The sequence below is a fragment of the Acinetobacter sp. 778_lipA genome, from assembly GCF_058242985.1.
On the sequence record NZ_JBZAYT010000001.1, the window covers coordinates 461200 to 518870 of the forward strand.

Here is a 57671-nt window from a genome sequence, read left to right on the forward strand (position 1 = left end):
CTGTTAATGATGGTCAAAATAATACTACCTCTGCAAATGCTACCAATAATGAAAAAATAGAAGAAAAAATTGTTGATCTTGAAAATGTCAAAATTGATTATGAAATTATTTCTGATGATAAAAAGAGAGATATTGTTCGTAACGTTAGTGTGGAGTTACCAGAGCGTATCTCTGAGCAACAGCTGAGACAAATTTCGAATGAAATAAAAAATGGTGATAGCAATAGCTATGAGCGCACTTTTATTATGTACCGAATAAAAGGAGAGCAAAGTGTTGCAGCATGGGCAACAGCTCATTTTGATCCAAGCTTAGAAGTTAAATTTATTGGGTTAAGTTCTGATAATTTCAAAAAACTATTAAATGTAAAACATGATGTAGATGGTGAAGTGATTGGCCAATGGATTTCACCAAATGGGTTCACTGATCATATCGTTGTTCTTTATAAGAAAGATAAGAAATATTTTAAACAAGATTTTTATATTGATGCGACTTTAAAGCCTTATGAATTGCTTAAAGATGTGGCAACTTATCGTTATAAAGATCCTGATGAAACTCAATACTTCATAATTGATTCAAGCGGAGATTTAGAGTACCACGGTGAAAGTAGAAATATTTATATTGCTAACAAGATTGAAAAATAATAGATATCTATTTAAAGAAAATGCCCCAAATTTGGGGCATTTTTAATGCTAGGGTTTTAAGAATCTAATTAATTTATCTAATTTATTATTAATATGATTAATGCAAATATTTGCAAGTGGACTATCATCTTGTTTCAGTTGTAATTCTTTAAGGTGTTTTTCTAAGACATCCATATAAACTTTTGTTGTGCCTAATTCATTCATTTTAAAGCCTTATTTACGCGTTTCGATAAATATATTTTCGCTCTCCTTGCGAGAGATAGTAAGCAAATAATAAGACAAATATGTCGTATTTATTTCTTGATTATAGGACAAATATGTCGTATTATTGCTTTATCGTTTTGAAGGAGATGTGCTATGAAGTACAGTGAATTCGAGCGATGGTTGAAACAACAAGGTGTCGAAGTGTTACGAAGTGGAAAAGGTTCTCACCGAATAGTTAGCTACAAGGGAAAACAAACTACATTACCGTTTCATAAAGGCAAGGAAATTGGAGAAGGCCTTCGCAAGGAAATTCTGAAACAACTAGGGCTTTAAGCCCTAGTTGTTGAACTTTAAAGTACATCTTTATATGGAATGCAATACTTAGAGGAAATATCTATTGCATTGTTTGCATCAAAGATTTTGATTTAAATTCTTTGATTTTTTTGTCTAAAAAACATTCTACTTAAATCGCACTAAGTAGAGTTAAGTAGAACATTTGATGAGGTGTTTAGTATGTTATATCCAGTGTTTATAACACGCGATACGGATAAATCTTACTTGGTACGTAGTCGTGATATACCTGAAGCTTTCGCTGTCGGTTACTCAGAAGAGGAAGCTTTAACTGAAGCATTAAATGGTTTAGAAACAGCTTTTATTATTTATATGAATGAGCGAAGAGCTATACCATTACCTAGTAAAAAATTAAAAGGAGAAGTTCTCGTTAAGTTACCTTTTCGAGTAAGTTTAAAAATTTTTTTATACAATGCAATGATTGAACGAGGTCTAAAAAAAGCTGATCTTGCACGTGAGTTACATTGGGATCAGAAACAAGTTGATCGATTATTGTCATTAAATCATTCAACTAAATTAGAAGCGATTGAAGAAGCTTTTAATGTGATTAATAAAGATGTCGATTTAATAATTGCATAATTACTAAGTCGAAAAAAAGCCCTCATTATTTGAGGGCTTTTTTTATATTTATTTTCTTCTTGTTTTTAACTCTTTGAAGTAATCTTCTAGTTCTCTTAAATCACTTTCTAACTCATCAATATCTGGAAAAACACCAGACATCGCTTCAGCCATATCATGCCCATTCATATAGGTACTACACTTACCCATAGCAGCATAAATTTTTTGGACATCTTGTTCAGTGATATCTGTTAAATATCTTGTATTTTGAGTTTTAATTTCACGGCTAAAGCGTTCAACAACACTTTTAATTAACCATTCTTCAACAAGTCTTTCCCATGTTTCTCTTTTTTTTCCATAAATTATACATGCATGATGTTGATATTCTTCTATTGAATTCTTTGCTGCTTTTCTAGCTTCTACTACTTTTACTTTAAGTTGTCCGATCCTGTCAGCAGTTTTTAATGCATCCCATGGAGGTGTATCAAGAGGTATTCCTGTAACTTTATTGCTTCTAGTAATAGCTTTGACAGTTATATCATTAGATACTTCTTGAAGCATTTTAAGGAAAGGTAAGTCATGCGTTAGAACAATGACCTGCCTTTTGTTGGCTTCCTCAGCAATTCTTTTGGAAAATTTTAATCTCCAAATATGATCAAGAGAATTTACGGGATCATCAAAAATAATCGCTGACTTTCTACTATCAGTAGACAATTCTGCAAAAAAACTAGCTAGAGAAATGCACTTTTGCTCTCCTTCGCTAGCAATATCAAGAATATTCGCATTATTTTCAGAAAGCTGTAGGCTGAAATTTTGATTTCCTTTTGCACCTTTTGTTAGTGTATTTATTGTGAAATGATCAAAACCTAGTTTTTTTAGTTCAGCGTTGAAAAATTCTTGCATTTTCCCTATAGAACCAGTGTTGGATATTTCATTATTCAGTAATGTAATTGCAGTTGTGGAAGTAGAGCGTTTAAGTTTGTTAAAACATTCGATTTTCTTCGCTTTTTTAATTTCTTCTTTAATTTGCTCTTTGACGATTAATATTTTTTCTTTATCTTCAATTTCTAGGATCCTTTGAGTTTTTATTAATATCGTCGTTGCTTTTGTTTCATCATCTAAAACAGATTTTTCGATTTCTTCTAGCTTGCTAATATGTGTATTAAGTCTTGTTAAAGCTTCAAAATTTAAATCTTCAATATCAAAAACTGGTAAATCTAGTAAAATATTTTCTGCTTTTTCTTTTAACTTATTAATTAATGACGTAAACAGTATACCAAGTTCTTGATCCTTTTCTTTTATTTCATTAAGGATTGCATCATAAGGAACTGTAGAAAAACTCAAATCTCTTATTTTTTTTAATATTTTGTTCCAGTTTATAAGAGCCGAAGTTGCATCTTTTTGGAGTTCATTCTGAAGGTAAACATCAAATGATGCTAGTCTTGATGCTGCTGTGTTATCTATGACTTGTAAACATGTAGGGCAGTGATCTCCTTCTAGTAGAGGGAATTTTTTGTCTTGGTCTAGATTCTCAATGAAATTTTTTACAGCATTCCACATTGTATGCCATTGCTCTGTGCCAATTTTTGATACTGGTAACTCTGCAAATGTAGCAGTACTGAGCAAATGTGCTGCTAATTTCGTTTGTTCTTTTGTATTGTAAATTTCTTTAAATTTAATTATTGATTCTAGATTTAGTTCATTGACTAAAGCTGTTAGGAATCGTTGAAGCGGTACTAGTCGTAGCCTTCTACTTTTATATTTTTCTCGTAACTTTTCAGGTGAATTATTGGTTAATTCAAGCACTTCTTTTCTTAAAACTATTAGTTCGGCTGACTCTTCTTGTGTTGCGCAGAATAAATCTATTTGTTCCGGTTCTAAGGTGGAATTTATGATTAACTTACTTGGCGTTGTGCCTTGATTCATTTTCGGTAGAACTGGTAATGGTATATAACTTATTTCATCATTTTTTGCTTTATCCATAATAAAGCTACTAGCTTTTAATAGTTCATCCAATAGTTTTAAAGCAGTTGGCTTAAAATCTAAAGTGCCTGTTTTAGATAGATAGTGAATGGATGAATTTGAATCGAAAACCCTGATTGATTTAAGACGAGAGTGAGGCTCTAAACGAGTGTTCCATGATATTAATTCAGAGATACCATTAGATTCAATCTGAATTTCAGCAGAAGGTATACCGACTTTCTCTTCGAAAATGTTATGCCTTAATTCAGGGAGTTCACCTCTAGTCAAGCAAGCATTTTTTAATATCTTTGCATAACTAGATTTTCCAGCTCCATTATTTCCATAAATAACTGTTAATCCTGAGGTAGAAAATTCGATCTTTTTCTGTGATGCTAGAGTAGAAATATTAGATGTATTTCCAACAGAAACAAGTTTATTTTCTTCCACTTCTTCATGGTAACCAGTCGCTAGAACTGGCTTCACTAATGATGAGTAGTCTATACTTTTTTCTTCGAGACCAAATTCCATTTTAGCAAGTAAATAAGCTTTCTCTAATTCTATTGAAGATAATTCTCCACATTCAATTGCTTTGCTTAGTGTGAATCTCCACCAATCAGGTTTTCCTTGATTATTTACTAGACTACATATTTTAGTTGCTATAGGCATTATTATTTCCTTAATTATAAATTTGGAATAAGTAAGTGGCTGTATTTCTTGTAATATATCATTAATATTAAGTACATACACTGTGTTTTGACTTTTGTATAAAAAGAATATTGAGATGTATTCTATAAATTTAATTCCAAATAGTTAAATAAATGCTTTAAACCAGTATTTTTGATAGGAAATGAGTACTTAATTTACTCACTTCAAGTTTGATTCAAGTTCTAACTGCGTAATTAAACCATTGGATTTGTTATATGTGTGAGTGGCTTTCTCAACAATCCACTTCAATCGATCAATCTCATTTTTAAAGCCATCTAATTTGACAGGTGACTCTGTACTGATTTCAGGTATTCCATAAGCGAGACTAATACTGAACTTGGCCATTTGCCGTTTTATCTCATCCATTTTTGCATCTGCAGCACGTTGAGCATCCTCTTTACTCGCAAATGTCCCTTTTATGACTTTGGTCTTGGTTGACGGATCATTGCCACCACCACGTTTTTCGGGATTACCTGAGGTCACTCGCTGACGTTTAGCTTTGCCTAAATCTTGGTAGCCTGCAGAAACACCGGTGTAATCTGATTCCCGATCTTGCTCGTTATAACGGAATTGATCGCCAGTGCTCCTGGTCACAGTAATTGATGACAAATCTTGACCCGAAGCTGATTTAGCTGTGCCAGCCTTAAAAATAAGTAAACGATCTTTTTTGACAGCCATTTCTGCGCCATTGGTTTTTGCTAAACGTGCTAAAAGGTTGAGATCCGATTCATTGGTTTGATCGATATGATTTAAATTTATGGCTTTTAAATCGTCAGTCATGATCAGTTCTAATTGATGGTTTTTCGCAATTTCATTTGCAACCTCACCAAAAGATTTGCGGTGATATGATTTTGACTTTGCAACTTTAATGCTGCTCTTAAAATTAGCGCTCGAGGCTTTAACAGTGATGGCATCTGCAGGACCTGACCATTCAGCCTCATCGACAATGAAATCACCTTTATCGTGAAGTTCTTCACCAATAAACCCCATTTTACAATTCAGTCTTACTCCTCGTTTGGGTAATTCCAAAGCTCCATCACTATCATCAAGTACAATGCTGAGTTCATCCGCTTCATTGGCTCGATTGTCGGTTACGGTTACGCTAATGATTCGACTTAGAATTAAATCATTTAAGGGCTTATTGTCTGCAGTAATCAGGCATGTTGGTGTTTTTATCATGTGATCACCTCATCTGTGTTTTCAGGTGCGGTTTGCTCCTCGATGCGCTCATCATCGGTACGGGAAAGTTTTAAGGTGAAATCAACTTTTCGGGGGACGCCATTGTCTAAAAGATAAGTCTTGGTTTCATCAATATTGTCGATGACATAGACACCGTATAAATAACCGCTGCCATCCATAAGAACAAAGCTTTGGCCAGTACTGGCCATGCTTGCAAGTTCATCAATCGCATAGCGACGCCCGAAGCCGTATTCTTCATAAATTAGACCAGGTAAAGTAACCGTATCTGAACCAACACCGGTGTATTGTTTTTTGGCTCTGCCTGCAGCCACTTCATTTTCAGCATATTTCCATGCCCGTTGTCGCTGAATTTCGGTAAAACTCAAGGTATCGATTTTAAATAAAAACTGTCCAAGGCTCATTAACATGGTTTATTCCTAGTCCTGGTCGCTATAACTACGGTTTTGAGCTGAAGTGACAGATTGCTGCCAATTCTTTAATTTTTGATCCATTAATAAACCAACAGCCTGAGTATCAGAAACCCCAGAAATATGAATCTGTGCCGGTGCAAAATGATTGATTGATGTTTTTGCTTGAGGCAAGCGTAAAGGTACGATCGGCTGCGTTTGAATGGTTTTAGTGGGGATCGTGGTTCCAGCCGTTGCAGTATTACTAAATTGTGGAATTTGAGGAATTTTTGGAATATTCACAAAGGGGATTTTGTTCAGTCCAGTAATGAGCGTATTGACAGCGCCAATCACTAGTCGAATCGGTGAAAGTAAATGATCAACAATACTCGCTCCCACGGCCACTACACCGCTTTTAAAGTTTTCCCATGCTGCCATAGCAGCGCCAACAAATATCACGATTTTGGCTGCAGTCTCGCCCAACCATCTGCCAATAGTCACAAAGGATTGGATAAATATGCCTGCAAGTAGACCAATAAATTCACCCAATATTTTGCCGTAATTGGTCGCATTTTGAAGCTCTTGATTGGAGGCTTGCATAGGTGTCAGTATTTCCCCCAATATGCCTTTAAATGCGGTCCAAGCACCTATCAGCGCATCCCAAACCGGCTGTAAGGGTGCGAGTATGGTTTTGATGTTATTAAATGCGCTACGAATTGCATCTATGGCAGGCGTAAGGCCAATTTTTAGACCATCCCAAAATCCTTTAAAGAATGCTTTGATCGGCCCCCAATATTTATAGATGACAAATGCGAGCAGGGCGATTGCTGCAATAATCCAAGTCAAAGGATTGGTAAGTAGGGCAATGCTCATTGCTCGTAACCCTACAAGCAATAAGGGAATCGCACGACTGGCCAAGAAAGTAAAAGCGCGACTTACAAGTTGAATGGTTTTTGCTATGAGTGTGAAACGGCTCGGTAGGCCGATACCTAGCTTGCCTGCAACGGTTCGCAATATAAACATTAAAATAGCAAGCTTGGTAATGCCTGCAATCACGCCAACAATGGCCCCAAAAAATAAGTTGGTGGTGTATCTAATACTTAACATCGCCACTTTAAACATGATCAATTGCATAGCAATTTTAGCAAGGGTACGAACAAGCTCAGGGTTTGCATCCACCCAATTTTTAACTCGATCAATGATCTCTGTAACTTGTTGGATGAAAGTACGTAAGTCATTGCCAAGCACTTTTTGTATGGAAATACTAAAATCTTGCCAAGCACCACCCATATTTTCGATATCACCTGAAAGATTGTCTTTTAAAATCGCAGCAGCTCGTGCAGCTGCGCCTTCAGAGTTTTCGAGCTCACTTGTGAGTTGCTTAATCTTATTTACAGTTTTGCCTGTGTTTTCATCAAGTATTGCTGTTTGATCAACCAATACAGCCATTGCTGAAGCAGCTTCGACACCTGAAATATCTGAAATGAGTTCTAGACGTTTTTGAGATCCCATACCTGCAGTGGATTTTCGAATATCATCCAAAATATCAGACATATCACGCAGATTGCCTTTAGTATCTACTGTAGTGACATTTAACGACTCAAGCGCTGCTTTGGCTGCTTTTGGTGGTGATGCTAAACGCAACATGATGCCACGAAGCGAAGTACCGGCTTGAGTATCAAGAATATTATTATTTCCCAATAGGCCAGCCATTGCGGTGGTTTCTTCAATACTTGCACCATATTGCTTGGCAACAGGTGCAACATACTTCATGGTTTCCCCTAAACCTTGAACACTGGTTGCAGTCGCATTGGTGGACTGTAAAAATATATCATTAACTCGGTTGATATCTTTAGCTGCTAAACCGAATCCATTTAGTGTACCTATGGCAATTTGCGCTGCTTCAGCAAGTTCGACCTTGCCTGCTTCAGCCAATTGTAATGTACCGCCTAAAGCCTCATGGATCTGCTTCGGATTAAAACCGCCTGAACCTAAATTGAATTGTGCCTCTGCAGCTTCCTTTGGGCTAAATGATGACGCTGCGCCCCATTTACGCGCATCATCCTCAAGCATTTTCATTGTTTTGCTATGTTTTTCTAAATCTAAAACTGCCTGAACACCACTCATTTGTTTTTCAAACTCAAGGGCAGGTTGAAAAAACTTATAAAGTCCTGCGCCTGCAGCAATACCGCCTATGGCCATGCTTTTAAATTCTTCTCGCATTGCTGCTCTACTTTCAGCAAGTTTGGCATTCCATTGATCTGTTTTATTGAGGACTGCAGATAATGCATGATCAACATGACCATATTCAGTCACCAACATTTTTGTTGCTGATCGAACGGCATGGGAATATTTTTCTGTTTGTTTTAGGGATTGATTATATTGTTGTGCATCTGAACCGCCCAAAGTTCGATTTAAGCGGTCAATGCTACGGGTAAGGTCTTCAATAGAATTTTCGGTGTCATCCGAATTCTGACGAATCATTTTAAGAGGACGAGTAGCTTCATCCACGATCATTAAAATTGCACTTAGACTTAGACTACTCATATTTTTACCTGGTCAATGATTAACTTCAGAACGTGCGCTCGCTCGTTCATTCCATTGCATTAATTCTTCTATTTCCCAATGTTCACAATCTTTCGGTGTCCAATGGAAAACCACAGCAAGATTCGCTATGACGTCATCAACGCTGCTTGGGATTTGGCTTTCGCACTGACTAAAAAACTGGTGAGCTCCACGGTTAAAGTGGTGTAGTCAGACACATCCATGGCGTTTAATTCAGCCACATTAAGGGCAGGTTGAGTGACACGGGTAAGTACAGTATTCACCGCATTAATTTCCCACTTGAGCACATCTTGTAGGCTTAAATTTCGTAAAGTCCCGACGTTGGGTTTACGAATTTGAATTTCAGTAATTTGAATCTCACCACGAATGATGGGGTTTTCTAAAATCGCTGTTTTAACATTCGGATCTGTGATGGTTTCTGAATTAAGTGCTTGAGTGGTTTTTTCAGTTGCTTTAGTCATGATTTTCTCTGATTTAAATATAGAAATGATGGGTAAAACTTGGTCTATTAAAGACCAAGTAATTTTTTGATATCGGCAACGAGATTACTGTCACCAAAGCGTTCAATACCTCGAATGAAATCAAGTTCAACTTCGATCACACCATCGACTTCCATGCGGTAATAGGTGTAGTTGTAAGCCATTTTAATTTCAGTTTTATCACCATTTTTTGATGAACCAGGATCAAGCTCCAATGCTTGGCCACGCATATAAATTTCGACATTTTGAATCTTGCAGGTATCTTGATTCTCATAAATGCCGACAAAGCGCACAGGTAAATCGTTGGTCCCACATACCCCCAATTGTCGGTATTGTTTGACGTCAAAACCTGCATAGGTCACTTCACCTTCAAGTTTTTCATAGCCCATGGCCAAAGCGACATCACCGATCATGCCTGCGCCTCGGAAGTCTTCAGTCTTTTTAGTGATTTTAGGGATATTGAAGCTTTCGGCTACGGTTGCCCATGAATGCATATTGACGAAGACATTAAAATTTTTAAGTGTTCTTGGTAACATGCTTAAACTCCTTCTGTGGTGTTTGCGCCATTGATCAACTGAGCAAAGTCGACCAAGTATCGACCTGTGATACGTTGGTTTAAGCCTAGATTTTCAAGTGGTGGAATAGGGGTGTAGTCATAATCGACCCACATTTGCCCTTGCTGTAATTGTGTTGTTGAGTTCTCATTCGGGTCATACCAAACCGATGCACCCAATAGGTGTTTTTCGCCGACATGCTCCTGAAGCTCTGCATCAATTGAATCAATAATGTCTTTGGCCAAGAAAGGCGTTAAGGGTTGATCAACAAAGGGGAAACAGCCATTAATAATGGTATCAAGTAGAAAATGGGCTGTTCGTGTTGAGACTTCAAATGCAAAGTTAGGATCTGCAGAACAAGTGCGGTTGCCCCAAAAACGAAGGCCTTGATGTTGAATAAGCGTTGTGATTTCTTTGCTGTTTAGATAGCCAGCGTCAGTGTCAGGATCTTCTAGATCCCAAGTAATAGGGCGACTGATTCCTGTTGGTCCAGTCACTGGAATATTTGAAAGTGATTTATGCCAGCCGACTTTTTTGTCAGTTTCAGCTCGTAAAGCAGCAGCAGCCACGACGGCAGAGAGGATGCCTGGTCCGTATGTAAGTTCCATATTAAAGTCCTAAAAAGTTTTGAACACCACAAGAGTGAATTTCAAAAGGGCTAACCAATGGTGTCGCAGAATCTTGTCTTTTTAAAAAATCAAAAAAATCATATTCAGCGTTCAAAGATTTTTTTAAAGTAATCGTCGCAGCGCTTTTTGTTGTAGATCCATCACCCCCCATAATCCAACCACGATAGGATTGAAAATATGCAACTCCACCACCGCCACCCGTGAGTAATTGTTGACTGCTTTCTACAAGTGAAATTCGACGAATAATCGTTTCAAATTCTTCTTGTGTACTGTTTGTGCCACTATCAAATTTTAAGACCTGATTTTTTAAATCAATGTTTTCTACAGGGATGTGAAGATCATAAGTAATCGTATATTGAGCCGTTGTTGGTAAATCCATCGCAACATCTTGAACCGCAAAATACGATGGATCACATTGGCCTTTCGACTTTCCCAAGAAGACATTTCCACTGGTAAACTCTGGCCAAATCAACATGATTTCACGATCTGAAAGTGTGTCTCGATAGGCTGTAACGTCTTGCATGGTTTCAAGCATTACCCCGAACATATCCCGTGGGGTGGCATAAGAGAAGGCACGAATTTTTTTATTGATGGCTGCCAAGGCTTGGACAACTTCAGGGGTTTCTACATCCGGTGCAATGTTAATTTTTGGCGTGATTCCCAAGATTGATTTTGCAGTCAGCAATGCTTGGATACCTGTGCGTTGACCTGTTGGTAATGTGGTACCAATGACCAGGCTTTGATTAAAAGCTTCGCCTTTAAACGGGTCTTGAATACGAATAACCACCAATGTTGGAGAGGTAATCGCGGACATGGTTTCTAAACAAGCTCTTAAATTACCTTCAGTCCCTGAAGCTGCAAGTGCTCGATTGATTGATGTCACTAAAGTCGGTGTGTCGAGTGGAAAAACATTCTCATCTGCATCATCCGAAAAGGCGATGAGTCCGATGACATTGGTGTCAGCATCTCGCATCGGGATGATGCCTGACGTGGGTTCTCTTTTGGATATCCCGTGATGAAACTCAGCCATGATTACTCCAAATATGTTGTTTTGGCAGATTTGAAGTCATCATGCGGTTTGAGATTTTATAATTCTATAAGTTCGATCCTGTTTAAGTCTTAAACAGGATTTTTGCATTTGGTCAGTTTATTGGTTGAATGAAATTTGCATAAATATCCCAAGCCGATTTATAGGCATCTACTGAAGCAGCAGGCACATATATTGTTTCTAACGGATTATTGGAAAATGATGCAAAGGTTTTGCCTATGGTAGGTGGGATCATGCTTAATGCAGTCACAGTTTTGATTTGATTATTTGCAAATGCATAACTATCGAGTTCGATTAAATTTGTGGGTAAAACGATTTCGCTGATTTGATTATTTGCAAAGGTATTTTGTTTAATCCGTTGTAATGACTCAGGGAAAACGAGTTTTCCTGAAATCTTATTTTCGTAAAATGATCCATCACCAAGATATTCAACACCCTCATAAACAACCACATGGGTAATATTTAAGGATCTGAATTGTTCGAATTCTGCACCTATTAAGTATTGGGTATTTACGATTCCATTAATGGTGTAATCGATACGTCCACCACTGGGCTGAGGAATATTATTCCCTTGAAGCACATTGCCACTGGTAAATTCAGGCCAAATCAGCATGATTTCACGGTCTGAAAGGGTATCTCGATAGGCTGTAACATCTTGCATGGTTTCAAGCATTACCCCAAACATATCCCGTGGGGTGACATAAGAGAAAGCACGAATTTTCTTATTGACGGCTGCCAAAGCTTGGACAACTTCAGGGGTTTCTACACCTGGTGCAATATTAATTTTAGGTGTGATTCCCAAGATTGATTTTGCAGTCAGTAAAGCTTGGATACCTGTGCGTTGGCCAGTTGGTAAGGTTGTACCAATGACCAAGCTTTGATTAAAAATCTCACCTTTGAATGGATTTTCAATACGGATAACCACAAGTGTTGGAGAGGTAATCGCGGACATGGTTTCTAAACAAGCTCTTAAATTACCCTGAGTTCCTGAAGCTGCTAGTGCGCGATTGATTGATGTCACTAAAGTCGGTGTGTCGAGTGGGAATACATCCTCATCGGCATCATCTGAAAACGCGATGAGTCCGATGACATTGGTGTCAGCATCTCGCATCGGAATGATGCCTGAAGTGGGTTCACGTTTTGATATTCCGTGATGAAACTCAGCCATGATTACTCCAAATATATTGGTTTTGTGGATTTGAAGTCATCATGCGGTCTGAGATTTTAATATTCTATAAGTACAATCCAGTTTAAGTCTTAATCAGGATTTTGCTTTTATGCAGTGCGGATCCAAACATCGACCACCATGGATTTTTGCACGATATTATGGGCTTTATCGCCACCAATCTCGTTAGTTTTCAAGTCAGCAGGCTTATCAGTTGAAAAATTAAATGAGGGACGTGCAGTACCAGGGCTGTCGGTTGTTGTTGCATCGATATTAATGCGATGTTTTGGTAATTCTTCAATGCTTAATTTATGGGTATATTCGCCCCCGGTGTTGCCTATTACTTTCATAAAACTAGGCGCAAGTTCATTACTTTCTAGGGCACGGCTGACCAGGGCATGACCATCACCCGACTTTTGCCATTCGCCATATCCTTTATGTTTATTCACTGCATCTGAATTATTGAATAAGATTGTGGTGATGAATGGATCGCCAATGGCAATATCATGTCGGCTTAAAAGGGTTTCTTTTAGACTATTGATTTGATCTAAAACCCATTGTTTATTTGCAGTGACAACGTGGGAATCAATTTCGACTAAAACTTGAGCGCCTGAATCTGCTTTAATTTCGGTGACAATTTCAAGTTCACCACCTGCACCTTCAGCAATCACCGGTTTGTATGCGCCATGATAATTACCAATATAAACCAGTTGGCCAGTGGCATCGATAAAGCCATATTCATGCATATTGAAACCACCGATATTTGCTTCAATCGTGGCAGAGACTCGTGCAGTTTGCCCTAGTACTTCAACAGATTGAATAGGAACTCTGGCACGTTCATTGACTAAAGATGTTCGGCTTTTTTGGTCAATAGGTTCATAAGGTTGATTATTTGCATCACCAATCACCATTGCGGTGAGTTGAATGCTGACAACATTATGAGCTTGAGCAATCAATGATGAACCGTACTCAGTCAAAGCGACATAGTATTTTGCAGCCATAATTTAAACCTTATTAAATTGTAGATAGATAAACGGTTGCACCAGTATGTGATGCACCAACAACATTAAAATGACTTTCTGTTTTAACTTTTGCAGTGATTGAATAAGCATCTCTTGCCGATTTTGTTGCTTCAATAGCCGTTAATACTTGAAGTAATTGGTCAATCGTTAGCAGGTAACTAGTCGGAATATTGACTATAAAAGTAAATGGCGGTTGTTTTGGGATGAGCGCATGCCAAGGGGTTAATTGGAATTGAGGGACGACAGTTGAAAGTAGACTTTCAATGGAAGATCGGGTGCCACGTTGCGCATTGAAAGCCTTACTTTCTGTGATGGCATTACGTTTTTGTGATTCGGCCCAGTTAGGCTGCCAATACTCGACACGGTGCTCCCATGCAAGCCAAGGTAAGTGAGCAACAGGGCAAAGATGAATACGATGTAAATCAACAAAAGGGACGGGAAGTGCAGTAATTTTTTCACCAAGCTGCTCAATATTTTTTTCAAGTTTTGTGGCGTTGGGAGGCAAGAGTTTAGACATCGCGAAACTCCGTAATTGTTAGCGTTGTGCCAGTACATTTTGCATACCGGCTTTTGGCTAAAATGATGTCACTCGCTGGCGCAGTCAAAATGACATTTTGTACACCAGCCACATGTAGAGCGTGATAAATTCCGCTGCGAGTGACGTCATACCCCAAAGCATTAACCATTTTAATGTAGGTGTTGAGGGCATCTTCAGCAGCCGTTTGAACTACTGCAGAATCAGGACCAGGGAATAAAACTAAAGTGGCGTTTACCGCCCATTCAAAAGGTGTGGCTGCTTTTATAGTTACGGCATCTGTAAAGGGACGCTTAGTACCAGGATCTAATGCGACATCGATAATATTGAGTAAAGTTTGAGGCGCAACATCATCAATATGACTTTGTACAAAAATATCAACGTATCCAGCTGCAGGCGTTTCTACCGCAATATCCTTAACATGGCCATGTGCACCTAAACCCCAAAATTGATATGCACCGACTGAACCTGCAGATTTACTCTCAGGCTCTAACTGAACTCGACGACGCAAATCTTCGTCGTCCTCCATAACAGCTTCGACAGGTGGGTTTGCGGTAGGATCTGCTTCAATAATGGTTTTTCGATAAACATTACGGTTAGCTGCTAAATGGTCTAAATCTGCCCCTTTTGCATAAGCCAACATGAGTGCTTTTGCTTTGGCATTAATCTGGGAGGTTTTAAGCAATAAGCGATAAGCAAAGGTTTCAAGTACTTTAACGATTGGCTCACTTTCAAAATTTAATACTGGCGCTAGTTCGGGATCTCTTGCGATGAGATCTTGTTTGCATGCATCTAACTCCGCTTCAAAGTCGAGCTGCTCTATAACATTTGGAAAGGGTAAAGCAGAAAGATCGATACGATTTGAACTCATGTAGCTGCCCCGATTAGAAATTCTTGTTTAACTGTTTGAGTACCTGTAATGGTCTTAATATTGCCTAGAATGGTAATCAGCCAATAGCCCACAACAGCAGCAGCTTGGCTAACTTGAACTTGACTAATTTTGATGCGAGGTTCAAAGCGAATCAGTGCAGTCGCTGAGGCATTCATAATCTGAAGCTTGGTAAAGTCATTACAGGGTTGATCGATCAGATGCGGAACAAGTGAACCGTAATTTCTTCGACATAATCGAGTACCGATCAAGGTGCTAAGAATGTCATGCATAGATTGATATAAATGCTCAGGAAATGAATCATTATCAGTAATTGCTTTACCAGTGCTTCGATGCATACCTTTCATTGAGTTGGTCCTCCTGAAGTGTCTGTACCACCTTTCACACCTAAAGTTTTATGTGTAGTTAAGCTAATGTTTTGGGCGATGACATCCGTATCAGAGGTGATATCTTGTTGGGCGTGGATGCCTTGTGTAACGTCCAATTTTTTTTGAATTTTGACCTGACCAGTAAATTCAGTTTCAGGAACATCAAAGGTGCATTTGCTTAATTTAAAAATGGCTTCGCCTGAAGCGACATTGACAACAAAAGAATGTTCGCCTAATTGAATATAAACCTCGTCAGGGTCTACGCTTGGAGGTGGGAAATCTTCAGAAAATAAACTGATTTGCGGTACCGAATTAGTTAGCTCACCGCCTTGAGCTGAAACTGAAAATTGTTCTCCGATCGATGGACAGCGCCAAATTTTAACAACGCCTGCAGCCATGGTCGGAATAGGAATCCAATCAGTCTCATTTTCATCAATTTTTAAGCGAATTTTCCATGCTGAAGCATCGACTGCTATTACAGTTCCAATACTGGAAAGGTTTTGAAATTGGCGTAAAAGTTGATTGCTCATGATGATTTAAACGTAAAAATGCCCATGCTTGAAATCATGGGCATTTTGTTTTTAAAGTGCGAGGAATTGAATCCTGTTTAGCGCTTAATCAGGAATCTTGAAATTGGTAATAATGATTTCTTTACCATTATTTTCATCTTCAGATTGAGAGTTGAGTGACCAACGAATTTTTTTAGTTTGAAAGTAAAAGCCTTTAAACAATTCACGCACTTCAGGCACATCATTAAGGCTTAAAATAAATTTTCCTTTGATATTTCGTAAAATATCATTCAGTTTTGAAAAATCATCTCGGCTAAAAATATCTTTACCATAATAGTTTTCGCAATTGTAATAAGGTGGATCTAAATAGAATAGAGTGGTCGGACGATCCATTTTTTGAATCAAAGTATCAAAATTGCGATTTTCAATATTTACCTTTTGTAATCGCTGATGAATTATAGACAAGGTTAATTTTAATTCATCACCTAATTTTAAATGTGGTTTACGTTCAACATGTGAAAAGAAATTTGGTGCCGCGACTTTTGCTCCAAAGCAGTTTCTCAATAAGTAATAAAATCGAGCTGCTCTTTGAATGTCCGTTAATGTTTGAGAGTTTGATATTTTTAATCGTTCAAACTCATCACGACTGATGAGTTGGGTTTCAAACTCTTGCACCAGGGCGTCAGGATGATATTTAAAAACGCGATATAAATTTATAAGGTCGCCATTAATATCATTGATAGTTTCAAGTTTGGAGACTGTTTTTTTAAACAGCACCCAACCTGCACCACCAAATACTTCACAGTAATGATGATGCTCAGGCATCATGTCAATAATAGTTTTGGCCAATTGAGATTTACCACCAATCCACCCTGAAAATGAATGTCCTGAAGGATTATAGGAAGGTTTTGATACTTCTTGGTTTGGGTTAGTTTTCGGGGACATAATGTCTACTCCGTTGGTAGCTCAAGGCTATCTAACCTGACGCTCTAGGCGTTCCAATGATTCAGCACTCGGCAACGAGTGCACTTGATTTCTAGATGTACTGTGATCTTTTCAATACGACCTAGTAATTTTCCGCATTTACATCTGAGTTCAATCATATTCTGAAGAATCTCTCTAACTCCGTTTCAATCCATTTTTGATCATCTTGACTAAAACCAACCAATTCACGAATTGGGTATTTAGTTGGTTTTGCATGATCAGTAGGGCGGATCGTTTTTCCCTCCTGGTGTACTTTCGCAATTTGGGCTGTACGTCCACCAAAACCTACTGAAGCTTTATCGGCTGAATATTCTGTTTTTAATTGTTGGCCAATCTTTTTGAACATATCACCTTTACGCTTAATACTTCCAATTTGATCCCTTTTTCTTGGCGTAAAACGATTACCGTTTGGATCTCTTTGCTGACTAATTCTGTCTTTAGATCGTATTCTTAATCCTTGAGCTAAACGACGCATTAATTCTCGTCGTTGAGATGGCTCTAAGTGCTGAAGATATTGATCAAACCAACGATTTAAAGCAGCAAAAGATTTCATTATTCGAATCCTTTCGGAATGAATCCACCTCGTAAATCACTCCATTCCAACGCAGGGCAAATATGATAGCCCTGGTCATCTATTACCACTTTATCCCGTTGTGGAAAGTCAACTTCGAGGTCAAAGGTATCATTATCAATAATTTCAGAACTAAATGAAATTTGTAGATCATTGCCCGTGGTGTCTAAATGCAGATTTTGAGTTTTAAGCCAACTCCGAATTAGCATGATGACTTCAATCGGATCTAAGCGATAATCAAGAAATAAAAGCCGAACGGTATAATCCATATAACCTTTTGCTTGTGTGCCATTCACAATAAATAAATGGCATTTGTCTGCAGTCATACTCGGCAATTTTTCTTGCAAAAATGTTTTTAAACCGATCAATGCGATCATGATTTAATTATCCAATGCTGCATAATTTAACTGGCTTGCAACACGTAAGGTCCAACCTTTTCCATAGCGTGGCCAAGTGCTTAAACTTGTATAATATTTCAATCGTTCTGCATTAAATTTCAATAAAATATCATTCAAATCAGCTTTATTAATGGCTTGAATTGTTAAGTTTCCGATGATGCCATCATCTAACACGCCTACAGCCAATTGTAGTTTACGTTTGGCGGTTCCCATGCCTGCATTAATGGCAAAATCCCAAACTTGAAAGACAAGGGCAGAGTCGATTTGATCGGCATTGATCTTGTCCCACCAATCCCGTTTATAAATGTTTTTGGCTTGTTCAAGGTTTAAACTTTTAATATCTAAATCAGGATAAGTCATGGCAGAAATACCATACTTTGTGCCGTTGAGTTGACCTTTACCAATTACACCAGTCGTCCAATTGCCACGGTCTTGACGATCATTTGTAAATTTACCTTCATGGCCAATGAGACGTTCAAAGGCTTGATCAAATGTAAGTGACATGATGATTTCCTTATTTATTGAACATTGCAGCAAAAGCAGCTTTAACTTCAGCAATAATTTCGCTAAAGGTTTTACCTTTGAGTAACTGCATAGATTGATACCAAATACCAATCAGCAACATGCCAAACACGGCAAAAAGCAACATCACAAAACCTTGAGCCATATGTGAGTATTGCTGTAATTGATAATATTCAATGCAAGCAGCACCACCATATAAACTGATAGTTACGCTAATCGAAAATTTTAAAATCACACCAACGGTGATTTTTATACGACCTTGGGTGTCAATATCACCACTTAAAATCAAGGCGAGAATTGCGCCCATGATCGCTGCAATAATTTTAAAAAGCCATGGTAACCCCTTAATTGACAGCGGATCATTCATCGTTTTCCCCTTGAGGGAAGTTAAGTGTTCAAACATAACTAATCCCATAATTTAATTGTCTGAGGCCGTTGAGCTTGTACCAGTTCAGGTAAATTAATGATTTGATGTTCTTGTAAAACGACTTGTTGCAAATTTGAGTTTGCTTCAAGCAGTGCAGGCAGCATGACTATCGACTGATTGCCGTAATAGCGGTAAGCGAGTGAATCAAAAGTATCGTTTTGCATTGCTTTGATTTGATTCATATCAATTTCACTCGATTACGTTTTGGTCTGCCTTTACTGATTAATTTACCGACGCTGTAATTCACTGTTCGACGTAAAGCTTGCGTTTTAACTTGTTGATTTTCACCCCGGGTTTGTCCCGTTGTTGTGGTATCAAAATCTAAATTATCTTCACAAATCAGTGCAGCCGCTTCATAGCAAACTGCACGTTTGTAATATCGAATTTGAGTATCAGTTTCGATATTAAGTAAAAGTGTTTGATCATTAATGTTATCCATGGCGAGCATGATTTTTTCAGTCAGCAGTACTTCGCCTTTGGATTTGTCTAAACGCACCTGACCCAACAAATCTAAAATACTGACATTGGGACGCATTGGATCAGGATTTTCGACTTCATTATCAGGAACAGGTGCATTTAGTAACATTTGACCTACTCCGCAGCCGTGGTGGAGTCGGTGGACGCAGGTACTGAGGCATCGGCAGTTTGATCTGCAGATGTATCAGCCTGCGAGCCGACAGTGGCGTCGGGAGACGACTCGGTTGTTTGCTTACTCAATCGTTTTTCAAGGGCGGTAAGATCTTTTTTACAGCCGACTTTATCATTGAGTCGCAAGGCATTTTTATAGGCATTGAGTGCTTCAACAGGCTGCGCCTCGTTTAATGCATCCCCAAGCGCACGGTAAATTTTGGCACGGGCTTGATCGACCATTTGTTCACCAACACCCAACTCAATGATTTTTTTAATCAGTTCAGCATGGGCAATGGCAAGGTCAGAATCATCACAAAAATCTATAGCGGATTGCTCTGTAACGAATTCTGCAATGCCACGGCTGTAGCCTTCAGGCATCACCATTTCATTTAAAATTGCATATTCAGCAATACGTACCGCAAGTTCATATTCGCCTGCATCTACGGCCCAAATCATTAAAGTCACTAATGTTGTATTTTGAGCTGAAGGGGAAACAGCTAGGCAACCATCGATGTAACCAAAATATTCAGGAAGCCATTCTTTTTTCTTGGCTATTTTTTCCTGAGTTGATTTGATTTCTTTCAATTGGTTCATGTGATTGAACAAGCGCAGCTCAATATTTGCCGTTGGTGAAGTTGATGTGATAACGGTTTTATCACCTTCAGGTGAAGCAGGAGTAACACCCATAATGACCGATTTACGTTTTAGGCGTGGATCTTGGCTTTTTGCTTGTTGTTGCGCTTTGATTGCGAGCATCTTTTCACGATGCTCACGCATTGAATTCGTTGCCATTAGTCTTGTACCTCAATGTTTTCGATAAGAACTGCCTTTGTATAGTCTTCCACCACAAAATCCTCATTCACGGATTGGAAGTCCACAGCACGATCCCATTCAGGCTGTTCAGCAATAGAACGCATTAAAGTACCTGACTGAAGGTAAATTGATAGATTGTCAGGCGTCGTAATTAGAATGGTTTTTGCAGGGAATTTAGGCACATGCAGGGCACGTAAAGTACCAAGCTGCTTATTGGCATAGATTGTACGAGCAGCCAATTGTTCCGTTGGATCTTGAATGGTATTCAGCAATGGTAAATATTTATCGCTGAGTACCCCACGGCCACAAATTGCGATTAAACCGCTATCACGATGTTGTTCTGCGATGTATTCTTCAACTGCAAATTCAACTAAACCATCCAGTGTTTTAAACTCATTGCCTGCGCCAATTTTGGTGACAAGTTTTCCTGTACCGTCATCAACGCCTGCATAATGTTGCTCAGGCGCATTGTCACGAATCTTTTGTAGCCAACCTTTTTTTACATCTTGTAAAAGGGGATTAGCCACACGGTCAGAAGTTGGCGCACGATATAGGCCATTAAAACCAATACATAATTTATCCAATGCTACTGCACGAACAACCATAGATTGTAATTTGGCTTTAAAGTTTGGATGGTGTTTCCATGCATTTAGTAATGACCAGTAATAGGCGACGTCATAGTTAGTCTGAGTACAATCATATTCATCTAGTAAATCGAGCGAACCGACTGCGGTTGGTGCACGTGCTTTGACACGAGTATCAGTTGTCCCTGCAATGGAAGTACCTACAAGCAGGGCAATTTTTTCACCTTTTGCATTGTCCACTGGAAATATATTAATTTGCTTTAAAAAATCTGCTGCTTCTTGATAAGCAGCAATGATTTTTTGTTCAGGGACAGGCTGAACTGCAAATGTATATCTAACGTCTTCAACATTATTTGCACGAGCAACATCGGCCATATAAGCAGATAATTTTGTACGGGCAATGGGATTAAGAGCGACTGACATATTTATTTGTATCCCTATTAATAATCAACTTTGTCAGCTTCACCGCCTGCAGCTGCAGGTGGAAGATTGACTGGAGTCGTTGAAAGTTGGTTGAATTGAGTTTGTAAGCCTTGAATTGATTGCAAAATCGGTTCGAGTACTTTGCTTAAATCATCTTGTGGCGCAGCTGCAGGTTGTTCTGTGGTTTGAGCTACAGGCGTTGTAACAGGTGTTGTAGTTGTTGCAGGTGCCGGACTCAATGTACTGAATTTCTCATTCAAGTCTTTGATCGATGCAAAAACAGCAACAAGACCTTGGGTAACCACCTTTTTAAACTCATCTTCACTTTCAGTCGGCTTTGACGGTGTGAGTAAGGTTTTAAGTTGTTCTAATAAACCTTTTTGATCGGTTGGAACTGAATTGATTTCAGTTGGAGCTGTCAATGACATGTAAATCTCCGAATCGGGTTGAGTGCGTAAAGAAAATTGATTTGATGAAAACTTAATAGCTTGAGTTCCCAGTGATGCAGGTTGATCAGTCATGCCAAGACCGACTTGATAGGCTTTATTTGTCCCTGCAAAATTGCGATAAAACTCAATTGAGGGAAATATTTTCTGTCCATTTTTATTCATGGCCACAAAATTTGGTAAGGCAGAAATTGTGTTGTAAAGACAAAGTTTTCCGCCTTCTTCAACAGCTTCAACTTTGATAATGTCGCCATATGCATTAAATGGTGGTTCAGGTGACCAGCCAGCAAAATGCTCAATGTTGATGCGCCCTGCATAATGTTCAGGATTGTATGTATCGGCCATGTCTTGAATTTCTTGACGACTCAATTCACGACCATCGACCGTTTGACCTTCACGGGCAACTCGAAAGCGTTTTTCTACACGTCCTTCTCCTGGTAGTCCCATTATTTAAATTTCCATCTATGTTTCTGATGTATGCAGTCTGCTTGTGATGACAGGGAGGTCGCAACGATCTAAATCCTGTTTAACGCTTAATCAGGATTTTGTTATTCGTTGAAAATGAACACATAGCGCTACATTAAGCGCATGAATACATCACATCCTTTGACTTTCGAGAATCTAAACCCACGGCAACATGGACGAATCCTATTTGCGATGGGCATGACTGTGTCTGAAATCTCAAAACAATTAGAAGAAAATCGGGCAACGGTAGAAAGTTGGAAGCAACGTGATAGTTGGGAAAAAGCAGATTTATTCGATGATCTAACGATAGGTTTAAAAGTTAGATACTTAGCGCTGACTTTTATGGAAAATAAAAGTAATGCCAACTATAAAGAAATGGATTTTATCGGGATTCAATTTGAACGTTTTGCTCGAATTGAAAAATATCGCGCAGGTGGAACACAAGCAGATCTCAATCCAAAATTAGAAAATCGCAATAACAAACCGAAAAAACGCAAACTTAAAAATCAAATTACTGAAGATGATTTGGCATTGCTTGAACAAGCATTTCAAGATTTTTTATTTGTTTACCAAGAGGAATGGATGGATGCAATATCCTGGTCTCGAATTTTTATTTTATTAAAATCTCGTCAAATTGGTGCGACTTTTATCATTGCGTTATGGGCATTTATTGACTTACTTAAAACAGGTAAGAATAAAATTTTTATGTCAGCTTCAAGAGCACAGGCATATCAGTTTATTGAGTACATCAAAGCTTTTTGTTTGGAAGTTGTTGGCATCGAATTAACAGGAGATCCAATTGTTGTCAATGGACCCAATGGACAAGCAACTCTATATTATTTAGGAACAAATGCGCTTACAGCACAAGGACGCCATGGTGATGTCATTATGGATGAGTTCTTTTGGATTCGTAACTTCTTAAAATTCAAAAAAGTCGCTTCAGCGATGGCTTCACAAAAGATGTATAAGCAAATTTATATGTCGACGCCATCCAGCATTTTGCATGAAGCTTATGCGTTTTGGACGGGTACTGACAGCAAGCGTAAATTACCAATTGAAATTGATGTCAGTAAAATCGCATTAAAAATGCCCGTCAAATGTGCGGATAGAAAGACTCGTCAAATTGTGACTTTGGATGCAGCCGAAGAGAAGGGTTGTGATCTTTTTGACCGGGATGACTTGCTAGCCGAGTATGGTGATGAAGAGTTTGCCAATTTATTTGATTGTGATTTTATTGATGATTCAGGTTCTTATTTTCCACTCAAAGATATTATTCCTAATATGGTGGATTCATGGGAAATTTGGAACGATTTTAATCCGACTCAAACACCACATTATGACGGTGAAGTATGGATTGGCTATGATCCGTCATTCACAGGTGATAATGCTGCACTTGCAGTCATTGCTCCACCGCAAACGCCTCTATCCCCTTATCGAATCTTAGAAGTAAAACAGTTCAAAGGGCAGACTTCTCAAGAACAAGCGCTATATATCAAAAAAGTTTGTGCACGTTACAACGTCACTTTTATTGGAATTGATAACACTGGTAATGGTCTTTCTGTTTCTGAATATGTGTCTAAATTTTTCCCTGCACTCACGAGATTGAACTATAACCCTGAATTAAAAATTCGTATGGGGCTTAGAGCCAAAGAGTTATTTCAAAAAAGACGACTTAATTTTGATGCCGGTTTAACAACTGTCGCCAAAGCCTTTCTTTCTATTAAAAAAGCCATGACCAGTGGTGGTGGTAATAAAACTTTGGTTACAAGTCGCTCTGCTGAAAATGGTCATGGTGATTTGGCTTGGGCAATTATGAATGGTTTAGAAAGAGCACCGATTGTCGATATTACCGATCCATCTCAACAAGGCGCAACACGTAGCCGAATCAGAGTATTTAAATCATGAATATAAAATCTATGCTATCTCAGCAGTTGGATCGTTTACGTGTGTTGCCAACACATCAAACAGCAGCTGCTCCAACCAGTAAAATTATATGTAAGAATTTTGGGGAAGCGCAGCCTGTTTTAGACGGGCATGACCTATTCGAATATGGCTATTGTCCTAAATGGCAAGATTGGTACGAGCTTCCATATGACATGATGGCCACGGCAAAATTATTTCGTGCAACTAGTCACCACACCAGTGCTTTAATTGTAAAACGTAATATCTTAACCAGTGATTACATTCCTCATCCTTTATTAAGTCGGCATGAGTTTAATGCTTTGGCTTTGAATCTTTTAACCTTTGCCAATTGCTATGCACATATCAAAAGAAATCGCTTCAATGGAATTGTTGGGATTGGATCTAGACCAGCACTTAATATTCGTCGTGGTTTAGATTTATCCAGTTATTACCAACTAGATTGGGATCAAAGCAATAATTATAAATTTGCGCCACAAGATATGATTCATGTTTATGAATCCGATATTGGTCAAGAAATTTACGGTGTGCCTAATTATTTGAGTAGTATTAATGCAATTTTATTAAATGAAGCAGCAACGTTATTTCGTCGTCGTTATTATAAAAATGGTGCACACGCAGGATTTATTTTACATATGACAGATGCTTTGCAAAGTCAGCAAGATGTCGATGATTTAGAAGATTCACTGGAAAATTCAAAAGGGGCAGGGAACTTTAAAAATTTACTTGTTTATACACCTGGTGGAACGAAGGACGGTGTTAAAGTAATTCCATTAGCCGAAGTTGCAGCAAAGGATGAATTCTATAATATTAAAATTGCCAGTCGTGATGATCAACTTGCCGGGCATCGCATACCACCTCAACTCATTGGAGTTGTTCCACAAAATGCAGGTGGATTTGGTGATGTTGAAAAAGCAGCTAAAGTTTTTTATTACAATGAAATTGTGTATTACCAAAACCTACTAAAACAAATTAATGAAAGGTTAGGGGCTGAAGTTATAAAATTCAAAGAATATGAGCTTTTATTACCTAGTAAGTAGTTAGATTATTAATTTGTAGATATTTTGGCATAAAAAAGCCCGACATCCTGTCGGGCTTTTTTACGTAATTGATGCGTTGGTCTGACTCCTGTCGTACCTTTACATTCCTTGTATCTTATCTTGTTATTCTTGTCTGGAGCATCCTGCTCTCTATGTGTCTATAATAAAAAATTGTATTCAATCCGTATATTGGCTAAATCCTTCAATGATTGTACGCCTAAGCGTACAACACGCTATGTTAAATAAAATTACTCTACTAATTAAAGTAAAGTGGAAAATAGTAAGGTAATTAAATTAAAGAAATAGTAAAATCACCCTATGCTTATGATTATTAGATGAAAGGTATTTTATGATAACCCTTGCTCAAGCTGAGATAAAATTAAAGAAATTTGTACAAGAACACAAAGCTGAATTTCATACAAATCAAAATGAAGCTCAAACTAGATTTTTTATAATCGACCATCTTTTATTTGAATGTTTAGGATGGGATAAAAATTTTGTCGAAGTTGAAAATAATGAAGAAAATAAATTTACTGACTATGAGTTAGGTAAACCCACCCGATTAGCTATATTAGAAGCAAAAAGAGAAGGAAAGATTTTTGAGATCCCTGCATATGATAGTAAATCATTAACATGTGATATTAGATCTTTAATTAAGATGTGTTCAGCAACTGAAGATACTATCGATCAAGCCATTAGTTATTGCAATCAGCGAGGAGTTCCTATAGGAATTATTAGTAATGGTCATCAATACATTATTTTTATAGCTTCTAGACAAGATGGGATATCTATAAAAGATGGTAAAGCTGTTGTATTTAAAAGTCTTGAACACTTGGCTGATAATTTTAAAGATGCTTGGCAGATTATGTCATTCCATGGAATTAAAGAAAAAAATATATATAAATATTTAAAACCGGACTTTGAGTCGATACCATCAAAACTCTCATCTAAACTAAGAAATTATCCAATCGTTCGGTATGGAAGCGAGCTACAGTCTACTCTTAGACAGTTAGCTGAAATATTTTTTCAAGATATTGTTGAAAATGAACAGGTTGAAGAACGATTTTTTAAAGAATGTTATTGTGAAAGCGGTGCTTTATCAAAATATTCGTTACTTAGTAAAAATATTCTTGAGGCAAGATATGCTTCTTTATTTAATCAATCTGAAACAGCACCATTTATTACGCCAGTAAGAGAAAAGAAAAATAATAATATATCTCCTGATATTTTATCTGAAGCTTTATCACGTAGACCTATAGTCTTATTAGGTGATGTTGGTGTTGGTAAAACATCTTTTGTAAAAAATCTTATATATAATGGTGCATATGAAGAGTTTAAAAGAGCTTTTTATATTTACATTGACTTAGGTTCAAGTGGTGCTCTTACAAATAATTTAAAAGACTTTGTTCTAGAAGAAATTGAAAAGCAACTTTTAGAAAAATATAGTGTAGATATTAATGACTATAGTTTTATTAAAGGTGTGTATGCATCGGAAATAAGTCGTTTCTCTAAAGGTCTTTGGGGGCAAAAGAAGGAGTCAGATCTAGCTTTATATGAGACTAAACTTCTAGAAATGATAGCTAATCTTTGTGAAAAAAAAGATGCACATTTAAAAAGATCAATTAATACAAGAGCAAAATCAGAAAATAGACAAATAATCGTTTGTCTAGATAATGCAGATCAACGTGATTATGAGGTACAACAAGATACCTTTATTATTTCACAGGAATTAGCTAAAGACTGGAATACAACAGTTTTTATTTCAGTTCGTCCGCAAACATTTTTTAAATCAAAGAGATCGGGAGCATTGTCTGCCTATCCTCATAAGGTTTTTACTATCTCACCTCCTCGAATAGATTTGGTAATAGAAAAAAGATTATTGTTTGCACTAGGAATGGCTGAAGGTAAAATTCCATTAGAGATAGCTAACTATGTTCAAGTAAACTCTAAAAATTTAGCAGTCTTTTTAAAGGTTTTAATTGATTCCTTAGCTAATAACAATGATTTGAAGGAGTTTTTAACGAATATAACGGGAGGTAATATTAGGAATGCGATAGAACTAATAGTCAATTTTATTGGTAGCCCAAATGTAGATGCTCAAAAAATTATTGATCTCACAGAAAGAAATTCTGAGAATAAAAAGTATATTGTACCTCTCCACGAGTTCACAAAATCAGCCCTTTTAGGTGATTATTCTCATTATAATGCCGATACGTCAATTGCAATGAATCTATTTGATGTTTCAACATCTGATACATATGAGCATTTTTTGACTCCGATTTTATTAGCATTCCTTTGTTCGGATAACTCTAAAAAAGATAAAGATTCTTTTTTCTCATTGAATATTCTTCAAGAAGAATTACAAAATAATGGATTTACAATTAATCAAATTCACTATGCAATTAGACGATGTACAAATAGAAAATTGATAGAAACCTCGCAAAGAATAACATTCGATGAGGATGATAAAGGATTACTTATTGGTGATATGCCTGATAACTTTAGGATTACTACTATAGGTGCATATCATTTGAAAAAGTGGATGGGATCATTCACATATTTAGATGCAATGGTATTTGATACGCCTATTTTTAATGATGCTATTAATGAATCATTGGTCACACATCTAGAATCATTGTCAATTAGTGATCGCTTAGAAAGAACCCTAAGTTTTAAACAATATCTTCAAGATTTATGGCGGAATTATCCACATAAACCCGAATATTTTGATCTATCAAATAATTTTGAAGATAGCTTAAATACTTTTGAACGTGTAATAAGAGCAGTAGAGCGTGAGGAAGTAGTAAGTAATTAGATTTATCACATATGGTTTACTTATTGTAGACTTTAACCCCTAATTTTATAAATACTTATGATCATTAAGTTTTTCTAAAATTAACATAATACAGCTTATGCGAAACCAAAAATGGGAGATTTAGGTTCCCATTTTTATCAATCTTGTTAAATCTTGAGTTTAATTTTCTCAATTTAAACTTAAAGAGCCTTCAATTTTAACAGCATTTTTCCAACTATCTAGCTTTGTTAAACCATCGACATAACGTTTAATATACGGATAATTTTCTCCCTGATTTAGTTGATAAATTAGACTATTTAATGCGAAGCCCATCATAAAATCGGCACCAGTTAAACGATCTGCAACGAAGTATTGTTTATCTTTTAAATAGTCATTTAAGAAACTAAACACTTTATCAAATTCTATTTGGGCATAATTTTCTAAAAATACTAAGTTAGTGCCATGCTGGTTTTCAATAGAATTAAATATTTTTAATAAGTAGGGCACCATTGCCGAACTTTCTGAAAAATGTATCCACTGTAAATAGTCGATATAATCTAGATCCTCAAGGTCAGGTGCTAGCTGAGGCGCTAATTTTTGAATTAATAATTCAACAATTGCACCAGACTCAATAATTACTTTTTCATTCCACTCTATTACTGGGGATTTACCTAACGGGTGAATAATTTTTAAAGATTCTGGTGCTAAATGAGTGATTGAATCTCGATAATATTTTTTTAATTCATATGGTTGTTTAATTTCTTCCAACAACCATAGTATGCGAAAAGAACGTGATTGGTCTAAATGATGTAATGTAATCAAAACAATTTCTAACTTTTAAAACTTCAATGGGTTAATTATAGATTAAACGCATGTCAAACTCTAAAGACTAAGTTTTATAAATTTTCTTAAATTTCAATTTTACATATCAAAAATTTTCGAGCTAAGCCAAACGCAGTCTCCTCTCCCACCTGCCCACTTACTAAATGTCTCATTTTTGATGCATGCAGAAATCAAGTCTAAAGCTCATGTTTTAAAGGCTTTCAGACATTTTAATGAATTAATTTTGATGCAAAGTGATGCGATTTGATGCAAAGAGAAAGGGCATTGAATTATGTGAGGTATTTTACTGTTTTTATAAGTCCAAAAATAAAAGTCTAATTTAGGTTACCAAGCTTTAAAGTGATATATAAGTTATTAATATTTAATAAAATAGTTGGTAACTTTTATAAGGTTACCACGGGTTACCAAGACAATTAAAAAATCAATTAATTATTAATTATCATAAGGTTAATAGGTTACTGTCGGTAACCTAAAAAACGGGTTACTGGTAACCCTAAAGTAACCTAAAAGTAACTTTTATAAATAGTATTTAATTTTAATATATTCATATAGATAACTGTATAAAGTAATAATGGTAACTAAAGTAACCTGTTTTTTTTATGACCTGAGATTTTAAAAAGTATTCCTAATTATCTTTGACCATATCTTATTTTCTATCGTCAAATTGATGCAGCTACCTAGAATTTGCTTCCACGTATTTACACATAAAATGTATAAATTATTGAAATTAAAGTAAGTTTTGTATCCGACCCTCGGGACCATATATTATGAAAAGCCTTCAAGCATATTTAGACTTGAGGGCTTTTTTTATTGTTTGAAATTGGTGCTATCAGAACTTAAGAAACCAAATAAGAACATGAGTGCTTTAAAAAGAAAAAAACTGATTTTGATCAGTATGGACCAATTAATAGATTGGCATTTAAATGATGGTTTCGATGTTTAATTAAAATTACGTAATTTCTAGTGTTCCATCGCGCCCTCTTTAATGACGCATTTTTATAACAAGTATCAGTATGCGAGAAATAGCGCCTGATCACTTAACAACAACAGTTAAAATTTTTAATTTCAATCATTTAAAACTTAACCAAAGGTGTACATATTTCTTGCCTATAAGAAAATTAATTAATTATAGTTAAAAGTATTTTAAATAATTTGAAACTATTTGATTTTTTCTCGCTATTTCAAAAAATATCTAAATGATCTTTATGCAGGTTGTTCAGCAAAGAAGATTGGCTTTATTTAAGGAAAATCAAGGACACATCATGGGGATTCAGAAATCATAATCGGAGTAAAATTATAATGAATCTAAGTATTATGATCATCATTGGTTTAATCGTGTATTCGATAGCAGCCATGACTTATGTATACCGTTGGCGAGGAAATGTACGTTATGACTCACTCTCACAATATTTAAGAAAAAGTTGGCCTATATTTGCACCATTTAATTGTGTTCTGTATATGACGACACGCAGCTTTGCAAAAAACCCAATATTAGATGCTGACTTTTTAGAAAATATTGAAGTACTTAGAGCCAATTGGATAATTATTAGAGATGAAGCAATAGCATTAGAGTCATCGGGTATATTTGAAGTGATCAAGACACCTGGAGCAGACGGTTATTATGATGTTGGTTTTCGCACTTTTTACAAACGTGGTTGGAGTAAATTTTACTTAAAATGGTACGGAACAACGCATGTTTCTGCGCAAAGATTATGTCCTAAGACATTGGAGTTACTTAATCAAGTTCCTGCTATTCGAGGTGCCATGTTTTCACTGTTACCGGCGGGTTCTGAACTGAGCTTACACGCTGATCCGATTGCTAGTAGCTTTAGGTATCATCTCGGTTTGGTGACGCCTAACTCTGAAACTTGTCAAATTAATATTGATGGACAAACTAGTACTTGGTTCAATGGTAAAGACTTTGTCTTTGATGAAACATATCCACATTTTGCATATAATACAGCGAATTCAGCGCGATTGATTCTGATGTGTGATGTTGATCGTCCAATGAACATATTTGGACGAATTTTTAACAGCGCTTATCGTATTCTTGTTAAAGGTACTGTTGTTCCAAATACACCTGAAGATAAAAGAGGGGTGTATAGTGCTATTTTTAAATTTTTTGCACCATTTAGACAGTATTCAATACAATTTCGTGAAAAGCATTTCAAAACTTATAAAATACTCAAATTCATTTTAAATATGAGCCTGCTATCCATCATTTTTATCGTCTTGTATGGGATGATCTATTTTTTCGAAATGCTTTTTTAAGGGATTAAAATAACTCATTTCCTCAATCATTTGAGAGATAACTTTAGTAAAGTTGTTGCTGAATTTCGCTATTTTGTCTTTGATCTTTGCAACCTCTCTGTCACTTATACATGCCAATAGCTTGATAAATACTTTATGGTTTGATTGCGATGATTTAAATTAGAGGTTTTTATCAAAAGCTTGGTTTTTTCTATTTAAATCATAAAAATATATAAAGCAGTAACTGATTGTGCATGTTAAATAAAATGTGAAATTTATCGAAAATTTCATCCCATTGTTTTTATTTGATTGTATTGCTGTTATATTGTTTTATGTGAACATTTGTAAGTGTTTCTCTAAAGCGATGTTTTCAAGTTTGTATGTGTTTGGAAGAAGTTGATATTTAAACGTTGGCGATTTAAATAACTAGCGTGTTAACTGAAAGTGCAAATGAGGTAAACATGAAATTAGAATTCTTAGAAGCTCATCAGACTGAACAGCTTAGTGCTTGTCAACTATCGTTGATTTTAGGTGTTTATACCACAGACAATAAAATTGAACGTTATTTACGTGTAGCTCGTGCTGTTCTCAATGTAGAAAATGCTTTTTTTACTTTTCATAATGAACCTTATATTTGGGTTGCCGATGAAAGTAGTGATTTTAAAGCAGCATCTATTGCTTGTAAATTGAGCTTATCACCATATTTTGGCAATCAGTGCATCATTTCAGAAATGCATAAAAATTATGAAAAATTCTCACAATATATGGTTGAAATTGGGATAAAACACCAACGTTTATTGTGCTACGATTTTAAGTTAGAAGATAACGACTCTATTGCACATGTTTATTTCTATGATAATAAAAAAACAACATTTACAAGCAAGCAACAGGCTTTATTAGAAGAACTTAGCTTAGGTTTGGTGACGATCTTAGAGCGTAAATCTGAATCCCAAGATTACTATGAGTTATATGAACAAGAACGCGCTTTAAATTTTAGTAAAACTAAGTTTTTCCAAGTTATTGCTCATGATTTACGTGCGCCTTTTCATGGATTGATTGGCTTCTCAGATGTCTTAGCAAACGAGCGTGAAACTTTGAGTGAAGAAGGTGTACAGGATATTGCAGATTATTTGCACGATACCTTGCAATCGACCTATTCCTTACTTGAAAACTTACTCAATTGGGCGATGGCAGAAGGTGGGCGCTTTGTTTATCACCCAATTAATTTTAAATTAAAACAGACCACAAAGATTGTTTACGATGTGCTTAAGCCTTTGGCAGTGAATAAAAATATACAACTGATTGAAAATGTTGCTGAAGATTTAAGTGTTTTTGCAGATATGAATATGGTGACCTCGGTGATTCAGAATTTGGTTTCGAATGCCTTGAAGTTTACCCGTACTGATGGTTCTGGAAAAGTTTCCATTGTTGCGCACCCAGTAGGAAAAGATATAGAAATTATTATTCATGATACTGGTTTGGGAATGACTCAGTCGCAAATTGAGCAGCTGTTTGAACCACAGATCAAAGCCAGTATAAAAGGTACGATTGGGGAGCGAGGAACAGGATTAGGGTTGGTTTTATGTAAACGGTTTGTGAATCTCAATCATGGAAAAATCTCAGTAAGCTCTAAAACAGGTGAGGGAACGACTTTTATTGTTGCTTTACCTGCTGCAAAAAATACCCATCAAGCTTTGGTTTGTCCTGAAATCAAGCAAGATAAAATAAAAATTTCATAATTTTATATTTGAATAATTTAGATTGATTGTGAGTGGTGGTTTTTTGAGCTTTGTTTTTTAAGAAAAGTACAAAAACCTCCCTAATTGTAAAGCAAACTGCTATAAATAAGCTGATAAAACATAAGTACAGGCTTTTCAATGAACATTGAGCAATTGCAAAAAACATTACATGCAAGTCAGTATGCAGAACAAGTATTAAGTCTACATCAAGCCACTTTAGAACATGATTATGCAATTGATCAATTTCAACAATCGCTCAGTACAGCACAAATTCAACAACTCGTTTACGATCATTTAGTCAATATTCAAGATGAAAATACGTGGATGAAAGTCTTACGTATTCTTCGTGCACGCTTAATGTTTCGTTGGATTTGGCAAGATGCTAACCAACTGACCAATGTGGTGAAGTTGACACGAGAACTGTCTGATTTTGCAGATGCCTGTATCATTGCAGCAAAAGATTTTGCTCGGATTCCTTTGCTGGCAAAACATGGCGAACCGATAGGTTATAACGGCAAGCTTCAAGATTTGATCGTCATTGGGATGGGCAAGCTTGGGGCACAAGAGCTGAACTTATCTAGTGATATTGACCTGATTTTTGCCTTTGATGAGCAAGGAGAAAGCAATGGTCGTAAGTGTATTGATGTACAGCAATTTTGCATCTTGTGGGGGCAAAAGCTGATCTATTTATTAGATCATATTACTGCAGATGGTTTTGTATTTCGTGTGGATATGCGTCTACGTCCTTGGGGGGATGGTTCAGCACTGGCAATAAGTCATGTGGCTTTAGAAAAATATTTAAGTCAGCATGGGCGCGAGTGGGAACGTTATGCATGGATTAAGGCGCGTATTATCACAGGTGGACAAGACGGTGATAGTTTATTGGATATGACCCGCCCATTCGTTTTTCGTAAATATGTAGATTACACCGCTTTTGAAGCCATGCGTGAAATGAAAGCCATGATTGAACGTGAGGTGGCTCGGCGTAACATTGCAGACGATATTAAGCTGGGCGCAGGTGGTATTCGTGAAGTTGAATTTATTGTGCAGGTTTTTCAGCTGATTTATGGCGGAGCAAAATTAGAGTTACAAGACCGCCAATGCCTTGTTAGCCTAAAACATTTGGGTGAGGCGGGATTACTCGATCATCAATCCGTTGAGGATCTTGAAGAGGCTTATCTATTTTTACGACGTGTAGAGCATGCTATTCAAGCCTTGAATGACCAGCAAACACAATCTTTACCTACAGAACCTGAACTTCGTCAGCGAATAATTGATACCTTGGGTTTTGATGATTGGGCTGCTTTTATTGATTTTCTCAACCAAAAGCGCAGCAAGGTGACTTTCCAATTTGAGCATTTGATTAAAGAAAAAGGACTTGATTCTCCGATTGAAAGTTTTAGTCAGTTGGAAAGCCAGCTCAATGAGATCTTAGACCGTAATGCACAAAATCTGATTCATGAGTTTTGGTATGGTCATGCAATCAAGAAACTGCCTGCTAAAGCTGTACAGCGTTTAAAAGAATTTTGGCCGCATTTGGTTGAAGCAGTCCTACAGTCGAATAGTCCGCAAGTGGCTTTAATGCGATTGATGCCGTTGGTCGAATCTGTAATGCGCCGTACCGTGTATTTGGTGATGTTGATTGAAAGCAAAGGGGCCTTGCAACGTTTGGTCAAAATGGCGACAGTTAGTCCGTGGATTTGTGAGGAGTTGACTCATTATCCTGTTCTTCTGGATGAGTTTTTATCCATGGATTTTGAACTGCCTCGACGAGATTATTTGGAAGATTCGCTCCGCCAGCAATTACTGCGTATTGAAATCGATCAAGTTGAAGATCAAATGCGAGTATTGCGCTTATTTAAAAAATCCAATGTGCTTACCGTTGCTGCAAGCGATGTGCTGGCAGAAAGCCCGTTGATGAAAGTTTCGGATGCTTTAACAGATATTGCAGAAGTTTCTGTGATTGCGACATTAAACTTGGCTTATCAGACAGTTGCTAAGCGTCATGGTTATCCTGTCGATGCAGAAGGCCTACGTTGTTCATTAGACCATATGGCCTATGCTGTGATTGGTTATGGCAAAGTAGGGGGCATTGAACTGGGCTATGGTTCAGACCTCGATCTAGTTTTTATTCATTATATGGATGAACAAGCAGATACTGATGGTCAAAAGGCCATTAGTGGCTTTGAATTTGCCATGCGTGTTGCGCAAAAATTTATGTCTCTGATGACCACACAAACTTTAGATGGTCGAGTCTATGAAATTGATACCCGTTTACGCCCTTCTGGTGAAGCAGGCTTATTGGTCACCAGTTTAAAGGCATTTGAACAGTATCAACTCAAAAGTGCCTGGTTGTGGGAACATCAAGCAATTGTTCGAGCACGCTCAATTGCAGGTGAGCAAAGCTTAAGAGCAAAATTTGAAGAATTACGTTGTAGGGTTCTCACATTACCAAGAGAAGAAGAGACAGTTCGCAAAGAAGTCCTGAACATGCGTCAGAAGATGAAAGATCATTTGGGTTCCTCAAAAGATCAGAAAAAAGATGGAATTTTTCATCTAAAACAGGATGCAGGAGGTATCGTTGACATCGAATTTATGGCACAGTATGTCGTATTAGCCTGGAGTGGGACGAATCCTGATCTCGCCCATTATTCCGACAACGTACGAATCCTTGAAGATGCCGCAAAGGCAGGTTGCTTATCCAGCGACGATGTATCCGCATTGATTCAAGCTTATCTCAGTGAACGCGCCGAGAGCCACCGTTTGGCACTTGCAAATCATAATATGCAAGTGAGTGCTGCGGATTGGCACGATACCCGAGAGGTCGTTTGCAAGTTATGGCAAAGATTAATTGATCCAACAGCGAGTTTCGCTTTGGAAAGTGAATAATTGTGTAAAAATTTGGAGTGTGCGCCATGAATTTGGCTGATCGTGATGGTTTTATTTGGCAAGATGGACAAATGGTTGATTGGCGTGAAGCTAAAATTCACGTCTTAACTCATACATTACATTATAGTATGGGTGTTTTTGAGGGTGTCCGTGCTTATGAAACACCTAACGGTACTGCGATTTTCCGTCTCCAAGACCATACAAAACGTTTGTTAAATTCTGCAAAAATTTATCAAATGAAAGTTCCATTTGATCAAGCAACTCTTGAACAAGCTCAAATTGATGTTGTCCGTGAAAATAAATTGGCGTCATGCTATTTACGCCCAATTATTTTCATTGGTTCGGAAAAATTAGGTATCGCTGCAACTGATAATACCATTCATGCGACAGTTGCTGCATGGAGCTGGGGTGCTTACCTTGGCGATGAAGCAATGGCGAAAGGTATTCGTGTTAAAACCTCATCATTTACGCACCATCACCCTAACGTGACCATGTGTAAAGCCAAGGCTTCAGGTAACTATACTTTGTCTATTCTTGCACATCAAGAAGTGGCACATTCTGGTTATGATGAAGCAATGCTTATGGACCCTCAAGGGTATGTATGCCAAGGTTCAGGTGAAAATGTATTCTTAGTAAAAGATGGTGTATTACATACACCAGATATTGCTGGCGGGGCATTGGATGGGATTACGCGTCAAACGATTATCACCATTGCGAAAGATATGGGGATTGAAGTTGTTGAACGTCGTATTACCCGTGATGAATTCTATATTGGTGATGAAGCATTCTTTACTGGGACTGCTGCTGAAGTGACGCCGATCCGTGAATATGATGATCGTGAAATTGGTTCAGGCGCTCGTGGTCCGATTACTGAGAAGATTCAGAAAGCATTCTTTGATGCTGTTCAAGGTAAAGATCCAAAATATGCACATTGGCTGACTTATGTAAAATAAGTGGCTGCATGCAAAAAAAGGATTCCTAGAGGAATCCTTTTTTTGCTTAGATCTGGCTGTTGTAATAATTGAAAAAAAATTCAAAGGCTAAAATTTAGCTTTAAACTAAATAAAAGCCTTAATTAAACTTGATAAAAATCTCGATACCAATCTACGAATTGTTTAACACCATCTTCAACAGAGACCGATGGTTTGTATCCGACCATCTGTTCTAAAGCACTGCTATCCGCAAAAGTATCCGGCACATCACCTGGTTGTAATGGAAGTAATTCTAAAATTGCTTCTTTGCCTAAGGCTTTTTCAATAGCATGAATATATTCAATCAATTTTACTGGATTGTTGTTGCCGATATTGAAAATACGGAAAGGCGCATAACTGGTCGATGGATCAGGATTTTTGCTGTTCCAATTTGGATCAGGTTGCGCAATTTGATCACTTGAACGAATCACACCTTCCACAATATCTGAAATAAAAGTGAAGTCACGGGTATGGTTGCCGTGATTGAAAACAGGAATAGGTTGGTCTTCAATAATGTTCTTGGTGAACTTAAACAAAGCCATGTCTGGACGGCCCCAAGGACCATAGACAGTAAAAAAGCGTAAGCCTGTTGTTGGTAAATTGAAGAGATGGCTATAACTGTGCGCCATGAGTTCATTGGCACGTTTCGTTGCGGCATAGAACTGTACAGGATGGTTAACGCCATGTTTTTCACTAAATGGCATGGTGGTATTTGCACCATAAACACTACTGGTACTGGCATAAGTTAAATGTGGTGTTTTGGCATAACGGCATGCTTCAATAAGATTGGTAAAGCCAATTAAATTACTTTCGACATAGCTCAATGGATTTTCTAATGAGTAACGGACACCAGCTTGTGCAGCCAAATGAATCACCCGATCAAATTGATGATCTTGAAAACATTGATCAACGATTGCTTTATCGGCAAGATTGGCATGAATAAAAGTGAATATTTGCTGGGTTTGTGCCGCCGTATCTTTGAGAACCGCTAATCGGGCTTGTTTTAATGCGGGGTCATAGTAATCATTCATATTGTCAAAGCCAACAACATCATCACCACGTTCTAAAAGTTTTTTTGCAACATTGAAGCCAATAAAACCTGCTGCACCTGTGACGAGGACTTTCATTCATCTGCTCCGAAAATATCTCGTGTATAGACTTTATCTAATACATCACTTAAGTCATTAGAAACCCGATTGGCAATAATCACGTCACTTTGCTGTTTAAATTGTACTAAATCATTGACGACTTTGGACTTAAAGAACTGGTCTTCTTGTAAAGTCGGTTCATAGACAATCACTTCAATACCCTTGGCTTTGATGCGTTTCATCACACCTTGGATTGCGGACGCTCTAAAATTATCTGAACCACTTTTCATCACTAGGCGATAAATACCAACTTTATTGGGGTTACGTGCAATCACTGAGTCTGCAATAAAGTCTTTACGCGTGCTGTTTGAGTCAACAATGGCTTGAATCAAATTACTTGGAACGTGATTATAGTTGGCTAAAAGTTGTTTGGTGTCTTTGGGTAGGCAATAGCCACCATAACCAAATGATGGATTATTATAGTGATTACCAATACGTTGATCTAAACAAACACCATCAATAATTTGATGAGTGTCTAAGCCAAAAATTTGCGCATAGGTATCCAGTTCATTGAAATAGGCAACGCGCATAGCGAGATAGGTATTGGCAAATAACTTAATTGCTTCAGCTTCAGTTGAATCGGTAAATAAAACAGGGCTGTCTTTTTTGATGGCCCCTTCGATCAATAAGTCAGCAAACAGTTTTGCCCGATCAGATTTTTCCCCAACAATAATGCGGGAAGGGTATAAATTGTCATGCAATGCCTTTCCTTCCCGTAAAAATTCTGGAGAAAAAATAATATTTTCAGTGTGAAATTTTTCTTTTAAACTCTTGGTGAAGCCGACAGGGACAGTTGATTTAATCACCATCACTGCATTGGGGTTGACCTCTAAGACTTGCTGAACCACGCTTTCGACACTTTGCGTATTAAAATAATTGGTTTTGGTGTCGTAATCCGTTGGTGTTGCAATAATCACAAAATCTGCATTGTAATACGCTGCTTGGTAATTTGTCGTAGCTGTAAAATTTAATGATTTTTCTTTTAAAAATAATGAAATATCCGCATCTTGAATGGGCGATATTTTATTGTTGAGCAAGTTAACCTTAGATTCTAAAATATCTACTGCAACAACTTCATGATGTTGTGCAAATATCATTGAATTGGATAAGCCAACGTAACCTGTTCCAGCGACTGCTATTTTCATAAAAACCTAATATAGAAAATGTGCTTGCAAAAGTTTTATTCAATTTCACAGTGCATTCATTCAAAAAAGATTGCTCAATAAAATATCGAACAATTAAAATGATCATGCTCAATGTGAATTGTTAACGCATCATAGCATATTCTCATGAAACAAATTGTTCAGCATATGCAATCGAATACAGTAACTTGGCGAGGGTAATGGTATGATATGGCGATTGCTCAGGTGGAAGATTGATGCATGCAGGTCAATGAATCAAATTTACAGTCGAATTTAGTTGAATCAGAACAGAATATCGTTTTGTGTATGAAGTGGGGCAGCAAGTATGGTGCTGAGTATGTCAATCGCCTATATAACATGGTGAAACGACATACCACAATTGATTTCCAAATGGTGTGTTTGACTGATCGTACGGAAGGTATTAATCCCGAAGTTCAATGCTTTCCAATTCCGCCATTAGCATTACCTGAAGGAAGTCCTGAGCGAGGATGGAATAAACTATCTACTTTTGAACCCAATTTATATGGTTTAAAAGGCAATTTATTATTTCTAGATCTTGATGTGGTCATTGTAGACAATATTGATGATTTCTTTACTTATCCCGGTGAATTTCTAATTATTCACGATTGGAAACGTCCTTGGCGTGTGACCGGAAATAGCTCAGTTTATCGTTTTAAGTTGGGCACCTTTCCTGAAATTTTGCCGTATTTTCGTGAAAACTTTAAAGAAATTAGTCATAAATTCCGAAATGAACAAGAGTATTTATCGTGGTATGTCGATCAGCAGCAAAAACTAAGCTACTGGCCAAAAGATTGGTGTAAGAGTTATAAATACCATTGCTTGCAAAAATTACCATTGGCTTATTTTAAGCCACCAGTAAAGCCACAAGATGCCAAAATTATTATTTTCCATGGGGAAATTAATCCACCTGATGCTGTGACTGGCGGTGGTGGTAAATGGTATCGTTATGTGTTGCCTTCAGACTGGATTAAAGACGCTTGGCAGTAATTTTATTTAGATCATTAGAAAATTTGAGAACAATATAGATGCAAAACCTTGATATCGTGATTGCTTGGGTCGATGGCAATGATGTTGAGTTAAAACGTAAACGTCATCAATACCTCACAGGTGGAGATGCCTCAGATGCTGTGAGCGATACACGTTTTGCTAGTAATGATGAGATCTATTACAACATTGCATCTATATTGAAGTATGTACCTTTTTGCCGTCATATTTTCATTGTTACAGATAATCAGCAGCCTGAATTTTTAAATGAATTTGCAACACAAGGTCTTTGTGATGCAAATAAAATTCGTGTCGTTGATCATCGTGAGATTTTTGCTGGTTATACGCAATTTCTACCCACGTTTAACACCCGGTCAATTGAAAGCATGTTATGGAATATTAACGGGCTTTCAGATTATTTTATCTACTTAAATGATGACTTCTTTTTCAATTCACCTGCTCAAATTGAAGATTTTCTTGAAGCCAATAAAATCGTCACCTATGGACACTGGAAAAGTTGTTTTAGTTACAAGGCTAAGCTGAAATATCGTCAGTTTTTAAATCGAAAATTTAATAAACCGATTCAACCTGGTCATGTGATTGCACAAATGCTGGGTGCTGATATTCTAGGCTTTAAAGAATTTTTTGAAATCCACCATTATCCACATTGCGTAGATCGTAAAATTTTAAGTGAATACTTATTGCATCATCTAGACCTATTAGAAACACAGATTAAATATAAATTTAGAAGTGTCGAACAACTAAATCCGATTTCATTGATGAATCATTTAAAGATTCAAAAAAATGAAGCAGTTTTAAAATCTGATTTAGCTTTGGCTTATTTGAAGAATGCTGAAAGCTTATCTGAGTTTGTAGAAGCATTGAATCAAGGCAATATTAAATATGGTTGTATCCAAAGTTTAGATCAACTAAATTCTGAGAATGCTGAACAGGTACGTCTTAAGATGATCGATAAATTATATGATTATTTACCTAAATCAGTTATTTCAGCCAAAGTTTTATCGTAGGAAGCCCATCATGAAAGTTAAAACATATCTGATAAATTTAGATGGTAGTGATGAGCGACTTGCTCGCGCAACAGAACAGTTACAGGCGGTAAACTGGGAGTTTGAGCGTTTTTCTGCTTACGATGGACGTGGCAAAGGATTGTCATCTTTTCAGGATTATGATGATGCGTTGACGCAGCAAACTTTAGGAAGACGGTTACTCAATTCTGAGCTAGGGTGTTATCTCAGTCATTATGGCTGTGCTCAGAAATTTTTAGCAAGTGATGCAGATTATCTTGTTGTCCTAGAAGATGATATGAAAATTACAGCTGATTTCAAACAGTCTATGGATCAAGTTTTAAATTATTTAGATACGCTTCCAGACTTAGACTGGTATCTGATTAATTTAGCTGCGAAGAAGAAAAAGTTAGCCAAAGACATTACTCAGTTTGATCACTATTCATTGTGGCACGCTTATTATTTTCCTATTCGTGGTTTGGGGTTAATTTGGTCACGAAAGGGTGCTGAGGCGTTTATTGCACAAGGTAAAACAATTGCGATGCCTGTTGATATCTTTTTCCAAACTTGGTTGAGTAAGAATGGAAAAGGATTAGGTGTTTGGCCTGCTTTTGTTCGTCCAGCAGGTTTGGACAGCGATATTTTAGGTACAGTTGCAACACAGGGAATATCTCGTAAAGAGAAAGAAAATCGTGACCATTCTTATGGTTTTAAGAAGCAAAAACGTATGTGGCGTGATCGGGTATATGCTCTTAAACATCTTTATTTTTAATTGTATTAAGATGTAATTGGATAATTGTTGGTTAAATATACTGTGTAAAATGTATTTTTATCAGTATTGCTTTAGGTAAACGTTGTGGATCTATTATATGAAAATTTTTAAAAAATTATTTTATTTAGCTAAATTTCATATGATGTACTATTATAAAATTAGACATACCAATAAAAAAATTGATAATTATGCAGGACAGCTCATTTTTAATCCTGTTACTACTTCTATTGAGTTACCTAAAAAAATTTGGATTTATTGGGAAGGACGTTTCCCAGAGTTTGTAGAAAAATGTGTCGAAAATATTCGTGAAAAAAACCCATCTTATCAAGTATATGTACTTAACCCAAAAAATGTAAGTGAGTACAGTGATATTGATTTTTCTTTATTGAAGGATGCGACGCCTCAACAAAAGGCTGATCTACTCAGATTTGATCTTTTATATCAGCATGGTGGGATCTGGTTAGATGCCAGTATAATTCTTTATGATAATTTGGATTGGATTACTGAACTGATGCAAAATAATCAGACAGAATGTTTTTCTTATTACCGAAAAAAAAATACTACGAATATCGATTATCCAGTATTGGAGAATTGGTTATTGGCAAGTGTTAAAAAAAATGTTTTCTTTAAGCATTGGTATGATGAATTATATTTAGCAATTCAACAAACGCCTAAATGCTATGTACAAAATATTCAAAAAACTGAAAAAAATAGCAAAGATATTTTTCAAAGAATTAGTAATTTGGAATATTTAGTGGCTTATGTCGCATGTCAGAAAGTGCTCAGACGATCTTTCCCAAGCATTACTTTAATCGATTGTGATGAAAATGCCTTTTACTACCAAGTGAAAAATCGCTGGGTAAAAGAAAAGATTTTGATTGATATGGCAATTAATTATCCAGCTGAAGAATATCCTAAGTTAATAAAACTTGCAGGAAAAGAGCGTAATTATTTATGCCAATATTATGATAAAGGAATGTATTTTAAAGGATCTTTTATTGATTTTTAACTTAGAACTCATTCAATCATGTTAAAAAATAAGCTTTGATCTCTTTTCTGAAATCAAAGCTTATTTAGACTAAAATCCTAGCTGACCCAAATTTTTAACTAGTTTGAAGTAGATAAAAACTGTTTAAGTACTTTATATTTAGGCTGTTGAGTAAAATACTCTTCAGAGGACAATGAACCAAAAACAGATAAATGGCGACCATCCAAAGAGTAAGGAATACTTTCTTTTGCCATATGATTTGGTTTAAACAAATCTGCTTGAGTGAGCAATAACGTATTTGGATAGTGCTGAGTCGTATCTGTAATGAGCCGTGAAGCATTTTTTTGCTGTTTAGCTTTAACATTATCAAAATAACTATTTAGATTGAAATTTCGATGTAACCACAATGACCGTTTGTATAACATGCTAATGTTTGCATCAAATGCATAAGGCTCAGACATTACAATCACTTTCTTATGTGATTGATTCGCTAGTTCGAGCAAATTTTTAAAACTTTGTTCTTGATGCTGTTGCACAATATCGGACCAGCGACCTGCAAAAATTAATACACTATATCGATCTATATTGTTTTTTAAGTAATTTCGATTAATCATACATTGCTGGTAGGCCGTTGAATTCTTATCCCCTGTGAATTGATCATCCGTACTTGGATAACACCAATTTGTAGTAATTGCATGGATATTTAAGTTGAGTTTTTTACCCAGATAATGCCAAAAGGGAATATTATGTCCAGCAAAAGAATCACCAAATAAAAGTACTTTTTGAGCATCAGTTTGTTTCGATCCAATATGACATTCAAGTCCTTGTTGACCTACCTTAAGGCTGTGATCATCTTTAATATTATAAAAACACCAGCCATTGGAAACCTTTGGCATTTCAAGTTTTTCATTGTGTTTTAAATAGAGTGAATCGGCACGATTTTTTAAACCGTCTTTATTTATATATGAATAGAGTGCGGATGAAGAAATCAGGATGATAAAGAATAATAAATAGCAGTAATATACCTTAATACTGACTAAATATTTTCTTGAACTTTCAATATATTTATAGCTTAACCAGCCTAAAATAAAAGAGATCAGAATCCCTAGACTAATATTGACTATGTTTTTTTCAAAGAAAAAATATCCAAGTAAAAAGGCAACTGGCCAATGCCACAAATAAATAGAGTAAGAAGCACTGCCTATATTTTGAATAAATTTAAATTTGGTGAAAACTGAATTTTGTTGGTTAGCAATAAGAATAAGCATCGTTCCAATTACAGGAACTAATGCGTTATAACTTGGCCAGATTGTATCTTGACCAAACAGGACTAAGCTTAGTGCAATGAATGAAAAACCAACAAGTTCAAAAAAATATTTTATGGGTTGAGTTGGCGTATATGTTCTAAAATAATAATAAGCCAAGCCACCCGCAAGCAACTCCCAAGCACGAGAGGTGAGCTTAAAAAAAGCATAGATTGAGTCTTTAGAAGAGATATAAATTGAGAAGCTTAAAGATGAAATACATAATAAAATTAAAAATATTCCTAAGAATTTTTTATTTTGAATAATTTTAAAATATAAATAAACAAGAATAGGAAATAATATATAAAATTGCCATTCTACTGATAAAGACCATGTATGAAGTAAGGCCTTATCATGAGAACTTACTGCAAAATAATCACCTGCTTGACGATAATATAAGTCATTAGATAAAAAACTTAGACTATATTTTGCATCTTTAGCAAACAGTTTGAAGTCTTCTGGGATGAAAAAAAACCATCCGCAAATTGTCATGATTAAGATGACAAAGAAAAGTGCAGGAAAAATTCGTGTGATTCTTGCTAAATAAAAGTTTATAAAAGAAAAACTATTTTTTTCAAGGTTCTCAATAATGATTTTGGTCATTAGATAACCAGAAATAACAAAGAAAACATCGACACCTAAGAATCCAGCAGAAAATCCTGAAACCCCAAAATGGAATAGAACAACAAGTATTACAGCATAGGCGCGAAGCCCGTTGATATCATCACGGAAATTTTTGGTTTGCATATTAAAAACAAATTAAGAGCTAAGGTGAATCCAAAACTTTATAAAAGCTTTGGATCTAATTTCTCAAAAGACTCTATCGCACTTTTCAGTGAAAGATTGTAAACTTTAATATTCTGCTTGTTTAAATAGTGAGAAGCGGCCTCAAATGCTGGAAATATTTCCGTTAAGTATTGGTCAAGCATCGTTGGTTGTTTGTTACCGCTTTTTTCATAAAAACGTGGTTGATTAAAGTTATTCATATCTAAACCTGCTAAATAAATTTCTTCATAAGACAGAGAATAAATAATTTGTAATGCGACATATGACACTGTGAAATAATCAAAAATAGAATCACGAATATGCAGAGAAAATCCTTTACCATCTTCTAAATAAAAATAGTCTTGATGGGGATTAATAGTGAGACGGGGACCTAAAAATCGCTCAGTTACACCATCCGTAATCGTTTCAATGACTTTGATCTGACATTTAATTTGGTCAGGATTGATTCTTCTTAGAATGATGTCTAGACAGCGATGAGTGGTGAAAAAAGTACATTGACTTTGAAGTACTTTGAGTACTAAATCAAAACGATTTTTAGTAAAATTAAAGTCGATAATGACATAATATTTAAATTGAACATAGTCCAATGAGATTGAACCATTAATTCCGATATAATCTATATCTTGTCTTTTAAAAACATCTTCTGGGCATTTCTGAACGGAAGGACCAGTTGCAACCAGCATGCTTTTTTTACAAGAGCGTGTAGGCATAACTGAATTGTCAGCAATGAGTTTCTTACGAAAATACACCTGATCAATTCCACCAAGTTCATTCCTTTTAACGGAATAATAAGGCCAGTATTTACGATTATGTCGATGTGTTTTAGGATGGCTATGTTTATAAATAAATTTATAGATATTTCTTAAAACAAAATTTGAAAAGAATAATTGAATCGATTTTGGTGTTTTATGGTTCATATAGAGTCGTAATGAGAAAAGGATTGAAGATGGATAAAATGTCTATTCGACAATTTATCCATCTAAAGTAAATGTGGGCTTTTTAAATTTAGCTTTAATTTTTCGGATTTGCTTACTCAACCAATTGGTTTCTTGGTCTGGGCGAGTCACTTTATTCCCTTGGTAGTTAATTTGAGTTGCTTTTGAAAAAGTTCCAAAAGGTTCAATTAAATAATTTTCAGGTTTATAGCCAAGCTCTAGTGCTTCCGCATAATATTGATCAAATAACTCAACCAAATCTTGGCGAGGATGAGGCATTATTTTGCCATCAAACCAATGTTTTTGATTCGCTTTAGCAAGACGTGGAATTGCATATTTATGACTAAATTGAGTTCCCATGTCCGAGTAGTGTAATACCTTGATTTGTTCAATCGCTAAGTCTTCACCATCAATATTATTATAAGAATCTTGATAAGGTTCAACTAATTGAGGCTTGTCTTTGATAAGACGCATTAAATTTTTATGACTCTCTGGATTAGTGCGGATTTCGTCAAGTGGTGGGAGGTATTGTTTGGCTTTCTCACAATCCCATACACAAGTACATAAACGCGCTGTACTTTTTCCGCCTTTAGCGATAACGATTGCATCATTATTCATAGGGTGTGACCAAAGTTCTGCAATATCACAGAGTACGACCACATCAGCATCCATATAAATTGCGCGACCTGTGAAATTACATAACTCAGGTATTGCCCAACGGAAACCAGAAAAAGGTGTTGCCCATTTTTCTGTAGACCATCCATTACCTGTTTCTTGGTCGCTATACCACGGACTATTTATGTCATGACTAAGTTGCATCCAAATAAATTCAACATTATGCTGTGTATGTTTACGAACACTATGTTCTAATACCATGAGTTGTTCAAGATCACAGTTATTTGGATCGCAACCTACAAAAATTTTAATGTTTTCACTAATCATTATTTATAGCCCCCAAATCACATTTATTAGAGTGGTGCCGTATAGTATATCGCTAAATGCGATTAATTTAAATGAACATTGATCTTTATCGTGGAGTCGATCTCAAAATTAAATTTATGAGTAATTGTTGTAAGAGTTTTTATGAAAAAATTTGTCATTAGTTTATCAACTGCTCAAGAGCGCCGTAAGCATATTGTAGCTGAATTTACAAAACAAGAAGTAGATTTTGAATTTTTTGATGCGATTACGCCTGTGAATATAGACATCGCGACATCTAAACTTGGCCTGGTCGGGTATACAACAGCTTTACACCAAAATGAAGTCGGTTGCTTGCTGAGTCATATGCTGTTATGGAAAAAAGCAATAGATGAGCAACTCGATTATATTGCAATATTTGAAGATGATATCTATTTAGGTGATCATGCAAAAGATTTTTTATTGGATGATGTATGGATTCCAAAAGAATGTTCTGTGATTAAGTTAGAGGTCTTTTATAAAAAAATTGGTGTGGCGTTAAAACAACATAATCTCTCGGCTCCCGATGCCCGTAAGCTATTGTTATTACGTGAAGCGCATATGGGATGTGGCGGATATATCATATCGCAAGATGTAGCAAAAAAATTGCTGAATTTTATTGTTGAATCGAAAGCATTAATCCCTGTGGATCATTTTTTGTTTAGAGAGTGCCCAGAGCTAGAAGTGTATCAGCTTAGCCCCGCATTGTGTATTCAGGATATGATATTGACGAATGGTAATACACAGTTTCCAAGTGCCTTGGAAGAAGTTAGAAATATTAGAAAAGGGAAGTATCTGAAAAAGAAAAAATTGAAATTTAGTGATAAATTGAAAAAAGAATGTTCAAGAGTTATTAGACAAATTCAAAAAATGATGATTAAGCTGGCAAAATTTAGACAAGGCATTCGGACTGTGAAAATAAAATTTCGTTGAAACTAATGTTTTAGCTGTTAATTTTTGAAGTTCTGTGTGGTGGACATGAATTTGCTTATTTATACAAATTCCTGCCACCCTCTAATTTCCTAAATCGTTTATAGCCCCATAAATACTGTTCAGGAGCAATACTAATCATTCGTTCCATTTCTTTATTCAAGGTATCGACTGAAAGCTGTAAATCTTTAGAATTAATATTTTGTGATAGTGCGGTAAAATGTAAATCAAAACCTGAGAAATCAGAGCGGCGAACACAAGTTAAACCCACGACGGAACATTGGGTTTTTGCAGCAAGCTTTGAAAGTAAAGTTGATGAAAATGCTTTTTGCCCATAAAACTCAGAATAAATACCGCCAGACTCTTTGGGGATATGGTCGGGAAGGATGGCAGTAAATCCACCTTGTTTTAAATGTTTAAATAAGGCCCGTACACCAGTATCATCAGTGGGTACTAATGTTGCATTTAAGCGTTGGCGAGACTCTAACATAAATCGATCTAAGTCTTTATCTCTACTTGGTTTATACATGATAACAGGATGAGTATGTTGGTTGATCCACGCATTCATGAGCTCCCATGCTCCAAAATGGGGTACCACACCAATACAGCCATTGGGATTCTTCAAGGCATTGAGAAAAATATCAGCATTATAAACCTGTTTAATTTGGGCTAAGGCGAATTCTGGAGAAGATCCCCAAATTTTAATTGACTCTGCATAAGTCATACATTGGCTTTTTAAACTGGCCTTAATCAGTTGATTGCGTTGTTGTTCATCAAGCTCGGGATACGCTGCTGTTAAATTCAATGCAGTGGTACGTTTTGCTGAAGAATTACTCATAAACAATAAATTCCCCACACCTCTAGCAATACTTTGTATCATCCCTAGAGGTAATCGAGAGAAAGTTTTAAGTAGCTTATACATTTAATTAATATTAGTCGCGATCAGCATTGCCTTTCAACACCAAATAAATTAGTGCTGAAATAATAAAGAAACCAGCAATAAAACTGCTCATGCTGAAATATAGAATACGTTGATAAGTATCTAAATTAAACAACTGATGGCTTAGGATATAACGCATAAATCCCCATTGAACCACTGAAAATACAATGATAATAATTGTATGACGAAGTACATTAGGTCGCATAGCCATAGGTTTTCACCTCAAAAGTTAACAGCGATAGTATGCCATTTATGAGAACTTATCTCAATTAGAACCTATCGAAATAAAATGCATATGAAAAACAGAAAACCCTGCATAAAGCAGGGTTTTTGATGAAACAATTAAAAATTATTTAGATTCTTCAGTTTTCGGTTTTTCGCGTAAACGAATACCCAAGTCACGCAATTGATTTGGTTCAACTGGTGCAGGTGCTTGAGTTAATGGACACTCAGCAGTTTTGGTTTTCGGGAAAGCAATCACGTCACGGATAGATGATGAACCTGTCATCAACATCACTAAACGGTCTAGACCGAATGCTAAACCACCATGAGGCGGTGCACCGAATTTTAAAGCATTTAATAAGAAACTGAATTTTTCTTCAGCTTCTTCTTCGCCAATACCTAAAGCTTCAAAAATTGCTTTTTGCATTTCTAAAGTGTAGATACGCAATGAACCACCACCGATTTCGGTACCATTCAATACCATATCGTAAGCAACAGAAAGTGCTGCACCAGGATTGCTTTTCACTTCTTCAACACTTGATTTTGGAAGTGTGAACGGGTGGTGAACAGATGTCCATTTACCATCATCAGTTTCTTCGAACATTGGGAAGTCTACGACCCAAAGTGGCGCCCACTCGGTTGTTGACATGTTCATGTCATGACCGATCTTGATACGTAAAGCACCCATTGCATCATTTACAACTTTGGCTTTATCTGCACCAAAGAATACGATGTCACCGTTTTCAGCACCAACACGCTTTAACAAATCAAGCACGATTGGTTCGATGAATTTAACGATTGGAGATTGAAGACCTTCGATGCCTTTTTCAAGTTCGTTGACTTTAATATAAGCTAAGCCTTTCGCCCCATAAATTCCAACGAATTTAGTGTATTCATCGATTTGGCTACGTGGCAATGAGCCTGCACCAGGTACACGAAGTGCCACAATACGACCTTTAGGATCTTTTGCTGGGCCTGCAAATACTTTGAACTCAACGTCTTGCATCATGTCCGCAACGTCTACAAGTTTCAAAGGAATACGTAAGTCTGGTTTGTCAGATGCATAATCACGCATTGCATCGGCATAAGTCATGCGCTGGAATTTGTCGAATTTCACACCAAGAAGTTCATTGAACATCTTAACGGTCATGCCTTCCATCAAATCCATAATATCGTCATCGTTTAAGAACGATGTTTCGATGTCGATTTGAGTAAATTCAGGTTGACGATCGGCACGTAAGTCTTCGTCACGGAAACATTTTGCGATTTGGTAATAACGATCTACACCACCAACCATCAACAATTGTTTAAACAATTGTGGTGATTGAGGGAGCGCATAAAAGCTACCATTTGAAACACGGCTAGGCACTAAATAGTCACGCGCACCTTCAGGTGTTGCACGTGTCAAAATGGGTGTTTCAACATCCAAGAAGCCGTTTTCATCTAAGTAGTTACGAATTAACGTGGTCACTTTAGAGCGGAAACGTAAACGGTCAATCATTTCTGGACGACGAATATCGAGGAAACGATATTTCAGACGGATTTCTTCAGAAATATTGGCATTTTCATCATTCAATGGGAATGGTGGAGTTTCAGATGCAGCAAGAACTTCGATTTCTTTACCTAAAACTTCGATTTGACCACTCACCATATTGGCATTTTCGGTGCCTTCATAGCGACGACGTACACGTCCTACAATTTTTAATACATATTCTGAACGTGCTTTATCCGCAGTTGCAAATGCTTCTGGAGTATCAGGATCGATGACGACTTGAACGAGACCATCACGATCACGCATATCAAGGAAAATCACTCCACCGTGGTCACGACGACGATGTACCCAGCCACAAAGCGTTACAGTCTGGTCAATTTGAGCTTCGGTTAAAGAACCGCAATAATGAGTTCGCATCATAGCGTTAAAAATCCAACTATATGGGTTAAGGAAGCGAGTACGTAAACAGCGCATCGCCTAAAAATGTAATGTGAGATTATGCCTCTTTGAGAGGTGAGTCACAAGGACTTGGGGCAAAAACTACCACATTGCAGAATAAATTTAAGCTAATTCCGAGAAAGTTTAAGTGACTCAATCGGCAAATAGAGCATCATTAAAAATATTTTTTATAATTTAAATAATGAAATAGTAGACAGCCAAAAGTAAAACAAAGAACAGAAGCTTGAGTAAAGGTTTTCATAAAGAAACCAATCAGTACATACAAATCAGTGTCTTGAGGAGCTAATCCTGTGATTTTGGCAATGTAAACATAATAAATGCAACCGCTAAAAAAAGAGGTTGTAAATAAGGCTATACAGAATATTTGTATTTTAGGATTTCGTATTTGATTGACTTTATATTTAAAAAAGTAATGTAACCCCATCCACATTAAAAACGGTAAAGCCACAACAGAACAGCCGATTTGTAGGACTTTATGCATAGGATAAATACGATCAAACATACTGACAGGTTGGGCTAAAAACTCTTTAAAAGCGAAAGTTCGAAAATCTAAATGGGTTAAACCGTCCCAAATAATATGAGTTGCTGTACCTAAGATAATCGCCAACACTATCCAAATTAGAAATTGAAAAAAATTTGAAAAAGAAGCAATGTTTAATGGTTTTTGAATGCCTAAAAACTTAAATAATAATGGGCGATATAAACTATACCAAAGCAAGCAGAACAATAATCCCACCAATAAATCTGGATAGATGATTCCTTTGAATTGATGATTTAAATAAATTTCAGTTTTAACCAATACTCTATACAAATCTGGTGTCATTGTGCCAATTGCGAGTGCAGCAATCGGTAAGCGATTTCCTGAAAGTTTGGACAAAGGCGGCGCTAAAATAGCATGTGAAAGTGTGAAGGGCATTAGGATATTAAAAAGTTAAGCAATGGTTTTGATCTGATTCTATATAAAAAGCCAAAGAGCAAATGTTTTTTATTGCAAAAATATTGAAATGTTATAATATAACGTAATTCAAAAATACTGAGCTTTGAGAGCATCCCATGTCTTTTACCAAAAGCGCCCTAACACTTTCCATTTCTGCAGTTATTTCAACTTCTATTTGGGCGGAAGATCAAATCAATACTGCAAAAAATCCACAACAATTAGAGACCATTACAGTTGTTGGGCATCCCTTGGTCCGTTCAAGCCAAGATTTTGGTGTTGCAGATGAAACTGTTTCACGTGAAAAACTACAACAGGCTGGCACGACCTTAGGCGAAGCACTCAAAGATGAACTAGGGATTTATTCCAATACATTTGGGGCTGGCTCAAGTCGTCCTGTAATTCGTGGGCAAGAGGGTGCGCGGGTTAAAGTGACTCAGAATGCAACAGAAACCATGGATGTTTCAAGCTTGTCACCAGATCATGCTGTCACTGTAGATCCGCAACTTGCACAAAAAATTGAAGTTATTCGTGGACCATCAACATTATTATATGGGGCTGGGTCTGTGGGTGGCTTAGTCAATGTGGTTGACAGCAAGATTCCGACAGCGATGCCTGAAAATGGTTATGAAGGCAATGTTGGTCTGCGTTATAACACGGGCAACGATGAAAAAATGGCAAATGCTGGGGTGACTGTTGGATTAGGTTCAAATGTTGCATTACGTGTAGAAGGTTTAAAACGTGATGCCAATGATTACATTACCCCGAACTATATCGTAACAGAAGAACATGGTGATCATGCACATAGTACAAAAGAGCGTCGAGTTGGCAATACATTTTCAGAGTCTGAAAATGTAAATGTGGGCTTATCTTGGATCGGTGAACGTGGTTTTGCGGGTGTGTCTTATAGCAACCGCCAAGATCAATACGGTTTACCTGGACATAGTCATGAATATGAGTCATGCCATTTACATGGTTTATCACTCCACTGTGGTGGGCACGATGATGATCATGCAGGCCATGACCATGATGAAGGACATGGACATGGGCATGGTGAGGAAGAGCATGATCATGCTGAAGCAGGGCCATGGATTGATATGAAAACAGAACGTTATGATTTTCGTTCTGAGCTCAATGAACCTTTTGCTGGCTTTAAAAAACTTCGTGCACAAGCAAGTTATACCGACTATCAACATGATGAAATTGAAGGAAGTACACCAATGACAACCTTCAAGAGCAAAGGTTATGAAGGTCGTGTTGAGTTGTTACACAATCCGATTGCTGCTTGGGAAGGCGTGTGGGGTGTTCAAGCCAGCCAGCAAAAATTAGATATCACAGGTGAAGAAGCGGTTCTTGCGCCAAATAAAACCCAAAAATATAGTGTATTTGGCTTAGAGCATCGCCAATTTGGTGATTTTCATGTGGAATTAGGGACTCGTTTTGATCATCAAACAGTGGATGTTGATTCAGCTCAAAAAGACTTTGATGGTAATGCATTCTCATATTCTGGTGCTGTGAATTGGGCATTTGCACCAAATTACACGCTCTCTTTAACGGGTTCTCATCAAGAGCGATTGCCTTTAGCACAAGAACTTTATGCTGATGGAAAGCATTATGCGACCAATACTTATGAACTGGGCAATCAAGACTTAAATAAAGAGAAGTCAAACAATGTGGAATTAGGTCTTCATTATGACAATGACAAGTTGAGCTATCATGTACATGTCTATCAAAATTGGTTTGATAACTATATTTATGCCAAAACTTTGGATCAATACGAAAACTTCCGTTTGATCAAATACAGTCAAGATAAAGCCAAGTTCTACGGGACAGAAGGTGAAGTCGCTTATCAGTGGAATGATGTGTATAAAACCAGCCTGTTTGGTGACTATGTACGCGGTAAAATTGAAGATGAAAATGCACCACGTGTTCCTGCTGGTCGTTTAGGCGCTCGTGTAAATGCTGAGTTTGATGAGCGTTGGTCTGGTTTAGCAGAATATTCACATGTGTTTAACCAAGATAAATTTGCGTCTTATGAACAAGAAACCAAAGGTTATAACATGGTGAACCTAGGTGTTGCTTATCAATATCCTTTGGCCAACAAACAAGAAGCGAAAGTATTCTTTAAAGCCAACAACCTGTTGGACGAGAAGATTTATGAACACACTTCTTTCTTATCGAATATTCCACAAATTGGACGTAACTTTGTCATAGGTATGGACTATAAGTTCTAATTATTTGCAATCATTCACCAAATCTTTATTGAAAAATAAAGGAATTCGACCTAGGCTCTAAGGGTCTGCCAATACTTCATCTGTATTTGCGACAACGAGTGTTTTTTAGAGGATACAAGGCATGATCTATGAAATTTAGTGATCTAAATGAGTAGGTCATAACGATGTAGCATCAAAAAACACTCTAGTCCCTCAAGGGTTGTGGTTAAAATTATCTCAAACATCGTTATGAAACTTGAAAATAGTCTCGCTATTCTCTTCATTTCATGCCTCGTTTGCTCAATTTTAGCCGACAACGCAAGTTATATATGAAATGTTGATAGATCCTAAATTGGTCTAGGTCTTTTCTTATGCGTATCTTCAATAAAATTCAAAACAAACTGAATTGGTCAAAACGTCGTTATTTCGGCATTATTATCGGCATATTGGCCTTAGGATATCTCTCATCTGCGATTTATCATGTTTATAAACCGCTTCCTAAAGGGCTGAATTTTACCGGACCATTGCGTCATGCCAATGTAAAATTTATTGCCGATGAAACTTATATTGATGCGCAAGGGAAGCAGCAACTTGATCAACATATCTTTGATCAAGTGTTACAGCTGATTAAGCAAGCCAAGACTACCATTGTGATCGATATGTTTCTATTTAACAGTGAAGTCGGCGATTCTAAAGTTCAGCAACGAGAATTAACCAAGCAATTAACCCAAGCCTTGATTAATGAAAAAATTGTAAACCCAAGCTTAGAAATTAAGTTTATTACCGATCCTATCAATTCTGTTTATGGTGGAATTCAGCCTGAACAATATCGTCAATTACGTTTAGGCGGTATTGATGTGATTGAAACGAATTTAACACCACTCCGCGCATCTAATCCTACTTGGTCTGGAATATGGTATTTATGTTGTCAGGATATTGGCAATAATCCAAATAAAGGCTGGCTGAATAATCCATTTGGTAAAGAAAAAATTACAGTCCGTAGTTATTTAAATTTATTTAATTTTAAAGCCAATCATCGTAAAACCATCGTGGTCGATACAGCGGAAGGTTGGAAAACCATCGTCACATCCGCCAATCCTCATGATGGTAGTTCACGTCACTCTAACATTGCATTAATGGTTGACGGGGCAACTGCAACAGATATTTTAAATACTGAACAAACCGTCGCGCATATGTCGGGAGGAGATACGCCTTTTGTTGCCTTTGGCAAACTACCTGAAAATCCGAATGATCCTCAGGTTCAAGTACTCACTGAAAAAGCAATTTATGATGCAGTCTTAAACATGTTGGCGTCAGCAAAAGCCAATGATCAAATTGATTTAGCCATATTTTATTTGTCAGAGCGCCAAATTATTAAAGGTTTAGTTGCTGCCAAGCAACGTGGAGTGAAATTACGTATCTTGCTTGATCCCAATAAAGATGCATTTGGTCGTCAAAAAAATGGTATCCCAAACCGTCAAGTGGCTTCAGAGTTAAATGACGCAGGAATTGATGTGCGTTGGTGTAATACCCAAGGTGAGCAGTGCCATAGTAAGATGATCGTAAAGCATAATGCGCAATCTGCGGAAATGATTTTAGGTTCTGCCAACTTTACCGCACGTAATTTAAAAAATTATAATTTGGAAACTGATTTACGCGTGGTTGGCAATCCACAACAACAAGTCTTTATCGATGCTGAACAGTATTTTAATACGGCTTGGTCAAACTTAAATGGTCGTCAAATGAGTGTGGATTACAGCAAATACGCTGATGAGTCAAAACTTAAATACGGGGTTTACCGTTTTATGGAATGGAGTGGTTTGTCGACGTTTTAGTATTTATTTTGCCTAGATTCCTTTATCAATGAGGGAGTCTAGGTGGATAAGAAAAAGATAAGCAGAGTTAGAGTAAATGATTGAAACAATAAAAATATACTTAAATATTTATCAGCAGTTGATAGAAAAGTTTGTTGAAAAAGAACAATTATCGCTTCAGCAAAAAGATTTAATTTTTAAATCGTTAGCCACTCAGGTTGACATTGACATGCTCTTTAAGTTTGAAACACTCAATCAAGTTGAAATACCAATTGAATATAAAAGATTTTTAACTGAAATTGGTAATGGTACAGGGGATACCTGGGAAAGTGCTGGGATAGGACCTGATCTGGGAATTTTAAAAGTAATATTCCATAAGGACCAATGTCTAATTTTGGGGGATATTTTAATTGACCTGCAAACACCATTTCCATTTGTCGATGCATATAATTTGGAAAATTGGGAGGAACTTGCTGAGCAGTTTAACCAGTGGTTAGAAAAGTATAATACTAAATTTAGAGATAAATTATTTCAGCGCATCGAACCAACAACCGAAGAGTTTGAAAGATTTATTCAGCATCATGGTGAAAATCCACGTGATCAGTATTATGAAAACTTTGAACTCAATGGGATTTTGCCTATTTGTGGTATTGGTTGTGGTGAATATTATTTTTTAGTCATTAATGGACCATCAAAAGGTGAGATATGGATCGATTCTCGAGATCTATGGGGTGGGATTGCGCCTATATTGGATGAGAGTGGAAGTAGACAAAAATTTGATAGTTGGTATTTCAATTGGTTGAAAGCAGAAGTACTGCATTTGCAAAATAAATTAAAAATATAAGTGAGTAAGAAGCTCAAGTCGATATTTGAGCTTCTTACCGCATAATTCTAAATTTTTGAGATTCATGTAGATTGAATTACTGCGGATTTGGTGGAACTAACTCATCCAAATCTTTATTTGAAATATGATCTAACTCATGTAAATCAGTTTTGATTTTCCATTGGCTTTCATCATCTACAGGTTTTGGGAGACGTGCCTCTAACCAGTCACACACCACATCAGGTGAAAAATCTGCATGGTTACATTGAATCACCCAAGCTAAAAATTGTTTCGCCTCACCATTCATATACGGAGGAGGAGATACGGGTAAAAACTGAGTCGGAAGACGTTCATTTTTAGAAATATAATTTAAAACGTGACCAAGTTCTTGCACAGTTTGCCAGGCTAAAGGGTGGTCAATATTGATTTGAAATTTAAACCACCATGCTTGTTTGCCATCTGAACCATAGCTATCAATAAATGCTTCTTGCACACTTGGGATTTTGCAAAAAAATTGATGTAAACGGTCAAAGCTCAGTTCAGCCACAATACAGCACTCATCAGATTAAAATTATATTTTATCAGATTGATGTCAGAATTTACCTAAGTTGATGTATAAACAATAAAGAAGATTAAATTTTGACTGCAATTCATCCATTATTTATCTTGAATGATATATTAAGCTGTTGTGTATACGTTCAAGTTTGGAGGTTGAAATGAAACAGATACTCAGTTTAAGTGTCTTGATGTTGATGCTTTCAGCAACTTCAACAATGACATGGGCAGACGCTAAAGATTGGGCGAATTATCGCAGTGTTGAGCGGCCTCAAAAAAAATATCCAACAACGACCTATAAATATACAGATCAATATGGCCGCCAAATGTCACAGGAGATTCCTGTTCGACCTCAATACCAGCATTCCTATCCAACGTACCCAAGTTATCCAAATAGGCCCTATCCGCATCCAAATGCCCCATATCCAAGTTACCCACCACAAAATGGTGTGACGATTATTTATAATCACCAGTTTCCAACTCAGACTGAGTATTCCGGTACTAGCTATGGTTATGTAAATGGAGAGGGCGGTCATATAGAAAGCTCACAATACACCTTAATTAGTGATTGGCGCCGTTATGGTTTACCTGATCCTCAGGTTGGTATGCATTGGATTTTCCAAAATGGTCGTTATTTACAAGTGCCTAATAATCGTTGAACATGATTTAAAAACGTCATTATGATCAATATGAATGCGTACAAGAGTTTTAACATATTAAAAAGCCCCTTCTCCTTGTTGTTTTGCGC

At 36.7% G+C, this 57671-nt stretch carries 56 protein-coding genes (1 of these 56 running past the window's edge); 19 read left to right on the top strand and 37 right to left on the bottom strand.

The genetic code is table 11. The annotated features are described in order from the left end of the window. A protein-coding gene (locus AC4CUY_RS02220; RefSeq protein ID WP_483770334.1) for a hypothetical protein crosses the window boundary here: on the top strand, window positions 1-641 show its 3' portion. Its footprint begins 193 nt before the window's first position; the window shows 641 of its 834 coding nt (coding positions 194-834); its start codon lies beyond the left edge, outside the window; the stop codon is at window positions 639-641. Between the two features lie 48 nt (window positions 642-689). On the opposite strand, the gene AC4CUY_RS02225 is transcribed toward AC4CUY_RS02220, so the two are convergent. Continuing rightward, window positions 690-845: a hypothetical protein gene (locus AC4CUY_RS02225; RefSeq protein WP_483770333.1), complete on the bottom strand. Its 156-nt coding sequence runs from the start codon at window positions 843-845 to the stop codon at window positions 690-692. Between the two features lie 153 nt (window positions 846-998). Between AC4CUY_RS02225 and AC4CUY_RS02230 the strand changes: the two genes are divergently transcribed. Then, window positions 999-1178, top strand: a complete 180-nt coding sequence (locus AC4CUY_RS02230) for a type II toxin-antitoxin system HicA family toxin (protein WP_483770332.1) — start codon at window positions 999-1001, stop codon at window positions 1176-1178. 180 nt (window positions 1179-1358) lie between these two features. Further along, window positions 1359-1775, top strand: a complete 417-nt coding sequence (locus AC4CUY_RS02235) for a type II toxin-antitoxin system HicB family antitoxin (protein WP_483770331.1) — start codon at window positions 1359-1361, stop codon at window positions 1773-1775. 48 nt (window positions 1776-1823) lie between these two features. On the opposite strand, the gene AC4CUY_RS02240 is transcribed toward AC4CUY_RS02235, so the two are convergent. From AC4CUY_RS02240 to AC4CUY_RS02360, 25 genes are all read right to left on the bottom strand, one after another. Next, a complete protein-coding gene (locus AC4CUY_RS02240; protein WP_483770330.1) occupies window positions 1824-4382 on the bottom strand; it encodes an AAA family ATPase in 2559 nt (852 codons plus the stop codon). A gap of 198 nt (window positions 4383-4580) precedes the next feature. Then, entirely contained in the window at window positions 4581-5600 is a 1020-nt protein-coding gene (locus AC4CUY_RS02245) for a contractile injection system protein, VgrG/Pvc8 family (RefSeq protein ID WP_490773614.1), read from the bottom strand. Beyond that, a complete protein-coding gene (locus AC4CUY_RS02250) occupies window positions 5597-6028 on the bottom strand; it encodes a phage tail protein (RefSeq protein WP_490773615.1) in 432 nt (143 codons plus the stop codon). Before AC4CUY_RS02250 ends, AC4CUY_RS02245 begins: the two co-directional genes overlap by 4 nt. Before the next feature lie 9 nt (window positions 6029-6037). Further along, window positions 6038-8554 (bottom strand): phage tail tape measure protein, encoded by a 2517-nt coding sequence (locus tag AC4CUY_RS02255; RefSeq protein WP_483770327.1) that lies wholly within the window; start codon window positions 8552-8554, stop codon window positions 6038-6040. Between the two features lie 12 nt (window positions 8555-8566). Then, a complete protein-coding gene (locus AC4CUY_RS02260; RefSeq protein ID WP_483770326.1) occupies window positions 8567-8668 on the bottom strand; it encodes a GpE family phage tail protein in 102 nt (33 codons plus the stop codon). An 11-nt stretch (window positions 8669-8679) separates the two neighbouring features. Continuing rightward, on the bottom strand, window positions 8680-9033 hold the full coding sequence (locus AC4CUY_RS02265) for a phage tail assembly protein (RefSeq protein WP_483770325.1): 354 nt from the start codon (window positions 9031-9033) through the stop codon (window positions 8680-8682). Window positions 9034-9080: 47 nt separating this feature from the next. Further along, window positions 9081-9587, bottom strand: a complete 507-nt coding sequence (locus tag AC4CUY_RS02270; RefSeq protein ID WP_483770324.1) for a phage major tail tube protein — start codon at window positions 9585-9587, stop codon at window positions 9081-9083. Window positions 9588-9589: 2 nt separating this feature from the next. Next, complete coding sequence (locus AC4CUY_RS02275; protein ID WP_483770323.1) at window positions 9590-10213, bottom strand: phage tail sheath subtilisin-like domain-containing protein; 624 nt, start codon at window positions 10211-10213, stop codon at window positions 9590-9592. A 1-nt stretch (window position 10214) separates the two neighbouring features. After that, entirely contained in the window at window positions 10215-11264 is a 1050-nt protein-coding gene (locus AC4CUY_RS02280) for a phage tail sheath protein (RefSeq protein ID WP_483770322.1), read from the bottom strand. Between the two features lie 112 nt (window positions 11265-11376). Then, complete coding sequence (locus AC4CUY_RS02285) at window positions 11377-12450, bottom strand: leucine-rich repeat protein (protein ID WP_490773616.1); 1074 nt, start codon at window positions 12448-12450, stop codon at window positions 11377-11379. Window positions 12451-12557: 107 nt separating this feature from the next. Then, on the bottom strand, window positions 12558-13448 hold the full coding sequence (locus tag AC4CUY_RS02290) for a phage tail protein (protein ID WP_483770320.1): 891 nt from the start codon (window positions 13446-13448) through the stop codon (window positions 12558-12560). Window positions 13449-13461: 13 nt separating this feature from the next. Then, on the bottom strand, window positions 13462-13986 hold the full coding sequence (locus tag AC4CUY_RS02295; RefSeq protein ID WP_483770319.1) for a phage tail protein I: 525 nt from the start codon (window positions 13984-13986) through the stop codon (window positions 13462-13464). Further along, window positions 13979-14875 (bottom strand): baseplate assembly protein, encoded by an 897-nt coding sequence (locus AC4CUY_RS02300; RefSeq protein WP_483770318.1) that lies wholly within the window; start codon window positions 14873-14875, stop codon window positions 13979-13981. The genes AC4CUY_RS02295 and AC4CUY_RS02300 overlap by 8 nt, the downstream gene beginning before the upstream one ends. Then, the gene (locus tag AC4CUY_RS02305) at window positions 14872-15240 is read right to left on the bottom strand and encodes a GPW/gp25 family protein (protein WP_151803182.1); all 369 of its coding nucleotides are present in this window, start codon (window positions 15238-15240) and stop codon (window positions 14872-14874) included. The genes AC4CUY_RS02300 and AC4CUY_RS02305 overlap by 4 nt, the downstream gene beginning before the upstream one ends. Continuing rightward, window positions 15237-15791: a phage baseplate assembly protein V gene (locus AC4CUY_RS02310; RefSeq protein ID WP_483770317.1), complete on the bottom strand. Its 555-nt coding sequence runs from the start codon at window positions 15789-15791 to the stop codon at window positions 15237-15239. The genes AC4CUY_RS02305 and AC4CUY_RS02310 overlap by 4 nt, the downstream gene beginning before the upstream one ends. A gap of 84 nt (window positions 15792-15875) precedes the next feature. Further along, window positions 15876-16715, bottom strand: coding sequence for a DNA adenine methylase (locus AC4CUY_RS02315; RefSeq protein WP_483770316.1), 840 nt, complete (start codon window positions 16713-16715; stop codon window positions 15876-15878). Window positions 16716-16869: 154 nt separating this feature from the next. After that, window positions 16870-17307 carry a phage virion morphogenesis protein gene (locus tag AC4CUY_RS02320; RefSeq protein WP_483770315.1) on the bottom strand — a complete coding sequence of 146 codons (438 nt, stop codon included), beginning with the start codon at window positions 17305-17307 and terminating at the stop codon, window positions 16870-16872. After that, window positions 17307-17702 (bottom strand): phage tail protein, encoded by a 396-nt coding sequence (locus AC4CUY_RS02325; RefSeq protein WP_483770314.1) that lies wholly within the window; start codon window positions 17700-17702, stop codon window positions 17307-17309. Before AC4CUY_RS02325 ends, AC4CUY_RS02320 begins: the two co-directional genes overlap by 1 nt. 3 nt (window positions 17703-17705) lie before the next feature. After that, the gene (locus tag AC4CUY_RS02330) at window positions 17706-18227 is read right to left on the bottom strand and encodes a glycoside hydrolase family 108 protein (protein WP_483770313.1); all 522 of its coding nucleotides are present in this window, start codon (window positions 18225-18227) and stop codon (window positions 17706-17708) included. Between the two features lie 10 nt (window positions 18228-18237). Continuing rightward, window positions 18238-18612, bottom strand: coding sequence for a hypothetical protein (locus AC4CUY_RS02335; RefSeq protein ID WP_096733105.1), 375 nt, complete (start codon window positions 18610-18612; stop codon window positions 18238-18240). A gap of 38 nt (window positions 18613-18650) precedes the next feature. Beyond that, window positions 18651-18854, bottom strand: coding sequence for a tail protein X (locus AC4CUY_RS02340; RefSeq protein WP_224964779.1), 204 nt, complete (start codon window positions 18852-18854; stop codon window positions 18651-18653). Continuing rightward, window positions 18851-19258, bottom strand: coding sequence for a head completion/stabilization protein (locus AC4CUY_RS02345; protein WP_483770312.1), 408 nt, complete (start codon window positions 19256-19258; stop codon window positions 18851-18853). The genes AC4CUY_RS02340 and AC4CUY_RS02345 overlap by 4 nt, the downstream gene beginning before the upstream one ends. A gap of 5 nt (window positions 19259-19263) precedes the next feature. Further along, window positions 19264-20094 (bottom strand): phage terminase small subunit, encoded by an 831-nt coding sequence (gene gpM, locus AC4CUY_RS02350; RefSeq protein ID WP_490773617.1) that lies wholly within the window; start codon window positions 20092-20094, stop codon window positions 19264-19266. Then, window positions 20094-21122 (bottom strand): phage major capsid protein, P2 family, encoded by a 1029-nt coding sequence (locus tag AC4CUY_RS02355; protein ID WP_483770310.1) that lies wholly within the window; start codon window positions 21120-21122, stop codon window positions 20094-20096. Before AC4CUY_RS02355 ends, gpM begins: the two co-directional genes overlap by 1 nt. Before the next feature lie 17 nt (window positions 21123-21139). Further along, window positions 21140-22015 (bottom strand): GPO family capsid scaffolding protein, encoded by an 876-nt coding sequence (locus AC4CUY_RS02360; RefSeq protein ID WP_209826850.1) that lies wholly within the window; start codon window positions 22013-22015, stop codon window positions 21140-21142. 141 nt (window positions 22016-22156) lie between these two features. Between AC4CUY_RS02360 and AC4CUY_RS02365 the strand changes: the two genes are divergently transcribed. From AC4CUY_RS02365 to AC4CUY_RS02375, 3 genes are all read left to right on the top strand, one after another. Continuing rightward, on the top strand, window positions 22157-23938 hold the full coding sequence (locus AC4CUY_RS02365) for a terminase large subunit domain-containing protein (RefSeq protein ID WP_483770309.1): 1782 nt from the start codon (window positions 22157-22159) through the stop codon (window positions 23936-23938). Further along, a complete protein-coding gene (locus tag AC4CUY_RS02370) occupies window positions 23935-24993 on the top strand; it encodes a phage portal protein (protein WP_483770308.1) in 1059 nt (352 codons plus the stop codon). Before AC4CUY_RS02365 ends, AC4CUY_RS02370 begins: the two co-directional genes overlap by 4 nt. Window positions 24994-25342: 349 nt before the next feature. Continuing rightward, a complete protein-coding gene (locus AC4CUY_RS02375) occupies window positions 25343-27808 on the top strand; it encodes a hypothetical protein (protein WP_490773618.1) in 2466 nt (821 codons plus the stop codon). A 168-nt stretch (window positions 27809-27976) separates the two neighbouring features. Here the strand turns inward: AC4CUY_RS02375 and AC4CUY_RS02380 are convergent, their stop codons facing one another. Then, entirely contained in the window at window positions 27977-28609 is a 633-nt protein-coding gene (locus tag AC4CUY_RS02380) for a glutathione S-transferase family protein (protein ID WP_483770306.1), read from the bottom strand. A 1320-nt stretch (window positions 28610-29929) separates the two neighbouring features. On the opposite strand from AC4CUY_RS02380, the gene AC4CUY_RS02385 reads away from it, so the two are divergent. The 4 genes from AC4CUY_RS02385 to AC4CUY_RS02400 all read left to right on the top strand — a co-directional run bounded on the left by AC4CUY_RS02385 (window position 29930) and on the right by AC4CUY_RS02400 (window position 36461). Then, window positions 29930-30901, top strand: coding sequence for an aspartyl/asparaginyl beta-hydroxylase domain-containing protein (locus AC4CUY_RS02385; RefSeq protein ID WP_490773619.1), 972 nt, complete (start codon window positions 29930-29932; stop codon window positions 30899-30901). A 440-nt stretch (window positions 30902-31341) separates the two neighbouring features. Beyond that, window positions 31342-32619 carry a sensor histidine kinase gene (locus AC4CUY_RS02390; RefSeq protein WP_490773620.1) on the top strand — a complete coding sequence of 426 codons (1278 nt, stop codon included), beginning with the start codon at window positions 31342-31344 and terminating at the stop codon, window positions 32617-32619. Between the two features lie 138 nt (window positions 32620-32757). After that, entirely contained in the window at window positions 32758-35508 is a 2751-nt protein-coding gene (glnE, locus tag AC4CUY_RS02395) for a bifunctional [glutamate--ammonia ligase]-adenylyl-L-tyrosine phosphorylase/[glutamate--ammonia-ligase] adenylyltransferase (protein ID WP_336953410.1), read from the top strand. Window positions 35509-35534: 26 nt separating this feature from the next. Further along, window positions 35535-36461, top strand: a complete 927-nt coding sequence (locus tag AC4CUY_RS02400) for a branched-chain amino acid transaminase (RefSeq protein WP_004723137.1) — start codon at window positions 35535-35537, stop codon at window positions 36459-36461. Between the two features lie 122 nt (window positions 36462-36583). Here the strand turns inward: AC4CUY_RS02400 and AC4CUY_RS02405 are convergent, their stop codons facing one another. Together AC4CUY_RS02405 and AC4CUY_RS02410 are read right to left on the bottom strand one after the other, a co-directional pair. Then, a complete protein-coding gene (locus AC4CUY_RS02405; protein WP_483770305.1) occupies window positions 36584-37606 on the bottom strand; it encodes an NAD-dependent epimerase in 1023 nt (340 codons plus the stop codon). After that, complete coding sequence (locus tag AC4CUY_RS02410; protein WP_490773621.1) at window positions 37603-38772, bottom strand: nucleotide sugar dehydrogenase; 1170 nt, start codon at window positions 38770-38772, stop codon at window positions 37603-37605. The genes AC4CUY_RS02405 and AC4CUY_RS02410 overlap by 4 nt, the downstream gene beginning before the upstream one ends. A 237-nt stretch (window positions 38773-39009) precedes the next feature. Between AC4CUY_RS02410 and AC4CUY_RS02415 the strand changes: the two genes are divergently transcribed. From AC4CUY_RS02415 to AC4CUY_RS02430, 4 genes are all read left to right on the top strand, one after another. Further along, the gene (locus AC4CUY_RS02415) at window positions 39010-39777 is read left to right on the top strand and encodes a glycosyltransferase (RefSeq protein ID WP_336953407.1); all 768 of its coding nucleotides are present in this window, start codon (window positions 39010-39012) and stop codon (window positions 39775-39777) included. Between the two features lie 38 nt (window positions 39778-39815). Then, complete coding sequence (locus AC4CUY_RS02420; protein ID WP_490773622.1) at window positions 39816-40802, top strand: capsular polysaccharide biosynthesis protein; 987 nt, start codon at window positions 39816-39818, stop codon at window positions 40800-40802. A gap of 10 nt (window positions 40803-40812) precedes the next feature. Next, the gene (locus AC4CUY_RS02425) at window positions 40813-41571 is read left to right on the top strand and encodes a glycosyltransferase family 25 protein (RefSeq protein WP_490773623.1); all 759 of its coding nucleotides are present in this window, start codon (window positions 40813-40815) and stop codon (window positions 41569-41571) included. A gap of 97 nt (window positions 41572-41668) precedes the next feature. Then, window positions 41669-42580, top strand: coding sequence for a glycosyltransferase family 32 protein (locus tag AC4CUY_RS02430; RefSeq protein WP_419328095.1), 912 nt, complete (start codon window positions 41669-41671; stop codon window positions 42578-42580). A 98-nt stretch (window positions 42581-42678) separates the two neighbouring features. Here the strand turns inward: AC4CUY_RS02430 and AC4CUY_RS02435 are convergent, their stop codons facing one another. Genes AC4CUY_RS02435 through AC4CUY_RS02445 form a run of 3 tightly spaced genes read right to left on the bottom strand, consistent with a single transcriptional unit; the run spans window position 42679 to window position 46526 of the window. Further along, entirely contained in the window at window positions 42679-44610 is a 1932-nt protein-coding gene (locus tag AC4CUY_RS02435) for an acyltransferase family protein (RefSeq protein WP_419359069.1), read from the bottom strand. A gap of 38 nt (window positions 44611-44648) precedes the next feature. Next, window positions 44649-45566: a lipopolysaccharide biosynthesis protein gene (locus AC4CUY_RS02440; protein ID WP_419359071.1), complete on the bottom strand. Its 918-nt coding sequence runs from the start codon at window positions 45564-45566 to the stop codon at window positions 44649-44651. Between the two features lie 54 nt (window positions 45567-45620). Then, window positions 45621-46526, bottom strand: coding sequence for a glycosyltransferase (locus tag AC4CUY_RS02445; RefSeq protein WP_336953402.1), 906 nt, complete (start codon window positions 46524-46526; stop codon window positions 45621-45623). Between the two features lie 141 nt (window positions 46527-46667). Here AC4CUY_RS02445 and AC4CUY_RS02450 point away from each other — a divergent pair, with 141 nt between their 5' ends. Then, window positions 46668-47474: a glycosyltransferase family 25 protein gene (locus AC4CUY_RS02450; RefSeq protein ID WP_336953401.1), complete on the top strand. Its 807-nt coding sequence runs from the start codon at window positions 46668-46670 to the stop codon at window positions 47472-47474. Between the two features lie 55 nt (window positions 47475-47529). Here AC4CUY_RS02450 and AC4CUY_RS02455 read toward each other — a convergent pair whose 3' ends face one another. From AC4CUY_RS02455 to AC4CUY_RS02470, 4 genes are all read right to left on the bottom strand, one after another. Further along, window positions 47530-48393, bottom strand: coding sequence for a lysophospholipid acyltransferase family protein (locus AC4CUY_RS02455; RefSeq protein WP_336953400.1), 864 nt, complete (start codon window positions 48391-48393; stop codon window positions 47530-47532). 10 nt (window positions 48394-48403) lie between these two features. Continuing rightward, the gene (locus tag AC4CUY_RS02460; RefSeq protein ID WP_004723114.1) at window positions 48404-48622 is read right to left on the bottom strand and encodes a hypothetical protein; all 219 of its coding nucleotides are present in this window, start codon (window positions 48620-48622) and stop codon (window positions 48404-48406) included. Between the two features lie 138 nt (window positions 48623-48760). Then, window positions 48761-50545, bottom strand: a complete 1785-nt coding sequence (gene aspS / locus AC4CUY_RS02465; protein WP_490773624.1) for an aspartate--tRNA ligase — start codon at window positions 50543-50545, stop codon at window positions 48761-48763. A gap of 193 nt (window positions 50546-50738) precedes the next feature. Continuing rightward, window positions 50739-51500, bottom strand: coding sequence for a DUF4184 family protein (locus AC4CUY_RS02470; protein ID WP_419359072.1), 762 nt, complete (start codon window positions 51498-51500; stop codon window positions 50739-50741). 137 nt (window positions 51501-51637) lie between these two features. Between AC4CUY_RS02470 and znuD the strand changes: the two genes are divergently transcribed. From znuD to AC4CUY_RS02485, 3 genes are all read left to right on the top strand, one after another. Continuing rightward, complete coding sequence (gene znuD, locus AC4CUY_RS02475) at window positions 51638-53752, top strand: zinc piracy TonB-dependent receptor ZnuD (RefSeq protein WP_490773625.1); 2115 nt, start codon at window positions 51638-51640, stop codon at window positions 53750-53752. 350 nt (window positions 53753-54102) lie between these two features. Further along, on the top strand, window positions 54103-55566 hold the full coding sequence (locus AC4CUY_RS02480) for a phospholipase D family protein (protein ID WP_490773626.1): 1464 nt from the start codon (window positions 54103-54105) through the stop codon (window positions 55564-55566). Window positions 55567-55642: 76 nt separating this feature from the next. Beyond that, entirely contained in the window at window positions 55643-56389 is a 747-nt protein-coding gene (locus tag AC4CUY_RS02485) for a hypothetical protein (RefSeq protein WP_490773627.1), read from the top strand. Window positions 56390-56465: 76 nt separating this feature from the next. Here the strand turns inward: AC4CUY_RS02485 and AC4CUY_RS02490 are convergent, their stop codons facing one another. Beyond that, window positions 56466-56915, bottom strand: a complete 450-nt coding sequence (locus AC4CUY_RS02490) for a hypothetical protein (RefSeq protein WP_336953394.1) — start codon at window positions 56913-56915, stop codon at window positions 56466-56468. Between the two features lie 169 nt (window positions 56916-57084). Between AC4CUY_RS02490 and AC4CUY_RS02495 the strand changes: the two genes are divergently transcribed. Continuing rightward, window positions 57085-57582, top strand: a complete 498-nt coding sequence (locus tag AC4CUY_RS02495; RefSeq protein WP_419328087.1) for an RcnB family protein — start codon at window positions 57085-57087, stop codon at window positions 57580-57582. The last annotated feature ends 89 nt before the right edge of the window (window positions 57583-57671 follow it).

Coding starts and splice junctions, on each gene's coding strand:
- AC4CUY_RS02285 (WP_490773616.1), bottom strand. CDS start 12,450: ATGGCTGAGTTTCATCACGGAATATCAAAACGTGAACCCACTTCAGGC.
- AC4CUY_RS02270 (WP_483770324.1), bottom strand. CDS start 9,587: ATGTTACCAAGAACACTTAAAAATTTTAATGTCTTCGTCAATATGCAT.
- AC4CUY_RS02430 (WP_419328095.1), top strand. CDS start 41,669: ATGAAAATTTTTAAAAAATTATTTTATTTAGCTAAATTTCATATGATG.
- aspS (WP_490773624.1), bottom strand. CDS start 50,545: ATGATGCGAACTCATTATTGCGGTTCTTTAACCGAAGCTCAAATTGAC.
- AC4CUY_RS02340 (WP_224964779.1), bottom strand. CDS start 18,854: ATGAATCAAATCAAAGCAATGCAAAACGATACTTTTGATTCACTCGCT.
- AC4CUY_RS02495 (WP_419328087.1), top strand. CDS start 57,085: ATGAAACAGATACTCAGTTTAAGTGTCTTGATGTTGATGCTTTCAGCA.
- AC4CUY_RS02460 (WP_004723114.1), bottom strand. CDS start 48,622: ATGGCTATGCGACCTAATGTACTTCGTCATACAATTATTATCATTGTA.
- AC4CUY_RS02485 (WP_490773627.1), top strand. CDS start 55,643: ATGATTGAAACAATAAAAATATACTTAAATATTTATCAGCAGTTGATA.
- AC4CUY_RS02230 (WP_483770332.1), top strand. CDS start 999: ATGAAGTACAGTGAATTCGAGCGATGGTTGAAACAACAAGGTGTCGAA.
- AC4CUY_RS02280 (WP_483770322.1), bottom strand. CDS start 11,264: ATGGCTGAGTTTCATCACGGGATATCCAAAAGAGAACCCACGTCAGGC.
- AC4CUY_RS02240 (WP_483770330.1), bottom strand. CDS start 4,382: ATGCCTATAGCAACTAAAATATGTAGTCTAGTAAATAATCAAGGAAAA.
- AC4CUY_RS02415 (WP_336953407.1), top strand. CDS start 39,010: ATGCAGGTCAATGAATCAAATTTACAGTCGAATTTAGTTGAATCAGAA.
- AC4CUY_RS02330 (WP_483770313.1), bottom strand. CDS start 18,227: ATGTCACTTACATTTGATCAAGCCTTTGAACGTCTCATTGGCCATGAA.
- AC4CUY_RS02255 (WP_483770327.1), bottom strand. CDS start 8,554: ATGAGTAGTCTAAGTCTAAGTGCAATTTTAATGATCGTGGATGAAGCT.
- AC4CUY_RS02235 (WP_483770331.1), top strand. CDS start 1,359: ATGTTATATCCAGTGTTTATAACACGCGATACGGATAAATCTTACTTG.
- znuD (WP_490773625.1), top strand. CDS start 51,638: ATGTCTTTTACCAAAAGCGCCCTAACACTTTCCATTTCTGCAGTTATT.
- AC4CUY_RS02390 (WP_490773620.1), top strand. CDS start 31,342: ATGAAATTAGAATTCTTAGAAGCTCATCAGACTGAACAGCTTAGTGCT.
- glnE (WP_336953410.1), top strand. CDS start 32,758: ATGAACATTGAGCAATTGCAAAAAACATTACATGCAAGTCAGTATGCA.
- AC4CUY_RS02250 (WP_490773615.1), bottom strand. CDS start 6,028: ATGTTAATGAGCCTTGGACAGTTTTTATTTAAAATCGATACCTTGAGT.
- gpM (WP_490773617.1), bottom strand. CDS start 20,094: ATGGCAACGAATTCAATGCGTGAGCATCGTGAAAAGATGCTCGCAATC.
- AC4CUY_RS02420 (WP_490773622.1), top strand. CDS start 39,816: ATGCAAAACCTTGATATCGTGATTGCTTGGGTCGATGGCAATGATGTT.
- AC4CUY_RS02410 (WP_490773621.1), bottom strand. CDS start 38,772: ATGAAAATAGCAGTCGCTGGAACAGGTTACGTTGGCTTATCCAATTCA.
- AC4CUY_RS02365 (WP_483770309.1), top strand. CDS start 22,157: ATGAATACATCACATCCTTTGACTTTCGAGAATCTAAACCCACGGCAA.
- AC4CUY_RS02310 (WP_483770317.1), bottom strand. CDS start 15,791: ATGAGCAATCAACTTTTACGCCAATTTCAAAACCTTTCCAGTATTGGA.
- AC4CUY_RS02385 (WP_490773619.1), top strand. CDS start 29,930: ATGAATCTAAGTATTATGATCATCATTGGTTTAATCGTGTATTCGATA.
- AC4CUY_RS02275 (WP_483770323.1), bottom strand. CDS start 10,213: ATGGAACTTACATACGGACCAGGCATCCTCTCTGCCGTCGTGGCTGCT.
- AC4CUY_RS02225 (WP_483770333.1), bottom strand. CDS start 845: ATGAATGAATTAGGCACAACAAAAGTTTATATGGATGTCTTAGAAAAA.
- AC4CUY_RS02470 (WP_419359072.1), bottom strand. CDS start 51,500: ATGCCCTTCACACTTTCACATGCTATTTTAGCGCCGCCTTTGTCCAAA.
- AC4CUY_RS02295 (WP_483770319.1), bottom strand. CDS start 13,986: ATGTCTAAACTCTTGCCTCCCAACGCCACAAAACTTGAAAAAAATATT.
- AC4CUY_RS02315 (WP_483770316.1), bottom strand. CDS start 16,715: ATGTCCCCGAAAACTAACCCAAACCAAGAAGTATCAAAACCTTCCTAT.
- AC4CUY_RS02305 (WP_151803182.1), bottom strand. CDS start 15,240: ATGAAAGGTATGCATCGAAGCACTGGTAAAGCAATTACTGATAATGAT.
- AC4CUY_RS02325 (WP_483770314.1), bottom strand. CDS start 17,702: ATGATCGCATTGATCGGTTTAAAAACATTTTTGCAAGAAAAATTGCCG.
- AC4CUY_RS02450 (WP_336953401.1), top strand. CDS start 46,668: ATGAAAAAATTTGTCATTAGTTTATCAACTGCTCAAGAGCGCCGTAAG.
- AC4CUY_RS02360 (WP_209826850.1), bottom strand. CDS start 22,015: ATGGGACTACCAGGAGAAGGACGTGTAGAAAAACGCTTTCGAGTTGCC.
- AC4CUY_RS02290 (WP_483770320.1), bottom strand. CDS start 13,448: ATGGCTGCAAAATACTATGTCGCTTTGACTGAGTACGGTTCATCATTG.
- AC4CUY_RS02440 (WP_419359071.1), bottom strand. CDS start 45,566: ATGAACCATAAAACACCAAAATCGATTCAATTATTCTTTTCAAATTTT.
- AC4CUY_RS02405 (WP_483770305.1), bottom strand. CDS start 37,606: ATGAAAGTCCTCGTCACAGGTGCAGCAGGTTTTATTGGCTTCAATGTT.
- AC4CUY_RS02400 (WP_004723137.1), top strand. CDS start 35,535: ATGAATTTGGCTGATCGTGATGGTTTTATTTGGCAAGATGGACAAATG.
- AC4CUY_RS02480 (WP_490773626.1), top strand. CDS start 54,103: ATGCGTATCTTCAATAAAATTCAAAACAAACTGAATTGGTCAAAACGT.
- AC4CUY_RS02320 (WP_483770315.1), bottom strand. CDS start 17,307: ATGAAATCTTTTGCTGCTTTAAATCGTTGGTTTGATCAATATCTTCAG.
- AC4CUY_RS02375 (WP_490773618.1), top strand. CDS start 25,343: ATGATAACCCTTGCTCAAGCTGAGATAAAATTAAAGAAATTTGTACAA.
- AC4CUY_RS02435 (WP_419359069.1), bottom strand. CDS start 44,610: ATGCAAACCAAAAATTTCCGTGATGATATCAACGGGCTTCGCGCCTAT.
- AC4CUY_RS02455 (WP_336953400.1), bottom strand. CDS start 48,393: ATGTATAAGCTACTTAAAACTTTCTCTCGATTACCTCTAGGGATGATA.
- AC4CUY_RS02445 (WP_336953402.1), bottom strand. CDS start 46,526: ATGATTAGTGAAAACATTAAAATTTTTGTAGGTTGCGATCCAAATAAC.
- AC4CUY_RS02335 (WP_096733105.1), bottom strand. CDS start 18,612: ATGAATGATCCGCTGTCAATTAAGGGGTTACCATGGCTTTTTAAAATT.
- AC4CUY_RS02245 (WP_490773614.1), bottom strand. CDS start 5,600: ATGATAAAAACACCAACATGCCTGATTACTGCAGACAATAAGCCCTTA.
- AC4CUY_RS02425 (WP_490773623.1), top strand. CDS start 40,813: ATGAAAGTTAAAACATATCTGATAAATTTAGATGGTAGTGATGAGCGA.
- AC4CUY_RS02345 (WP_483770312.1), bottom strand. CDS start 19,258: ATGTTACTAAATGCACCTGTTCCTGATAATGAAGTCGAAAATCCTGAT.
- AC4CUY_RS02370 (WP_483770308.1), top strand. CDS start 23,935: ATGAATATAAAATCTATGCTATCTCAGCAGTTGGATCGTTTACGTGTG.
- AC4CUY_RS02300 (WP_483770318.1), bottom strand. CDS start 14,875: ATGAGTTCAAATCGTATCGATCTTTCTGCTTTACCCTTTCCAAATGTT.
- AC4CUY_RS02265 (WP_483770325.1), bottom strand. CDS start 9,033: ATGACTAAAGCAACTGAAAAAACCACTCAAGCACTTAATTCAGAAACC.
- AC4CUY_RS02355 (WP_483770310.1), bottom strand. CDS start 21,122: ATGTCAGTCGCTCTTAATCCCATTGCCCGTACAAAATTATCTGCTTAT.